This window comes from Alsobacter sp. P4_H11 (genome assembly GCF_056400925.1).
This window is the reverse complement of sequence record NZ_JBFUKI010000010.1, coordinates 1-56,468: the sequence shown is the minus strand read 5'-3', so window position 1 is coordinate 56,468 and position 56,468 is coordinate 1. Positions and strand designations below refer to the sequence as shown.

53 protein-coding genes (1 of these 53 running past the window's edge) are annotated in these 56,468 nt (G+C 66.0%); 23 read left to right on the top strand and 30 right to left on the bottom strand.

The features are described from left to right. The 3 genes from AC1DSZ_RS17840 to AC1DSZ_RS17830 all read left to right on the top strand — a co-directional run. Positions 1-642 carry the 3' end of a polysaccharide biosynthesis tyrosine autokinase gene (locus AC1DSZ_RS17840; RefSeq protein WP_476839698.1) on the top strand. 978 nt of this gene lie to the left of the window's left edge, so the window shows 642 of its 1,620 coding nt (coding positions 979-1,620); its start codon lies beyond the left edge, outside the window; it ends in the stop codon at positions 640-642. A 61-nt stretch (positions 643-703) separates the two neighbouring features. Continuing rightward, on the top strand, positions 704-2,164 hold the full coding sequence (locus AC1DSZ_RS17835) for a polysaccharide biosynthesis/export family protein (protein WP_476839697.1): 1,461 nt from the start codon (positions 704-706) through the stop codon (positions 2,162-2,164). Between the two features lie 12 nt (positions 2,165-2,176). Continuing rightward, a complete protein-coding gene (locus tag AC1DSZ_RS17830; protein ID WP_476839696.1) occupies positions 2,177-3,631 on the top strand; it encodes a hypothetical protein in 1,455 nt (484 codons plus the stop codon). Positions 3,632-4,044: 413 nt separating this feature from the next. Here AC1DSZ_RS17830 and AC1DSZ_RS17825 read toward each other — a convergent pair whose 3' ends face one another. Together AC1DSZ_RS17825 and AC1DSZ_RS17820 are read right to left on the bottom strand one after the other, a co-directional pair. Then, positions 4,045-4,977, bottom strand: coding sequence for a glycosyltransferase family 2 protein (locus AC1DSZ_RS17825; RefSeq protein WP_476839695.1), 933 nt, complete (start codon positions 4,975-4,977; stop codon positions 4,045-4,047). 90 nt (positions 4,978-5,067) lie between these two features. Then, complete coding sequence (locus tag AC1DSZ_RS17820) at positions 5,068-6,024, bottom strand: glycosyltransferase family 2 protein (RefSeq protein WP_476839694.1); 957 nt, start codon at positions 6,022-6,024, stop codon at positions 5,068-5,070. Between the two features lie 463 nt (positions 6,025-6,487). On the opposite strand from AC1DSZ_RS17820, the gene AC1DSZ_RS17815 reads away from it, so the two are divergent. Next, positions 6,488-8,311: a DUF4214 domain-containing protein gene (locus AC1DSZ_RS17815; protein ID WP_476839693.1), complete on the top strand. Its 1,824-nt coding sequence runs from the start codon at positions 6,488-6,490 to the stop codon at positions 8,309-8,311. Between the two features lie 85 nt (positions 8,312-8,396). On the opposite strand, the gene AC1DSZ_RS17810 is transcribed toward AC1DSZ_RS17815, so the two are convergent. Further along, positions 8,397-9,017, bottom strand: coding sequence for a LuxR C-terminal-related transcriptional regulator (locus AC1DSZ_RS17810; protein WP_476839692.1), 621 nt, complete (start codon positions 9,015-9,017; stop codon positions 8,397-8,399). A 540-nt stretch (positions 9,018-9,557) separates the two neighbouring features. Between AC1DSZ_RS17810 and AC1DSZ_RS17805 the strand changes: the two genes are divergently transcribed. After that, complete coding sequence (locus tag AC1DSZ_RS17805) at positions 9,558-10,067, top strand: hypothetical protein (RefSeq protein ID WP_476839691.1); 510 nt, start codon at positions 9,558-9,560, stop codon at positions 10,065-10,067. Position 10,068: 1 nt separating this feature from the next. On the opposite strand, the gene AC1DSZ_RS17800 is transcribed toward AC1DSZ_RS17805, so the two are convergent. Further along, entirely contained in the window at positions 10,069-11,298 is a 1,230-nt protein-coding gene (locus AC1DSZ_RS17800) for a glycosyltransferase (RefSeq protein ID WP_476839690.1), read from the bottom strand. Between the two features lie 561 nt (positions 11,299-11,859). On the opposite strand from AC1DSZ_RS17800, the gene fliG reads away from it, so the two are divergent. From fliG to AC1DSZ_RS17780, 4 genes are all read left to right on the top strand, one after another. Then, positions 11,860-12,882, top strand: coding sequence for a flagellar motor switch protein FliG (gene fliG, locus AC1DSZ_RS17795; protein WP_476839689.1), 1,023 nt, complete (start codon positions 11,860-11,862; stop codon positions 12,880-12,882). Positions 12,883-12,994: 112 nt separating this feature from the next. Next, on the top strand, positions 12,995-13,540 hold the full coding sequence (locus tag AC1DSZ_RS17790; protein WP_476839688.1) for a response regulator: 546 nt from the start codon (positions 12,995-12,997) through the stop codon (positions 13,538-13,540). Further along, the gene (locus tag AC1DSZ_RS17785; RefSeq protein ID WP_476839687.1) at positions 13,533-14,150 is read left to right on the top strand and encodes a hypothetical protein; all 618 of its coding nucleotides are present in this window, start codon (positions 13,533-13,535) and stop codon (positions 14,148-14,150) included. Before AC1DSZ_RS17790 ends, AC1DSZ_RS17785 begins: the two co-directional genes overlap by 8 nt. Continuing rightward, complete coding sequence (locus tag AC1DSZ_RS17780) at positions 14,140-14,523, top strand: response regulator (RefSeq protein ID WP_476839686.1); 384 nt, start codon at positions 14,140-14,142, stop codon at positions 14,521-14,523. Before AC1DSZ_RS17785 ends, AC1DSZ_RS17780 begins: the two co-directional genes overlap by 11 nt. Before the next feature lie 103 nt (positions 14,524-14,626). Here AC1DSZ_RS17780 and AC1DSZ_RS17775 read toward each other — a convergent pair whose 3' ends face one another. The 7 genes from AC1DSZ_RS17775 to AC1DSZ_RS17745 all read right to left on the bottom strand — a co-directional run bounded on the left by AC1DSZ_RS17775 (position 14,627) and on the right by AC1DSZ_RS17745 (position 20,454). Then, positions 14,627-15,013: a response regulator gene (locus AC1DSZ_RS17775; protein ID WP_188516748.1), complete on the bottom strand. Its 387-nt coding sequence runs from the start codon at positions 15,011-15,013 to the stop codon at positions 14,627-14,629. Positions 15,014-15,016: 3 nt separating this feature from the next. After that, entirely contained in the window at positions 15,017-16,129 is a 1,113-nt protein-coding gene (gene cheB, locus AC1DSZ_RS17770; protein WP_476839685.1) for a chemotaxis-specific protein-glutamate methyltransferase CheB, read from the bottom strand. Then, positions 16,129-16,740, bottom strand: coding sequence for a chemoreceptor glutamine deamidase CheD (locus AC1DSZ_RS17765; RefSeq protein ID WP_476839684.1), 612 nt, complete (start codon positions 16,738-16,740; stop codon positions 16,129-16,131). Before AC1DSZ_RS17765 ends, cheB begins: the two co-directional genes overlap by 1 nt. Then, the gene (locus AC1DSZ_RS17760) at positions 16,740-17,582 is read right to left on the bottom strand and encodes a CheR family methyltransferase (RefSeq protein WP_476839683.1); all 843 of its coding nucleotides are present in this window, start codon (positions 17,580-17,582) and stop codon (positions 16,740-16,742) included. Before AC1DSZ_RS17760 ends, AC1DSZ_RS17765 begins: the two co-directional genes overlap by 1 nt. Positions 17,583-17,647: 65 nt before the next feature. Further along, positions 17,648-19,804, bottom strand: coding sequence for a chemotaxis protein CheA (locus AC1DSZ_RS17755; RefSeq protein WP_476839682.1), 2,157 nt, complete (start codon positions 19,802-19,804; stop codon positions 17,648-17,650). Positions 19,805-19,812: 8 nt separating this feature from the next. Next, positions 19,813-20,172 (bottom strand): response regulator, encoded by a 360-nt coding sequence (locus AC1DSZ_RS17750; RefSeq protein WP_188516753.1) that lies wholly within the window; start codon positions 20,170-20,172, stop codon positions 19,813-19,815. A gap of 3 nt (positions 20,173-20,175) precedes the next feature. Beyond that, positions 20,176-20,454: an STAS domain-containing protein gene (locus AC1DSZ_RS17745; protein ID WP_476839681.1), complete on the bottom strand. Its 279-nt coding sequence runs from the start codon at positions 20,452-20,454 to the stop codon at positions 20,176-20,178. Positions 20,455-20,762: 308 nt separating this feature from the next. On the opposite strand from AC1DSZ_RS17745, the gene AC1DSZ_RS17740 reads away from it, so the two are divergent. Continuing rightward, the gene (locus AC1DSZ_RS17740; RefSeq protein ID WP_476839680.1) at positions 20,763-21,260 is read left to right on the top strand and encodes a chemotaxis protein CheW; all 498 of its coding nucleotides are present in this window, start codon (positions 20,763-20,765) and stop codon (positions 21,258-21,260) included. 95 nt (positions 21,261-21,355) lie between these two features. Beyond that, positions 21,356-24,019 (top strand): methyl-accepting chemotaxis protein, encoded by a 2,664-nt coding sequence (locus AC1DSZ_RS17735; RefSeq protein ID WP_476839679.1) that lies wholly within the window; start codon positions 21,356-21,358, stop codon positions 24,017-24,019. Between the two features lie 69 nt (positions 24,020-24,088). On the opposite strand, the gene AC1DSZ_RS17730 is transcribed toward AC1DSZ_RS17735, so the two are convergent. From AC1DSZ_RS17730 to AC1DSZ_RS17705, 6 genes are all read right to left on the bottom strand, one after another. Beyond that, positions 24,089-25,060 (bottom strand): branched-chain amino acid ABC transporter permease, encoded by a 972-nt coding sequence (locus tag AC1DSZ_RS17730; protein WP_476839678.1) that lies wholly within the window; start codon positions 25,058-25,060, stop codon positions 24,089-24,091. Between the two features lies 1 nt (position 25,061). Beyond that, on the bottom strand, positions 25,062-25,949 hold the full coding sequence (locus AC1DSZ_RS17725) for a branched-chain amino acid ABC transporter permease (protein ID WP_476839677.1): 888 nt from the start codon (positions 25,947-25,949) through the stop codon (positions 25,062-25,064). Between the two features lie 4 nt (positions 25,950-25,953). Further along, on the bottom strand, positions 25,954-26,676 hold the full coding sequence (locus tag AC1DSZ_RS17720; protein ID WP_476839676.1) for an ABC transporter ATP-binding protein: 723 nt from the start codon (positions 26,674-26,676) through the stop codon (positions 25,954-25,956). Continuing rightward, entirely contained in the window at positions 26,676-27,434 is a 759-nt protein-coding gene (locus AC1DSZ_RS17715; protein WP_476839675.1) for an ABC transporter ATP-binding protein, read from the bottom strand. The genes AC1DSZ_RS17720 and AC1DSZ_RS17715 overlap by 1 nt, the downstream gene beginning before the upstream one ends. Positions 27,435-27,513: 79 nt before the next feature. Beyond that, a complete protein-coding gene (locus AC1DSZ_RS17710; protein WP_476839842.1) occupies positions 27,514-28,704 on the bottom strand; it encodes an ABC transporter substrate-binding protein in 1,191 nt (396 codons plus the stop codon). Positions 28,705-28,967: 263 nt separating this feature from the next. Continuing rightward, positions 28,968-29,435, bottom strand: coding sequence for an NUDIX hydrolase (locus AC1DSZ_RS17705; protein WP_476839674.1), 468 nt, complete (start codon positions 29,433-29,435; stop codon positions 28,968-28,970). 131 nt (positions 29,436-29,566) lie between these two features. Between AC1DSZ_RS17705 and AC1DSZ_RS17700 the strand changes: the two genes are divergently transcribed. Then, entirely contained in the window at positions 29,567-30,499 is a 933-nt protein-coding gene (locus AC1DSZ_RS17700) for a lipid kinase (RefSeq protein WP_476839673.1), read from the top strand. A gap of 42 nt (positions 30,500-30,541) precedes the next feature. On the opposite strand, the gene AC1DSZ_RS17695 is transcribed toward AC1DSZ_RS17700, so the two are convergent. The 3 genes from AC1DSZ_RS17695 to AC1DSZ_RS17685 all read right to left on the bottom strand — a co-directional run bounded on the left by AC1DSZ_RS17695 (position 30,542) and on the right by AC1DSZ_RS17685 (position 35,443). Then, a complete protein-coding gene (locus AC1DSZ_RS17695) occupies positions 30,542-32,089 on the bottom strand; it encodes a SpoVR family protein (protein ID WP_476839672.1) in 1,548 nt (515 codons plus the stop codon). After that, positions 32,089-33,423: a YeaH/YhbH family protein gene (locus AC1DSZ_RS17690; RefSeq protein WP_476839671.1), complete on the bottom strand. Its 1,335-nt coding sequence runs from the start codon at positions 33,421-33,423 to the stop codon at positions 32,089-32,091. The genes AC1DSZ_RS17695 and AC1DSZ_RS17690 overlap by 1 nt, the downstream gene beginning before the upstream one ends. A gap of 73 nt (positions 33,424-33,496) precedes the next feature. Next, a complete protein-coding gene (locus AC1DSZ_RS17685) occupies positions 33,497-35,443 on the bottom strand; it encodes a PrkA family serine protein kinase (protein ID WP_476839670.1) in 1,947 nt (648 codons plus the stop codon). 470 nt (positions 35,444-35,913) lie between these two features. On the opposite strand from AC1DSZ_RS17685, the gene sugE reads away from it, so the two are divergent. The 3 genes from sugE to AC1DSZ_RS17670 all read left to right on the top strand — a co-directional run bounded on the left by sugE (position 35,914) and on the right by AC1DSZ_RS17670 (position 37,181). Beyond that, complete coding sequence (gene sugE / locus AC1DSZ_RS17680) at positions 35,914-36,228, top strand: quaternary ammonium compound efflux SMR transporter SugE (protein WP_476839669.1); 315 nt, start codon at positions 35,914-35,916, stop codon at positions 36,226-36,228. 171 nt (positions 36,229-36,399) lie between these two features. Beyond that, a complete protein-coding gene (locus AC1DSZ_RS17675; RefSeq protein ID WP_476839668.1) occupies positions 36,400-36,867 on the top strand; it encodes a hypothetical protein in 468 nt (155 codons plus the stop codon). Positions 36,868-36,974: 107 nt separating this feature from the next. Beyond that, positions 36,975-37,181, top strand: a complete 207-nt coding sequence (locus AC1DSZ_RS17670; protein WP_476839667.1) for a hypothetical protein — start codon at positions 36,975-36,977, stop codon at positions 37,179-37,181. Positions 37,182-37,259: 78 nt separating this feature from the next. Here AC1DSZ_RS17670 and AC1DSZ_RS17665 read toward each other — a convergent pair whose 3' ends face one another. Both AC1DSZ_RS17665 and AC1DSZ_RS17660 read right to left on the bottom strand, forming a co-directional pair. After that, on the bottom strand, positions 37,260-37,535 hold the full coding sequence (locus tag AC1DSZ_RS17665) for a helix-turn-helix domain-containing protein (RefSeq protein ID WP_476839666.1): 276 nt from the start codon (positions 37,533-37,535) through the stop codon (positions 37,260-37,262). A 13-nt stretch (positions 37,536-37,548) separates the two neighbouring features. Then, a complete protein-coding gene (locus tag AC1DSZ_RS17660) occupies positions 37,549-38,049 on the bottom strand; it encodes a pyridoxamine 5'-phosphate oxidase family protein (protein ID WP_188516768.1) in 501 nt (166 codons plus the stop codon). 153 nt (positions 38,050-38,202) lie between these two features. Here AC1DSZ_RS17660 and AC1DSZ_RS17655 point away from each other — a divergent pair, with 153 nt between their 5' ends. Beyond that, entirely contained in the window at positions 38,203-38,871 is a 669-nt protein-coding gene (locus AC1DSZ_RS17655) for a dienelactone hydrolase family protein (RefSeq protein ID WP_476839665.1), read from the top strand. Between the two features lie 19 nt (positions 38,872-38,890). On the opposite strand, the gene AC1DSZ_RS17650 is transcribed toward AC1DSZ_RS17655, so the two are convergent. The 3 genes from AC1DSZ_RS17650 to AC1DSZ_RS17640 form a co-directional block, all read right to left on the bottom strand. Beyond that, positions 38,891-40,138 carry an MFS transporter gene (locus AC1DSZ_RS17650; protein WP_476839664.1) on the bottom strand — a complete coding sequence of 416 codons (1,248 nt, stop codon included), beginning with the start codon at positions 40,136-40,138 and terminating at the stop codon, positions 38,891-38,893. Positions 40,139-40,159: 21 nt separating this feature from the next. After that, entirely contained in the window at positions 40,160-41,008 is an 849-nt protein-coding gene (gene cysQ / locus AC1DSZ_RS17645; RefSeq protein ID WP_476839663.1) for a 3'(2'),5'-bisphosphate nucleotidase CysQ, read from the bottom strand. Between the two features lie 141 nt (positions 41,009-41,149). Further along, positions 41,150-41,854, bottom strand: coding sequence for a helix-turn-helix domain-containing protein (locus tag AC1DSZ_RS17640; protein WP_476839662.1), 705 nt, complete (start codon positions 41,852-41,854; stop codon positions 41,150-41,152). Positions 41,855-42,196: 342 nt separating this feature from the next. On the opposite strand from AC1DSZ_RS17640, the gene mog reads away from it, so the two are divergent. From mog to AC1DSZ_RS17605, 7 genes are all read left to right on the top strand, one after another. Next, positions 42,197-42,745, top strand: coding sequence for a molybdopterin adenylyltransferase (gene mog / locus AC1DSZ_RS17635; protein WP_476839661.1), 549 nt, complete (start codon positions 42,197-42,199; stop codon positions 42,743-42,745). Positions 42,746-43,012: 267 nt separating this feature from the next. Next, entirely contained in the window at positions 43,013-44,611 is a 1,599-nt protein-coding gene (locus AC1DSZ_RS17630; RefSeq protein WP_476839660.1) for a DEAD/DEAH box helicase, read from the top strand. Positions 44,612-44,873: 262 nt separating this feature from the next. After that, positions 44,874-46,226 carry an ABC transporter substrate-binding protein gene (locus AC1DSZ_RS17625; protein WP_476839659.1) on the top strand — a complete coding sequence of 451 codons (1,353 nt, stop codon included), beginning with the start codon at positions 44,874-44,876 and terminating at the stop codon, positions 46,224-46,226. Positions 46,227-46,377: 151 nt separating this feature from the next. Next, positions 46,378-47,322 carry a carbohydrate ABC transporter permease gene (locus AC1DSZ_RS17620; protein ID WP_476839658.1) on the top strand — a complete coding sequence of 315 codons (945 nt, stop codon included), beginning with the start codon at positions 46,378-46,380 and terminating at the stop codon, positions 47,320-47,322. Between the two features lie 229 nt (positions 47,323-47,551). Further along, the gene (locus AC1DSZ_RS17615) at positions 47,552-48,376 is read left to right on the top strand and encodes a carbohydrate ABC transporter permease (protein ID WP_476839841.1); all 825 of its coding nucleotides are present in this window, start codon (positions 47,552-47,554) and stop codon (positions 48,374-48,376) included. A gap of 98 nt (positions 48,377-48,474) precedes the next feature. Next, positions 48,475-49,365: a dihydrodipicolinate synthase family protein gene (locus tag AC1DSZ_RS17610; RefSeq protein ID WP_476839657.1), complete on the top strand. Its 891-nt coding sequence runs from the start codon at positions 48,475-48,477 to the stop codon at positions 49,363-49,365. 123 nt (positions 49,366-49,488) lie between these two features. Next, complete coding sequence (locus tag AC1DSZ_RS17605) at positions 49,489-50,160, top strand: GntR family transcriptional regulator (RefSeq protein ID WP_476839656.1); 672 nt, start codon at positions 49,489-49,491, stop codon at positions 50,158-50,160. Positions 50,161-50,276: 116 nt separating this feature from the next. Here AC1DSZ_RS17605 and AC1DSZ_RS17600 read toward each other — a convergent pair whose 3' ends face one another. The 5 genes from AC1DSZ_RS17600 to AC1DSZ_RS17580 all read right to left on the bottom strand — a co-directional run bounded on the left by AC1DSZ_RS17600 (position 50,277) and on the right by AC1DSZ_RS17580 (position 55,959). After that, the gene (locus AC1DSZ_RS17600) at positions 50,277-51,284 is read right to left on the bottom strand and encodes an ABC transporter ATP-binding protein (RefSeq protein WP_476839655.1); all 1,008 of its coding nucleotides are present in this window, start codon (positions 51,282-51,284) and stop codon (positions 50,277-50,279) included. Further along, positions 51,281-52,264: an ABC transporter ATP-binding protein gene (locus tag AC1DSZ_RS17595; RefSeq protein WP_476839654.1), complete on the bottom strand. Its 984-nt coding sequence runs from the start codon at positions 52,262-52,264 to the stop codon at positions 51,281-51,283. The genes AC1DSZ_RS17600 and AC1DSZ_RS17595 overlap by 4 nt, the downstream gene beginning before the upstream one ends. After that, positions 52,261-53,196 carry an ABC transporter permease gene (locus AC1DSZ_RS17590; RefSeq protein WP_476839653.1) on the bottom strand — a complete coding sequence of 312 codons (936 nt, stop codon included), beginning with the start codon at positions 53,194-53,196 and terminating at the stop codon, positions 52,261-52,263. The genes AC1DSZ_RS17595 and AC1DSZ_RS17590 overlap by 4 nt, the downstream gene beginning before the upstream one ends. Position 53,197: 1 nt before the next feature. After that, positions 53,198-54,175: an ABC transporter permease gene (locus AC1DSZ_RS17585; protein WP_476839652.1), complete on the bottom strand. Its 978-nt coding sequence runs from the start codon at positions 54,173-54,175 to the stop codon at positions 53,198-53,200. A gap of 167 nt (positions 54,176-54,342) precedes the next feature. Beyond that, on the bottom strand, positions 54,343-55,959 hold the full coding sequence (locus tag AC1DSZ_RS17580) for an ABC transporter substrate-binding protein (protein WP_476839651.1): 1,617 nt from the start codon (positions 55,957-55,959) through the stop codon (positions 54,343-54,345). Positions 55,960-56,468: the final 509 nt, after the last annotated feature.

The following is a 56,468-nucleotide window of genomic DNA, read 5'->3' as shown; positions in this document are numbered from 1 at the left end:
GCGGTGCGTGACGAGCCGGCCGGCTTCTTCGCGGACCAACTTCGTTACGTGAAGACGGCGATCGACCTCGCCCGCAATCATCGGCCCATCAAGATCATCGGCGTGACCGGCCCGCATGAGGGCCTCGGGACAACCACAATCGCGGCCAATCTTGCCGAGCTGTTCGCCCAGGCCGGCCAGAACACGCTCCTGATTGACGCCAACCTGCGGCACTGCGAACTGACGCGCCTCGTGGCGTCGGAGCAGTCGGTGGGGATTGTCGACGTGTTGTGCGGGCGCGCCCCGCTGGCCGCCGCGCTCGTGGAACTGTCGCCCAAGCTTGCGGTGTTGCCGGCCAGCTTGCAGACCACGGTCCCGAACTCGAACGACATTGTCGGTTCGGCCAGCATGAAGACGCTCCTGGCCAAAGCCGGCGAGACCTATGGTTGCGTCCTGATCGACATTCCGGGATTCAAGGACATTCCAGACGCTCGCGCCATGATGCCGTCGCTTGACGCCCTCATCATCGTGGCGAGCAGCGGCGTCACGGAGGCGGCCGATCTGGGCGATCTGCTGAACACCACCGGTGTGATGCGCAAGACCCTCGGCGTCATCGTGAACCGTTCGGACCTGATCAGGCGGCCGCGCGCCGCTCGCGCTTGACCTACCGCTTTTGGACGGCGTCAGGCGCGAATCCGCCAGAGCCGAACGGCGCTACCATCAGGTGGTCCGCGTCATTGGCCCCTCGGATCCAACAACCGCCACCTCGGCGCAACAGAGCGATTGTAGGCGAGAAGCGATGCTGAACCCCCCGGGCGATCGCCCGCGACCTGTACGGAGCAATCTGATGTTGCGGAAGCTCACCGCCGGAATTCTCGGGTTGATCATCTCGGTCCTGGCCGGGACGACGTTTGCGAATGCGGGCGGCGAGTACCTCATTGGACCCGACGATCACGTCAAGCTGAAGGTGCACGAGTGGCGCGCCAGCAGGGGCGAGGCCTATGAGTGGACGGCGATGACGGGGGAGTACGTCGTCAGCGCGTCCGGCGCCTTGTCGCTTCCCCTGATCGGTGAGGTCGCCGCCGAGGCCCTCACGGTCGAGCAGTTGTCGAACCGGATTTCCGAGCGTCTGCAAAAGGAGATGGGTCTGGTAGAGCGGCCGACCACGTCGCTGCAGATCTCGCAGTTCCGGCCGTTCTATGTCGCCGGCGAAGTCACCACGCCGGGCGCTTTCCCTTACCGGCCCGGCCTCACGGTGTTGAAGGCCATCAGCATCGCGGGCGGCATCTTCCGTCGCGGAACGACCGATCCGGCCCAGTTCGAGCGCGCGTCCATCGCGTCCCGGGGCGATCTGACGGTGTTCGAGACCGAGCGGCTCCAGCTCATGGCGCGCCGCGCCCGCCTTCAAGCTGAAATCGAGGATCGCGACCGCGTGACGTTCCCGACTGAACTCACGAGCAGGGACAGCGCCGCCGTCGCAAGCCTGATCAAGCAGGAGCAGGCGCTCTTCGACTTCCGCCGCAAGGCCGTGCAGGCCAAGCTCGAAAACCTGACGCAGGCTCGCGCCGCGCTGGAGGAGGAGATCGCCACGCTCCGGGCCAAGGACGCCTCGAACGAGAAGCAGCTCGTTCTCGCCCGCCGCGAGCTCACCAACGTCACCAGCCTTGCCGACAAGGGGCTCACGGTCTCGGCCCGGCAACTCGCCATGGAACAGACCGTCGCCCAGCTCGAGACCGCGCGTCTCGACGTTGGCGTGTCGCGCATGCGCATCGAGCAGGAACGCAGCAAGCTGGGCCGCGACGTGCTCGACCTGACCAACCTTCGGCGGACCGACGCGCTCACCGAATTGCGCACGACCGAAGCCCGGATCGCCGAACTGACCGAACGCTCGATCACCGCGCAGCAATTGATTTTCGACTCTGAGGTCACGGGGCCGCGGCTTCAGGCAAACCGGTTGGTCGACGATCGCTTGGCTCCGCAGTTCAGCCTCGTGCGACAGGTGAATGGACAGAGCCGCGAATTTCCCGTGGACGACAACGCCACCGTTCTGCCGGGCGATGTCGTGCGGGTGAAACGCCCGATGCCCGAAATGGGCTCGCCCGTCGGGACGTCTCCGCGCGCCAACGGGGTGGGACCGCTTTCGCAGGCTGAGACCAACCCGCCATCCGCCACCGTCCGGCGCTGAGCACCAAAACCGATGACCATCGAGATATTCGGCGCTGTTGCGATCCTGCTCGGGATCTACTGCACGCTGAATGGGCCGGACTGGACCTTCCAGGTCTTCTTCGTCTGCACCTTGCTGCAGGCGACGGCCGCGATCGGTCTTCCGGCGCTGGGCGGCGCGAACATTCAGCCCGGCCATGTCCTGCTTGGCTTCGTGATCCTGGCGGTGATCAGCCGCCCGCAATACGCGAAAGGCATCGGCAGCATCATCGAGCCAGGCAGAGAAGGATTCTGGCTGCTGCTCACCTTGGTGTATGGCGTCGTCTCGGCCTATTTCATGCCGCGTCTGTTCGCTGGCCAAACGCTCGTTTTCACTGTCGACCGCAACAGCCCGATTCCGTTCGCGTCGCCGCTCGGGCCGGTCTCCGGCAACATCACGCAGACTGTCTACTTCATCGGCAGCGTGATGTGCTTTTTGACGACATACGCGTTTGCGTCGAGCAGCGGCGTCGCGCTTCGCGCTTTGATACGGGCCGGCGTCGCCTGCGCGATGCTCAATCTGTTTTTCGGCGTGGCAGACCTTGTGACTTACTGGACCGGCACGTCCTTCATCATGGATGTGCTGAGGACCGCGCAATACGCCATGCTGAATGAAACCACGATCGCGGGTTTCAAGCGGATCGTTGGGTCGTTCTCTGAAGCAGGCGCCTACGCGTTCGTCACGCTAGGCCTTCTAGGGTTCAATCTGCGTCTCTGGCTTGGCGGCGTGATGGTTCGGGCAACCGGGCCGATCTCAGTCCTGTCGATCCTCGCGCTGACGATGTCGACATCCACCACGGCCTATGCGGGCCTGCCGCTCTACCTGTCAGCGGCGTTCTTTTTATCGGCTTTGCGCTTTTTGAAAGGGCCGGTGCCGCCGCGCACCCTGGTATTCCTGTTGCTCACGCCGCTCCTGTTGTGCGTGATCGTGATCCCGCTCATCCTCAACGACACGATCTGGGCCACGATTCAGCAGGTCGCCCGGATCACGATCTTCGAAAAGATGAGCAGCGATTCCGGCGTCGAGCGCGGCAATTGGAATCGCCAGGCCATGACGAACTTCTTTGAAACGTTCGGCTTTGGAGCCGGCCTCGGCAGCATTCGCTCGTCGAGTTTCCTGGCGGCCGTACCCTCCAATCTCGGCGTTTTTGGAACGATCACCTATTCGATCTTCCTGTTCCAGGTGCTCTTGAAAAAGAAGCAGGGCGCGGAAGGCTCATTGGCTTACGAATATCGATCTGCGGCCGCGCATGGCTGCATCGCGTTCTTCTTCGGCGCGTGCCTGGTGGGCGGGTTCGTGGACCTGGGTCTCATGTTCTTCACGATGGCGGGGATCGCGGCGTCCACGACCGCGGTGCAACGGTCGACCGCGGGGTCGAACAACCCGGGCCATCTACCTGTACGCGCCTTGCGCGTGAGCCGCCCGGACGCTCTCGCGCACGAGAGCTGAAGCTCATGCTCGCTGGCTTCCGTGCCAACGTCAGCGTTTGGGTTTGTTCAAAACTTCCATTAGCTGCGTCGAGTACGCGTTGCGGATGGCGCTATGCTCCGTCACCAATCGCGTATGCTCGCTGTTTAACGCTCTATACCGAAATGCATAGCGAACAAACAGAAGCGTAATCACGGCGGCATAGAAGCCCAGGACCAACGCAAAGAGTCGTGGCTCCGTGACTTGCGCAATGAGGTCGCGAGCTTCGAGCATCGGTCGCCTCGCCGAGAGTATGAGGCTCAAGAATGCGCCGGACTATACCGGTTGGTCAAGGTGGATAAGCGGTAGCCAGGTGTTTCGCCGCAGGCGCATTCAACGACCGGTTCGTCGAACGTGACTGCCCATTTTTGCGATCGGGCCCGTTTACTTGCCGATCAGGTCGGCGGCAAGATCCGCGTCGGGTGCAGCCGGCCGCGCACCAGGTCATACAAGGCTGACAAGTTCCCCTTCACGCGACCTGGGCGATCCACATAGGCGTCGCCTCGCACCGACCTGAGCAGGTTGGCGGCGATGTTGCGGCTGATCAGCCAGGCTGCGAAGCGCGGCGCCATCGTGCCTTTTTTCACCATGTAGAGGGGGTTGGCGATCTGGGAATAACCCATGTTCCGCCCGGATGAACGGCCTTGCTTGACGCCGAGATGGACGCCAACAAGGGCATGCGACTTGACGATCTCTCCAAAGGGCGCGAGCTGGCGGCTGAAGTCGATGTCTTCCTGCCAGCCATAAAGCGGAAGGGCCTCGTCGAAACAGGCGCCGTTTTTCCGGACGGTGGCCAATCTGACCACCATGTTGCAGCCATAGACGCCGTAGTAATCGTGCATCTCGCCATCCGGGGCGGCGGCGACATTCTCCAGCAGCTTGCGCCCGTCTTCCACGGTGAGCCCTGGCCCGTTGATGCCATCACCGAGCAGGGCCCCGGTTGCGAGCACCACATTCGGGTGCTCATGCAGCAGCGCCTCGGCATGCGCGAGGAAATGAGGCTCGGGCAGAAAGTCGTCGTCAAAGAAGACGATTGCATCCATGTCCTCGGCGGCGCGCAGAATGGCGTTTCGCTGACGCGTCAGGCCGCGTGGAGCCGACACGATCTCGATCTCGAGCGGCAGGCTTCTGACCGCGACGTCATCGACATCGGCCGGCGAGGCGGGGCAGATAATAACGCGGTCCGGCAATCGCGTCTGCCGGGCGATGTCCCGAAGGGTCTCGGTCAGCACGGCGCGCCGCCCCGACGTCGCGATCCCGATCGCGAAACGCATCCGCGGCACGTCGCCGGCGTGCGGGGGGTTATCGTTCAACGCCGTCATACTCATCACGCGAATTCCAAGCGGGCAGGGCGCATGTTCGCGCCTCAGTGGAAAGAAAGTGGCGAACGGCCGGGTTTGGTGTTGTTCCCGCCTCGGCTAAACGCCATGGACCTGGGTCGTCTGCGTCTTGTCGGCTCCGCTCGCGACTGCGCGCCGGCTGGCCGTCCAGCCCTCGAGGCGGCCCTTCGCCACGTTGGCGTAGTAGCGCACCTGCCCGAAGCGGCCCCGGGCTGTGTACAGTCCCATGGCGATGCAAGGTCTTCCGATCCAGACGGCCATGTCGCCCAATCCAAATCCATGCCGGCCTAGAACATAGCCCATTCCGCGCGCATAGCTCCGCGCCTTGGTGAGAACGCGCTCGTCGATCTCGCCGGCCAGAATGTTGGGGTGGTGGCCCTGCAGGGTCGGTTCGTAGCGGGCCGTGAAACCGCGCGCCAGAGCCCGGAGCACCGCGTCTTGCCCCTCGGCGGATTGCCACGGCGTGCTTGCGCCTACGCCGATCGCCTCGTCGAAGCCACCGATGGCCTGGATGGCTTCCCGGCGGAAGAACAGCATCCATTCGATTGACGTGGTCCATACATTGGACCGGTCGATGTCCTGGGCGGCGCTCTCGAAGCGTCCGTTGATCGGGCGGCCCTCCTCATCGGCCGCCATGCCGCCGACGATCGCGTAGGAGCCCTGCTGAAACAGTCGCGAGGCATGCTCAAAAGCGGTTGCGGGGTACCAGCAGTCATCGTCCGCGAATACGACAAGGTCGCCCTTGCAGCGCGCCAGACCGGTGTTGCGCCCCCGGCTCAGTCCGCGGGCCTGCGGCGTGCGGACATGCTCGATGGGAAAACCACACGACTTGGATGCGAGCAGCGCAGCCAGTTCCTCATGCGCGTTCTGGTCGACGATGATGACTTCCAGCGGCTTCTGGGTCTGTTGATCGAGGCTGTCCAGCAGCCGGCCGATCTCCCATGTGCGGCCGAGCGTCGAAACGACGACGCTGACCGACAAGCCGGACGAGGCGATCCGCGGAGACGCTTCAGGTTGAACGGTGCCGGAACTCATGCTTGCTCCATCGCTCGATGCTTCCGGTGATGCGTGCCGATTTGCTCTTCCGAGATCGCCACCAGCCTGAATCCGAGCCGTTGAGATTGAACCATTGTTACGCGGTGTCGGTTAAACGCCTGTTCCGCTTTTAGAGGTAATCCGGTTGGTGTTCCGATTTGCAGCCGCGGCGAAACGCCGGCGGAGCGTTCGGGACGCTGCAGGCGCGCGACTGCGGCCTTCGGCGCTTCGCTCCAAAGAGGTAAGTCCCTCATGGCGACGGCCGAACCGTGTGCGAATGGTCGAGGCTCTCGTTCAGCTGCGCGCGGCTAAAATAGAACAAGAGAAAGCTGCCCCGTTCGCGAGCGAATGATCTGATTGGAGTGAATCAATGCGTTTGATCGAGCGATTACGAGCTTGCGGCCTTGTCGCATGCCTTTCGCTTCTCACAACTGTACCTGCAGGCGCGGCCGAACCCGGCAAGGTGGCCTGGGGCGTCAACGGCCATCCGCTCGTGTCTTATCCGGGCGTGCCGCTGCAGAGCCAGATCGACCTTATCGTCGACGCGGGGCTGAAATCTTATCGGGTCAACATCGAATCCTTGAACTCGGCCGACACGCTGGGACAGCTCATCGCGCTCGGCAAAACACAGGGCGTCACGATCCTTCCGGCCCTGACGCCCAAGGTCGACATGGACCTCATGACCGAGCAGGAGCTTCGCAAGGCGTCCCACGACTTCGCGAAGGCGCTCGTTTCGCGCTTCAAGGATGACATACCGGTGTGGGAGCTGGGCAATGAGATGGAGAACTACGCCATCATCAAGCCCTGCGAAGTCCGTGACAACGGCGAGCAGTATGGCTGTCAGTTCGGAGCTCCCGGCGGCGTCGACGCGCTGGACTACTATGGTCCGCGCTGGGCCAAGGTCGTCGCAGTCCTGAAGGGGCTGTCGGATGGCGCGCGGGAAGCCGATCCCAAGGCGCGCCGGGCCATGGGCACCGCCGGTTGGGGCCACATCGCTCCGTTCGAGCGCATGAAGAAGGACGGGGTCGAATGGGACATCTCCGTCTGGCACATGTATGGGCAGGATCCCGAGTGGGCTTTCAAGATCCTGGCGACCTATGGGCGGCCGATCTGGGTGACCGAGATCAACCATCCGAACGGCTCCATGAAGAGCGAGGCCGAGCAGGCCGAGGGCCTGCGCCGCTGGATGCGCCGCATCGACGAGCTTGCGCCGGCTTACCGCGTCGAGGCTGCACATCTTTACGAGTTGCTGGATGAGCCTTACTGGGCCCCGAGCTACGAAGCTTATATGGGGCTCGTGACGCTGCGCCCCAGCGGCGACGGCAAGTGGCGCACGGGCAAAGCCAAGCTGGCCTATTTCGCAGTTCGCGAGATGCTCACCGGGCGTCCCCCGAACCTGGCTGCGCCGACGGCCGCCACGGCCGATATCCAGCTCCCGCGCCGTGCATGCGAGTTGGAGCGCATGCGTTCCGGTCCCGTTCAGACGGTCCGCCAGCGCGTGACCTACGTCTACTGCCTTGCGCTTGGGCGGTTGCCGGATGGTGCAGGCCTCGAAAGCTGGACGGTGAAGCTGCGCGCCGAACCGACGGCGCTGCGTCCGATGTTGATGGACATGCTTCGCTCCGACGAATTCCAGACCCGCTATCACGAGGCGAGCGCGTCCGAAGAAACCTATGTCGGGATGATGTACCGCCTGCTCCTCGACCGCGACGCCGACGCGGCGGCGACGACCTATATCAGGGCGCTCGAATCGGGCGACCTGAGCCGAACCGCCTTTATCCGCGGGTTGCTGCTCAGCGAGGAGTTCAAGACCCGCCATGCAGGCCTCACCGAAGGCGCGTCCTGGGGGCCGGCGCTGGACAACGACGTCGCGGCCCAGCTGTCGCGTTGGCGAGACTGTGACCTGGCCGAGATCAGCCGCCGCCCGAAGCAGCCGCAGACCAAGGTCGAGTATGCCTATTGCCTCGTGCTGGGTCGCCGTCCCGACGATTTCGGCCTCAAGAGCTACGCCGAGAAAGTCGCCGCCGGGATGAAGCCGATGGAGATGGTGAAGTCTCTGACCGACTCGGACGAGTTCAAGAACAAGGTCGACGCGCTGGATCTGGACCCGCCGGGCCTAGTCCGGTTTCTCGGATCGCTGGTCTACGGCGCCGAGCCGGACCAGGCGATGGCGCGCGATCTCACGGACAAGCTCAACAAAGGCAATGCCACCCGCCTCGAGGTCGCCCAGACTTTCCTGGCGGGGCCTGACTTCCAGAAGAGCAATGCCGCCTTGTTCGCCGACTGAGCGAGCATCATGACAAAAAGAAGCAGGCCGGAGGGGGCATCCCATCCGGCCTGCTTTCAATGAGAACTGAACGACGATCCTTCGTTCAGAGCTGGGCGTGCGAGTACAACGTGCTGATCTTGTACGCGACCTCGGTGCGGTTACGGGCCTTAAGCTTCTTCATGATGTTGCGAACGTGCACCTTTACGGTGCTCTCACACATGTTGAGCTCATAGGCGATGATCTTGTTCGCCTTGCCCTGCCGGAGCGCGTTCACGACGGCGGCCTGCCGGGTCGTAAAGGGCATGTCCTGCGCTTCGGGCCGAACCGGTGCCTGAGCGGTCGCGGGGCGTTGCTGCACGAGGCTCGAAGCCGGCACGAACACGCCGCCTGCCTTGACCAGGCCAAGGGCGCCGAACGCGACCTCGAGGCTGACGCTGGTCGGGATATAGCCGCGCGCGCCCATCTCGAGCGCTCCGAGGATGGATTCGAAGTCCTCCGCGTCCGACACCACCACGATCGGGGGCGGATTGTCCGACTTGGCGAGCGCCGCGATGTCGCGCTGCATCTCCTCGTCGGCGGTCTTGCGGGCGCTGCGGAACGCCATAACGAGCGGCGGCTCTTCCGTCTGCAAGCCGGCGTCCTGCCAGGCGCGAAGCGAGCTGTAGGCGTGAACCTCCAGCGTCGAATCCATGGCGCGCAGGCAGCGGGACAGGCAGTCCCGCATCAGAACGCGATCATCAATGATCACCAGGTGAGTAGCGATTCCACCGGTCGCCGAAGAGCCGGAGCCCCCGTTCGTACCGATTTTACCCAGCGCCTCGAAGCTCATGTGTTGCATCGGAAACTCCGCAATTAAAGGCCACCTGGTAGATTCCACTACCTGGCTAGCAATCCCCGTTCTAGGGTTTGAACTTTCGTTGGTCTTAGATCGGAGCTCGTGTTCTGGTCCGATTAGCGAGATTACTTTCGAAATTAACCAGGGTCGTCGGACTTGTTTGCCCAAGTCGGCGTGCCGACCCGATCTCAATCAGAAGTAGCTCGCACTGACAAATTTGACGGATAGGTTGTGTTAAAACGTTAATGCAAATTAAGAGGTTGGCGAATTTTCGCATTCGGGCCACATCAAACTGGGGCTTGGAGTATGCGCCCATCCGATTGGGCTAATCCCGGTTTGCATTAACCAACTGGTAACCCTGCCCCGGTGTACAAGGGAGAAACGTCTGCGCGCGAATGCGCCGATCAACGCGGTCCCGCTGATAAGGGGATGACCATGGTCGAGACGTCTCTGGAGACGCTCAAGTCGCTTTGGGAAGATCTGCACACGCGATTAAAGGCGCAAAGTGCGGATTATCGGACATTGTTGGCTCTCGAAGCCGCAATGCGCAGCATGGAGGCCGCTGACCCGCAGGCCGTTCACGCCGGAGGCGGATCTCCGCGCGGTTCTGCGCTCGACTTGGCTGTTCGGGTGACCCAGGCCGAGGCAGCCCAGCGCGTTCTCGAGGCGCGGGGAGAGCCCATGCCCATCGATGAGCTGATTCGGCTCGTCCCGGCTTTTGGCGGACGGCCCGGCACCCGCGCGTCGCTGTCGTCGAGCCTCTCTCAGGCGCCCCAATTTGTGAGCATACGTCACGCCAACCGCTGGTGCTGGTGGCTCACTGAAAGGACGATCGGCGAGCCCGCCGAGGAACCGGCTCGCCCGGGTCGCGCCCCGTCCCGGTCTAATCGCTGGCGTCAGATAGCCCGCGCGCCACGCAAGCGCGCACAGAAGGTCTAGTTCATCTGGATTGTCCGGCTCCGCCATGCAGGAGGGCCATTTGGCGGGGCAAGCACACGCTGTCGAGGTCAAAACGCTCAACCACGGTGCGCCGCGCCGAATCACGGTGCGCGGTGAAACGCTCCGGCGCGGCCGACGCTTCCACGATGGTTTCCACAAGCGCGTCCTGATCGAAGAACGGCACGAGCAGCCCGTTCTCGCCATGGCTGATGACCTCCTCGACCGGCGGGGTCGCAGAGCCCACGACGAGGCAGCCCGACGCCATCGCTTCCAGGGCCGACCACGACAGCACGAAGGGGTAGGTCAGGTACACGTGCGCCCGCGAGTGGCGCAGCAGGGCAAGGTAGATCTCGTAGGGCAACTTGCCGACGAAATGGACGCGCGACATCTCCAGGTGGCCGCGAACCTCATCGAAGAAAATGCCGCGCCAGGTCTTCCCCTCCGGCGGCTTGGCTCCGTAGGACACCCCATCCCCCCCGACGATCACGACTCTCGCCTTGGGCCTCGCGGCCAGGATGCGGGGCAGGGCGCGCATGAAGATGTGGTAGCCGCGGTAGGGCTCCAGGTTACGCGCCACATAGGTGATCACTTCTTCCCCGGGCTCGATCGTGATGTCGCCGAAGGACCAGGGTTGCGCAAGGGCAGGCCGAATCATCTTGGTGTCGATGCCGTCGTGCACGGCCTGGATCATGGGCCTGTACAGGGCGGGATAACGGCTTCGCTGCCATTCCGTGGGCGAAACCGCCGCGTCCGAATCGTTGAGTGCGAGCAGGGTGGCGGCGTTCCACGCCGACAGCCGCACGTGATCGAACGGGCTCGGGCGGGAAAACTCCGGATCGAAGCCCACATCCGCCCCGGCGCCGTAGAAAAACTCGCAATACGAGATGATGCGGGCGCGCGGAAAAATCGTTCGCAGCGGCGTGTTCTCGCCCCAGCCCGGATGCACCAGAATGACCGCCGGGTCAGCGCCGGCCTTTTCCCGCAGCTGCAGGGCGGCCCTGGCGACCGCCTCGGCGCGGCGCATCTCGCCCTCGAATCGGCGCGCAAACGGATGGACGTCCTTGGCCGGCGCAGCCGCGCTCAGTTCATATCGCGCCAGCGAAACGCCGGGCAGGCCCGGCGATCCCTTCGCCCCGATGGCGAACAGGCGCGCGCCTCCGTCCTGCTGCAGCCGCCGCACGATGTGGCGGTACTGCCCGGGGAAATTGTTGTGCACGAAGAGGACGTCCATGCCCCGCCTTCACGTTCGAACCGGGGAGCCAGACTGAGCGCCACCCCGCGAATCGTATGTTGAACGATCGCAGCCGTGAATGAGGAGTATATCTTTTGAGCAGCCTGCAAATTTGGTCGACTTGCGTGTGGGACTCAGCGCCTCTTGTATGGGCATAGGGGGGCCTAATGCCAACGAACCAGAACCTGCTTAAGCTGACTGTCCTAGATCGTCGCTACCGCCACGATGGCTGCGAGGCGATCCAGATCGCGATGAACGGCCTGGTGGTCGTGGAACCGGCTCCGTTCACGGCCGCACTCGACTCAGATGACGCAAACGAGGCCATGAACGCCATTGTGGCTAGGGTGCGGGAAAGCTTGCCTGAGTTGTTCGGGGCTGAGCCGGGCCTGGACCGCGGCGTCCTCCAGTGCGCGCAGGGCTTTGACTGCGGGTCTTGACGCCGCTCATCGGTCCGAAGCTCTGCGAATTGACGCACGCTTGCGCTCGCGTCATTCCCAATCATGAGCTGCGCCATGCTGATTCGCGCGATGCTCGGTCAAGGTCGGTCTGGAGGCGCCGTGCATGGCTCAGGCTGAGATAAAATCGCTGAGCGACCTGCGTGGTCTGGACCGCGCCGCCATCCTGCTTCTGGTGCTTGGCGAGGAGCACGGCCAGGCGCTCTGGGAATCGCTCGACGACGACGAGCTGCGCAAGGTGTCGCTGGCCATGTCGACGCTCGGCACCGTTCCGGCGTCGCTCGTCGAGCAGGTCCTGGCCGAGCTCGCGGGACAAACCAACCGCCTCACCGTGGTCGGCGATTACGAACGCACCCACGACCTCCTCTCCAAGCTGCTGCCCAAGGATCGGGTCGGGCCGATCATGGAGGAGATTCGCGGGCCCGCGGGTCGGACCATCTGGCAACGCCTGTCCAACGTGCAGGACCACCTGCTCGCCAACTACCTCAAGACCGAGCACCCGCAGACGGTCGCGCTGATCCTCTCGCGGATCAAGGCCGAGCATTCGGCCAAGGTGCTCTCGATGTTGCCGGAGGACTTCGCCACAGACGTGATGCTGCGCATCCTGCAGCTCGACACCGTCTCCAAGGACACGCTCGACCAGGTGGAAGACAGCCTGCGGACGAATTTCATCGCAAACCTGTCGCAAACGACCCGTCGCGACGCGCACGATCTTCTCGCCGAAATCTTCAACTCGTTCGACCGGTCCAACGAATCGAAGTTCATGGAGGCGTTGGAACGGAGCGCCTACAAGTCGGCCGAGAAGATTCGGGCCCTGATGTTCACCTTCGAGGACATCACGAAGCTTGACCCGAACTCGGCGCAAACGCTGGTGCGGTCGATCGACAAGGCCGATCTCGCCAAGGCCCTCAAAGGCGCGAGCGATGCGACCAAGACCTTCTTCACCTCCAAGATGACGGCGCGCGCGGCGACGATGTTCACGGACGAGATGTCGAGCCTTGGCCCGATCCGCCTGAAGGAAGTCGACGAAGCGCAGCAGAAGATCATCATGACGGCGAAGAACCTGGCCGATAAGGGCGAGATCATCATCGCCAAGTCGGGCAACGAGGAAGACGTGGTTCTGGAGTAGCGCGTGCTCCCCGCCAGAACCGTGCATCGGTCGGTTTCGCAACTGATAATTGCAGGAAAAATTAACGCAGCTTGAAGTAGAGTCCGGGCGGTTGAAACCGCGATCGGGCTCCATGTTCCGCGTCGAATACTCCCGCCTCAGATTCCTGGTTGTCGATGACAACACCTATATGCGGCGCATCCTGAAGACGCTTCTCCATGGATTCGGCGCACGGGAAGTCTTTGAGGCGGAGGATGGCGCGTCGGCGCTCGACGCCTTCGCGTCGCACTACCCCGACATCGTGTTCACCGATTGGGAGATGCCGCTGATCAACGGCATCGACATGACGAAGCTGATGCGCTGCTCGGACAACAGCGTGAACCCCTTCGTGCCGATCATCATGGTGTCGGTGCATTCCGAGCGGCACCGGGTGATCGAGGCCCGCGACGCCGGCGTCACCGAGTTCCTGGTCAAGCCGCTCTCCGCTACGGCGCTCCATCAGCGCATTCTTGGCGTCGTCGCCCACCCAAGGCCTTTCATCAAGACCGCATCCTTTTTTGGGCCGGATCGGCGCCGGACCAAGGTTGGCGAGTATTCCGGACCCGAGCGTCGCAAGGGTGAGGAAGAGAGCCAGGTCATCGCGCCCAAGCCCGTTCTCGTGAGCTACTCCAATGGTTGAGATCTCTCCCGCCGCCGCGGCGCCCCACCTGGACAAGCAGGAAGAGCACGCCGACCACACCGTTCTTCACCCCAAGCCCCGCTTGCGCGAGAAGGCGCTCGTCAAGGTCGCGCCCGCCAGCATGACCGACGATGCCGACATGATCGCCCGGGCCGAGCGGGCCGTGGAGGCGCTGGAGCCCAGCTTCGCCGAGTGGATGTCATCCGCCGCGACCGGGCTCATGGCTGCGCTGGTGGTCTTCGAGCAGAGCGACATGGGCCCGGCAGCCCTGAACGAGATGCGCCTTGCGGCGCAGAACGTGCGTGGCCAGGCCAAGCAGTTCCGCTACGGCGTGGTGGCGCAAATCGCGACCGGGCTCTGCGATCACCTTCAAGGCGAGGCGCTGGACGTGCCGGCCATTGTGGTGCGGCGCTATGTTGAAGCCGCCGCATCGGTGATCCGGGCGGGGATCAGCGTCCAGGCGAACGAAACCGCGCTGGAGCTTGCCCGGCAGTTGCTGGTGCTCTCGAGCGAGTGCCGCGCCCGCAAGAAGCTATCCGACGAACACATGGCGCAGGACGACGCTTCCGCGGCTCCTGCCCGGTCCCTGGAGGCCCATCGTGAGCTTTGACCGCACCAAGCCTGTTCTCGTGGTGGACGACACCTACGCGATCGTCCGCATCGTTCGCACGCTCCTGAACGCGCAGGGCGTGCTGGACGTGGAAGGGGCGGGGAGCGGGCCCGAGGCGATCCGCAAGCTGAACCAGAAGGAATATGGCCTGGTCATCTGCGACTATCACATGACGCCGATGAGCGGGGCCGACCTGAAGCTGATCATGGATGGCCGCCCCGAGTGGGCCGGGATCCCGTTTCTGCTGATGACCGCGAACGACAAGGCGGCTGCCGTAAAACTCAAGGACAAGCCGAATCCTCCGCCGGTGATCGCCAAGCCGTTCACGGCCGAGACGCTGATGAACGCCATGGATCTCGCCGCCGCGGCCTGAACGGCCCGGCGCTTCGGACATGCGAAAACGCCGCCGCGGATTGCCCGCGGCGGCGTTGCTCGTTTCGAGATCTGGTCGTGCGATGTGGCGGCGCCTGAGCGCCTCACGCCACCTTGAGAACGGCTTTCACACGGGCCTGCAGCGCGTTGGCGTCCACGGGCTTCAGGATGAAGGCGTCAACGTTCAGGGCCTTGGCTTGCCGGACGGTGTCGGACGAGGTCTCGCTCGTCGCCATGATCACGGGCGTGCCCCGGAGTACCGGGTGCGACCGCACGGCCTTCAGCAGCCCCAGCCCCGAGATGCCCTCCATGTGGAGATCCGTGATGATCAGGTCGTAGCGGGTCGTGCTGAGCTTCTTGATCGCTTCTTCGCCGCTCTCGGCCCCGTCGACGGTTTCCATCCCCATCTGGATCAGCGCGAAGCGGACGAGGCCGCGCATGCTCTTCTGGTCGTCGACGACGAGTACTTTTTTGGATTTCAGGTCAGCCATGGTTCAGGCTCCCGCATGTCGCGACGTCCGGACGCGGGGCGCGCCGGACAAGATGTGGTCTGCAATGCGATCGAGCGGCAATATCTGGTCCACTGCGCCCATCGCAACGGCCGATTTGGGCATACCGTAGACGACGCAGGTCGCCTCGTCCTGCGCAATGGTGTGCGCGCCGGCGTTGCGCATCGCCAGAAGGCCATCGGCGCCATCGCGGCCCATTCCGGTGAGCAGGATGCCTGACGCAAGGCCGCCAGCCTCCTGGGCCGCCGAGTGGAACATCACGTCGATCGAGGGCTTGTGGCCCGAGACCGGATTTTCGTCCGTCAGCTTGGCGAAGTAACCGCCGGCCTTGCGGACGATGTGCAGGTGACGCCCGCCGGGCGCAACCCAGATGGTGCGGGGCGTGAGCCTGCCGCCATCCGTCGCCTCGAACGCCGGCAGACCGGTCGTCTGCGCCAGGCGGGTCGCGAGGCGAGGCGTGAAGCTGGCCGGCATGTGCTGCACCACCACGATGGGGCAATTGACGCCGCGCAGGCCCTCCACGACCTTGCACACGGCCGGCACGCCGCCCGTGGAAGCCCCGATGCAGATGAGGTTGTCGCCGCCAAACCCCGCAGCGCTCGCGGCCGACGCCGCCGCATTGGGCCGAGGCGAAAGCACCGGATTGACCGGAGGCGCGGCGGCGGGCGCGCGGCCGCGCAGCGAGCTCTGGGCCGCGCGGATCAGGCCCGCGCCGGTGTCGCGCAGGAACCGGTCGATCTCGGTGGGACGCCCATCCGGCTTCTGGATGCAGTCGATGGCGCCGTTTTCCAGCGCCGTAAGCGTCAGGTCCGCGGCCGAATCCGTGTGGCCCGAGACCACCAGCACCGGAATGGGCCGCTTGGCCATCAGCTGCTTCAGGAACTCGATGCCGTTGATGCCCGGCAGCTCGATGTCGAGCGACACGACGTCGACCTCGAAGCCGGGCTGGCGCAGCACATCCCAGGCTTCCTCGGCGCTTTCGGCCGATCCGGCGAGCACCAGGCCCTCCGTTTCGTCCACGATGGCGCTGATGAGGCGACGGATGGTGCGCGAGTCGTCCACCACGAACACGCGATAGGGGCGGGACGGCCGGATCATCAGAAGAACTCCACGTCGCCCGCAGGCTGCTGACGCACGAAGCTGCGGCGGTAATTCTCTTCCTGCTGCGTCACCGTCACGGCGCTGGTCTTGTCGAGTTCCTGCACCCAGGCGCGGCCCGTCGCCGGCTGGTAGCGGATGCGCCGCGGGGCGGTGCCGCCCACGGACCGGGCCACGATCGGAATGCCCTCGGTCTTGAGGAATTTCTCCACGAAGGCGATGTTCTGCTCGCCGATCTTCAGCATGCTGCTGCCGCCCAGCACGCGCGCGCCGCCGAATATCTTGACCTCTATGCGACCGCGCTGGCCGCCGCGGCGATAGATGCTGTTGAGCAGTTGCTCCATCGCATAATCGCCGAACCGCATTCCTTCATCGCCGCCATGCACGTCGTGGCTGTCGCTGGAAGGCAGGAGGAAGTGGTTCACGCCACCGACGCCCGTGATGGTGTCGCGCGCGCAGGCCGCCACGCAAGAGCCGAGCAGCGTGACGATGATCTGGTTCTTGTCGTCCGTGACGTAGTGGTCTCCGGGCGCAACCGAGACGATCGTGGCGCCGGTGGAATCCTGAAACGAGCGCCGGGCGGCGGGGGGCGCCTTCGCGGGGAGAGCCATCACCGCCTCCGATAAATGGTTCGTCCGATCAGCTCGAAAGCCGGATGCGGAGGGGAGAGGGATTCCGAATGGCCGAGATAGAGCCAACCGCCCGGCCGCAGGAGGTCGGCGGCGCGGTCGACGATGCTCTTCTTGGTCGGCGCGTCGAAGTAGATCATGACGTTGCGGCAGAAGATCACGTCGAAAGGGCCCTTCATGGGCCACTCGATCACGAGGTTCAGCTGCTTGAACGTCAGATAGCGCTTCAGCACGGCTCCGATGCGGACGCTGTCCTGGCCGGCCGGCTCGCACATCAGCAGCGGCTTCAGGTCGGCGGGCGCACGCTCGACCACCTCGCGGGCGTACTCGCCGCGCTCGGCGCGGTCCAGCACGTCGGTGTCGATGTCGGTCGCGAGGATCCGCATGTCCAGCGCCTTTGGCGGCTGGGAAGCATGCACCATGGCGGCGATCGAGTAGGGCTCTTCACCCGTCGAAGACGCTGACGACCAGATACGCACGCGTGAGTTGTGTTTCAGCGCGCGCGAATAGGTCTCGGGCAGCGCGTCGCTCCGCAGGTGGTCGAGGTGGTGCCGCTCGCGGAAAAACGCCGTGTGGTTCGTGGTCAGGACGTTGAGGAGGCTCGGCAGCTCCTTGTGCCCGTCGCCGCTGCGCAGCAGGTCGCAATACTCGGCGACCGAGCGCAACTGCAGGGCGCGCAGCCGGCGCATCAGCCGTCCGCGGATCATCGCCGATTTATGGGCTCGTATGACGATTCCGGCCTGATCCCTGGCGATGCCGGCGATCAACTCGAAATCCTTGTCCGACAGGGCGTAGTCGGAACCGTCTGCGGCAAGACCGTGCACGTCGGCGCCTCTTGCGAAAGGGTCAGGAAACGCGGTGTCGCCGCGGCAAACGGGGAGGGGTGGCCTTAGACGGCCACGCCCAGAGTTTCCGACATGGTCGGCAGCTTGCGTCCGGACTGCGACAGCGCCGGCAGCGCGTCCACGTCCAGAATGAGCGCCACCAAGCCATCGCCCAGGATGGTCGCGGCGGAGACGCCCTCGACCCTGCGGAACGACGATTCGAGGTTCTTCACCACGACCTGCTGCTGGCCCACGATCTCGTCCACCGCGATGGCGAGCCGCGGCACGGTCTCGGTCTCGACGATCACGACGATCGGCTCGTCGCCGATCGCCCGGATGCCGAGCAACTGGCGCAGCTTCAGCAACGGAGCGATTTCACCCCGGAGCTGGAGGATGTCGCGGCCGCCCGGAAGGGGCTCCACGCTGCCCGGATCGAGCTGCATCGTCTCGACGATCGACGACAGCGGGAACACGAAGCGCTCGGTTCCGGCCCGCACGATCATGCCGTCCAGCACCGCCAGCGTCAGCGGCAGGCCGAGCGTGAACTTGCAGCCGCGTCCCGGCGTGGATTCCACGGTGATGCGGCCGCCCAGCGCTTCGACGTTCCGCCGAACCACGTCCATGCCGACGCCGCGTCCGGACACGTCCGTGACCTGCTGCGCCGTGGAAAGACCCGGATGGAAGATGAGGTTGTCGGCTTCCTCGGGCGTCGGCTCGGAGTCCGCCGGCAGCAGTCCGCGGGCCTTGGCCTTCGCGATCAGCTTTTCACGGTTGATGCCGCGCCCGTCGTCGGTGACGCAGATCAGGATGCGCGATCCGCGATGTTCGGCAGAAACCCGGATCGTCCCGTCCGGCGCCTTGCCGGCCGCGATGCGTTCCTCCGGCGGCTCGAGACCGTGGTCCATCGAGTTGCGAAGCATGTGGATCAAGGGATCCGCGAGCTCCTCGACGATGGTCTTGTCGACCTCGGTGTCTTCGCCGGCCAGCACGAGATGGGCCTTCTTGCCCAGCGTGCGCTCCAGCTCGCGAACGAGGCGCGGCAGCCGCTGGAACACGACCTTCACGGGCTGCGCCCGGACGGCCATGACGTTGTCCTGCAACTCGCGCGTCTGCCGCGCGAGGCTGAAAAGGGCGTCCACGAAGGACGCGGCCTCGCGCTTGGCGAGAACGCCGGCGCGCTCGGAGAGCATGGACTGCGTGATGACGATCTCGCCGACCAGGTTCATGAGGCGGTCGATGCGGTCGAGGTCGACACGGATCGTCCCGCCCGAAGCCCGGCGCTGAACCACCGGCGGAGGGACCGCGCCCGTGGGGGCGGGGGCGTTCGCCGGCGAAGGCGCGCCCTGTGGCGCGGCCTCGACGCTCGAAGCATCGGCAGAGCGGGTCTCGCCGGAAGCCTTGGGCGCCTCGTGAAGGTCGAGCCCGGCCGCCGCGTCATCCTCCGCTTCGGTGTCGGTGAAGGAATATTCCTCGTCCGCCAGGAAGGATTCGAGCGCCTCGATGACGTGCTCGCGGCTCTGCTCGGTTTCGATCTCGACGATCCACCGCATCCAGCAGTCGTTCGGATCGAGCGATGAAATGACCGGCACCTTGGAGGCGTCGCAGGTCACCTCGACCTCGCCGAGATGCTTCAGCGCCTCAAAGATCATCCGGGGATCGATCGCGCGCCGGAAGAACTCCTTTTCGGGCGTGATGAACACCTTGATCTTGGCGGGGGCGCTTTCGCCCGCCGGGGCAGGCGCGGCCGGGGCGGCCGCGGCCTTCGCGGCAGGGCCGGCTTTCGCCGGAGCGGGCTCGTCGTCGTCGAGGAAGATTTCGTCGCCGGCCTTGGGAGCGGCGGTTTTGCCGCCCGCCATGGCCTGCAGGGCCTTCACGATGGCGGGCGAGACCGGCACCGAGCGGCCGTCGCGCGCTGCGCCGATAAGCTCGTTGAGGACGTCGCCGGCCTGCAGGAGCATGTCGACCGGGGCGTCTTCAACCGCCACCTTGCCGGACCGCAGAGCGTCGAGGCACGCCTCGAACATGTGCGCGAACTCGACGAGTTCCGTGAGCGCGAATGCTCCAGCGCCGCCCTTGATCGAATGAACGGCGCGGAATGCGCCGTGGATGTCGTCCGGCGTCGCGCGCCCATCGCCGATCGCGGCGAGGTGGCCTTCGAGCAACCCGATGAACTCATCGCATTCGTCGAAGTAGATATTGCGGATTTCGGCAAGAGCATCCATGGCGCGCTCTACTTCTTGAAACGAGTCAGCATGTCGAGCAGGCGCTGGGGGTCGAACGGCTTCACCATCCAGGCCGTTGCGCCGGCCTTGCGGCCTTCGGCCTTGATCTCGGCCCCGCTCTCGGTGGTGAGGATGATGATCGGGACCCCCGTCCCATCGGCGCGCGAGCGAACTGCCCGCGTGAATTCGATGCCGTCGAGAACCGGCATGTTCAGATCGGTGATGACGATATCGGGGCGGTGGTCGGCGAAGCGGGCGAGCCCTTCCTCGCCGTTTTCCGCTTCCACCACGTCATAGGAAGCCGCCCGGAGAGTCCTGCACAGGAGCTCACGGAGCGTTCGCGTATCGTCGATTGCAAGAATGCGCACCGTCTACTCCATCGGAATCGTCATGAGCTCGGCAAACAGGCCGTAGCCCTGGAAGCCGTCGATCATGGCGGGACTAGGTGAAACGAGGGTAAATCCCTGTCCGCTCTCACGCGCTGTCCGCCCCGCGGATACGATGACCTGAGCCAGAGTGGGTGAAAGATCTTCGGCGGCGGACCCGTCGAGGCGAACCTCTTTGCCGTCCGCGAACGCGTCTTTCATCTTGTTGCAGAGGTCGACGACCTCGTCTCGGGTGCTGCGTGTGCTGAGTGCGAGATCGACCAATTCGCCCTCCTGAAATGATCTTGACGCAAACTAGGGTTTGAAACTTAACAAAGCTTTAGCTCAACATCCCTGAGCTGTAATACTATCAAGGACGCAACCATTAATTGCAAAGTCATGAACAGTCCAGCGCCTTCGCTACCGCCGTGGGGATGCGGTCATGGGAAGCGTCGCAGCCACGCTTCCTCAATCGCTTGGGTTGATAATAATCATCTTTTTACGTCTTCTTCATTGTTTGGTGGCTGACTGAAAAATTGCAACACCGAACATTGCAGCTTTGGGGATAGGTCCCGGGCTGAGAGGATCACTCCATGAGCATGATGGCGGCTGCCGCACCGGCTTTCGAAGGCACGGACTCGCAGGCAATCAGGATTGTCACCTTCCTGGTGGAGGGACGCCAGTTCGGCGTGGACGTTGGTCTCGTTCGCGAAATCAAAGGGTGGCAGGCCACGACGCCGCTCCCCAACACGGCATCCTACGTGCTGGGCGTCTTGAACCTCCGCGGCACCGTCATCACGGTGTTCGACTTCCGCCAGCGTCTCGGGCTCGGGCCGAGCCCGATCTCACGCTCGAGCGTGATCCTGGTGCTGGACCTTGGCCGACAGCCGGTGGGCCTCCTGGTGGATGCCGTTTCGGACATTGTCGACATTCCGCGCTCGGACCTGCGCCCGCCGCCGGAAGTACTCGGCGTGGAGGAAGCGCTGCACGGGATTGCGGTGCGCGGCGACAAGGTCATCGCGCTGCCTGATCTCGGAATGCTCGTCGGAGGCGGTGTGCAAACCGCCGAGTTGGTTCCGACACAGCATTGAATTTGACGGTTGCGGCAAAGCGGCCGCGAACAAAGACGAACGGACGTCGGGGGATGATCGTGACGAATATGCGCTGGGCAACCTGGGTCAGAGACATGACGATCGGGAAGAAGATCGTGTTGATCATGGTCATTCTGGCCGTCCCGTTCGCCGCTATGACCTACCTGTTTGGCAGTCAGGTCCAGAAAGACATAAAGTTCGCCGAAACCGAGCGAGCAGGTCTCAAGGCCATCGAGCCGCTCTGGGCGTCGCTCCTCGTCGAGGCCGGCAAGGGCGCGAGCAGCGCGAGCGGCGTCGAGGCCCGGGTGAATGCGCGCGGCGCGATCCAGAAGGCCGCCGACGCTTTTAACCTGTCGCTGGATCCTGATCTGGACAGTTACTACGTCACGGACTTCGCCGTGAATCGCCTTCCGCTCCTGGCGGACGCCGCCTCCGAGCTCCTCGGCACCGCCGACCAGCTGAAGGCCGGGCAGGCGGGCGTCAGCGAGGCAGGCGAGTTCAAATACGCGTTGCGGATGCTCACCGTGCAGAGCGGCGCGATCCAGGACAACCTCCTCACGGCCGTGAAGGGCAATGCCGACGGCTCCGTGCAAAAAGTCGTGGCCCCGCTGATCGAGCGCTTGGGAACGCGCATCACCGCGACCGCCGTCGTCGGCCAGCAGATCCTCTCCACGCTGGAAGCCGGAAAGCCGGTCCCGGCGGCCGCGCGTGACAGCCTCGTCGACGAAGTTCGCCAAACCATGCGGGCCATCGAGGCGACATGGACGGTCTCCGCCCAATCCGCCGATCACCTCATCGCCAAGCGGATCGCCAACGCCATCGCGGATGCGTCCTGGAAGCTCAGCCTTGCGGGCCTTTGCGTGCTGCTCGCGGTTGCGGCCGCGATCATCGTGGTTCGCTCGATCCAGCGGCCGATCGGCGACATCGTGGGAGTGATCCGCGCGTTTCAGGCTGGAAATTACAGCGTGCCCGTGGGGCACACCGCCGCCAAGAACGAAGTCGGTGAGATCGCCCGCGCGCTGAAGCACCTGCAGGGGCTCGGCGAAAGCCAGCAGCTCACGCTGGCGGCGATGAATGGCTCGCCCACCATGATGATGATCACGGACCCGGCCGAGCACATCGTCTACATCAGCCAGAGCCTGCAGCAGCTGCTCTACAGCATGGAGCCCGTGTTCCGGCAGGCGCAGCCCGACTTCTCGGTCGACCGTCTCGTCGGGCAACACATCGACGCGTATCGCCGCAACGCCAATCTGAAGCGCGAGGTGATCTCCGACGACGGCCACCGCCGGAAGGTGCGCTACGACATCGGCGGCCACGTGATCCTGGTCGACATGTCCTACATCCAGGCCCCGAACGGCGAGCGTGTCGGCCACACGCTGGAGTGGCGCGACATGACCGCCGAACTCGCGGCAGAAACCGAGGTTGCCGCCGTGGTCGCGGCCGCCGCGCAGGGCGACTTCTCCAAGCGCATGTCCATAGAAAACAAGTCTGGCTTCGTCCGCGAGATCGCGGGTGGCCTGAACGGCGTGTCCGAGACCGTGGAGACTGCGGTCCGCGAGTTCGCCAGCGTCATGGCGGCGGTGGCGGACGGCGACCTCACCCGGTCGGTTGCGGGACGCTACGAAGGCGACTTCGGCAATCTCCAGCGCAGCATCAACGACACGGTCGAGCGGCTGGCCGAAACCGTCGGCACCATCCAGACCACCTCGATCGACGTCACGAGCGCGGCGAGCGAGATCAACAGCGGCGCCAACGACCTCTCGCGCCGCACGGAAGACCAGGCGGCCTCGCTGGAGCAGACGGCGGCCACGGCCGAGCAACTGGCGGCGTCCGTCAAGGCGGCGGCCCAATCGTCCCGCCAGGCCGTCGAGATGGCCGAGAACGCGATGCAGGTGGCCCAGACGGGCGGCGCGATCGTCACGCAGGCGGTCGAGGCCATGACGCGCATCGAGCAGGCCTCGCAGAAGATCACCGACATCACGTCGGTGATCGACGACATTGCGTTCCAGACCAACCTGCTGGCGCTGAACGCGGCGGTCGAAGCTGCGCGGGCGGGCGAAGCCGGCAAGGGCTTTGCCGTCGTGGCGTCTGAGGTGCGCACGCTGGCCCAGCGTTCCAGCGAAGCCGCCAAGGACATCACCGGGCTGATCGGCTCTTCGACGCAGGAAATCTCCGAAGGCGTGAAGCTCGTGCGCTCGGCGGGCGATGTGCTCGGCCAGATCGTCGGCGCGTCGCAGAAGGTCGCCGGCACCGTCAGCGAGATTTCGGCCGCCACCGCCGAGCAGGCGAGCGGCATCGACGAAATGAGCCAGGCGGTGGCTCACCTGGACGAGATGACGCAGCAGAACGCCGCGCTGGCCGAGGAGAGCGCCGCCTCCGCGGTGAGCCTCAACGGCCAGATCGAGAAGCTGAACGAGCTCGTGGCGTCGTTCCGGACCCGCCAGGATATGCGTGGAGCGCAGCGCGTGAGCGCCAGCGGAAGCGCGTCCTATGCGGCGTCGGCGGCGTCGAGCCGCCCGGCTGCGCGCCCTGCGCCCGCCGCCCCGCGCAAAGCTGCGGCAAGCTGGGCTCCCAAGCCCGCCGCCGCGAGCCCCAAAGTTGGCGAGCCCGAGCGTCTGCGCCGCCTTGCCGCCGAAGCTTTCGGCGGAGGCGCGGCCCCGGCCGCCAAGCCTGCGCCCGGAAAGGCGACCTCCCTGGCCAGACCCGCTCCTGCCAAGGCGATTGCGGACAAGTCGGCCGGCGGCTGGGAAGAGTTCTGATCCACCGACGCCTGAATGAAAAAAGCCCCGCGGCTCGCGTCGCGGGGCTTTTTCGTGGGGCTCTGGCCGTTAGCCGCGCTTGCGCATCGCGTGCTCGACCTCGCCGACGACGCCGCGGCGGAACAGCAGCACGCAGGCGACGAAGATGCCGCCGATCAGCACCGTGACCGGGAAGTCGAGCGCCGCGAGATAGTTCTCCAGCGTGACGACGATGAGGGCCCCGATCACCGGCCCCAGCATGGTGCCGATGCCGCCCAGCAGGGTGATCAGCACGACTTCGCCGGACATCTGCCACGTGATGTCGGTGAGCGACGCCAGCTGGAACACCAGCGATTTGGCCCCGCCTGCGACCCCGGCGAGCGCCGCCGAGATCACGAAGGCGATCAGTTTGTAGCGCTGCACGTCGTAGCCCAGCGAGATCGCGCGCGGCTCGTGCTCACGGATGGCCTTGAGGATCTGGCCGAACGGCGAGTTGACGATGCGCCACAGCGCGAACATCCCGAACAGGAAGATCACCAGCACGAAGCCATACATCGCGAGTGGCTGGTTCAGGTCCACGAGGCCGAACAGCGTGCCGCGCGGCACGCCCTGAATGCCGTCTTCTCCGCCCGTGAAGGGGGACTGCAGGGCGATGAAGTACACCATCTGCGACAGCGCCAGGGTGATCATCGAGAAGTAGATGCCCTTGCGCTTGATCGCCAGATAGCCGATCAGCACGCCCAGCGCTCCGCCCCCGATGCCGCCCAGCACCACGCAGAGCAGCGGATCGAGGTGCCAGACCTTGGCGGCATGCGCCGAGAGGTAGGCGCCCGTCCCGAAGAACGCCGCGTGGCCGAAGGACAGCAGCCCCACATAGCCGATCAGCAGGTTGAAGGCCGCCGCGAACAGCGCGAAGCACATCAGCTTCATCAGGAACACGGGGTAGACCCCGAACGGCGCGATCACGAGCGCGATCACGAGGCCGGCTGCGGCCACGCGGCCCCAGGTCTCGCCATTGGTGGAGACGCCGGCCGGGCCGGTGGATGCGGTCGTCGCAGTCATCTCATTCTCCCCGACCGAACAGGCCCGCAGGGCGCACAAGCAGCACGATCGCCATCACGACGAAGATCACGATCGCGGAGGCCTGCGGATAATAGACCTTCGTGAGCCCTTCGAGCACGCCCAGCATATAGCCGGTGACGATCGCCCCCATGATGGACCCCATGCCGCCGACCACCACCACGGCGAACACCACGATAATGAGGTTCGACCCCATCAGCGGGCTCACCTGGTAGATCGGGGCCGCCAGCACGCCCGCAAAGCCCGCAAGCGCAACGCCGCCCGCATAGGTTGCAGTCACCAGCAACGGAACGTTGATGCCAAACGCCTGCACGAGCGCCGGGTTCTCGGTGGCGGCGCGCAGATAGGCGCCGAGCCGGGTTCGCTCAATCACGAACCACGTCGCGAAGCACACCACCACGGAGGCCACCACCACCCAGCCTCGGTAGATCGGCAGGAACATGAAGCCGAGATTGACGCCGCCCTGCAACTGCGGCGGAGGCGCATAAGGCTGGCCGGAGGAGCCGTACCAGTGGCGGAACATGCCCTCGATCACGAGCGACAGGCCGAAGGTGAGCAACAGGCCATAAAGCGGATCGAGCCCGGCGAGCCGCCGCAGCGTCGTTCGCTCGATGAACACGCCCAGGATCGCCACCGCGAGCGGCGCCAGCGCCAGCGCCGCCCAGTAGTTGATGCCGAACTTCGTCAGCGCCAGCCACGCCGCGAAGGCGCCGAGCATATAGAGCGCGCCATGCGCGAAGTTGATGACGTGCAGCATGCCGAAGATGACCGCGAGGCCAAGCGACAGCAGGGCGTAAAAGGACCCGTTGATGAGCCCGATCAGCAACTGCCCGTAGAGCGCGGCGGTCGGGACGCCGAAGATGGTCGTCATCGCCTCACACTCCCAGATATTCGTGCAGCGAGCCCATGCGGGCGCTGAGTTCCGTCGTCGCGAATGTGTCCACCACCTTGCCGTCCTCCATCACGAAGAAGCGGTCGGCCAGCTTGGCGGCGAAGCGGAAGTTCTGCTCCACGAGCACGATGGTGTAGCCCTGCGTCTTCAGCGTGCGGATCAGCTCGCCGATGCGCTGCACGATCACGGGCGCGAGGCCCTCGGTCGGCTCGTCGAGCAGCAGCACGCGCGCGCCGGTGCGCAGGACGCGCGCGATGGCGAGCATCTGCTGCTCGCCGCCCGACAGCTTGGTGCCGGGGCTGTTGCGACGCTCCTCCAGGTTCGGGAAGATCCGGTAGATGTCGGCGATCGACATGCCGCCCTCGGCGATCTTGGGCGGCAGCGACAGGTTCTCGTCCACCGAGAGGCTCGCGAAGATGCCGCGCTCCTCCGGCACGTAGCCAAGCCCGGCCCGCGCCACCTTGTGCTGCGGCAGGGCCAGCAGGTCCTGCCCCCGCAGCGTGATCACGCCCTTGCGCTTGCGCACGATGCCGATGATGGAGCGCAGCGTGGTGGTCTTGCCCGCCCCGTTGCGGCCCAGGATCGTGATGGTCTCGCCTTCGCGCACGTCGAGCGACACGCCATGCAGCACGTGGCTTTCGCCGTACCAGGCCTCGAGGTCGCGCACTTCGAGCAGCGGCGCCGAAGCGGTGTTCTGCGCCTGCATCAGGCCTCCTCCATGCCCATATAGGCTTCGCGGACGCGCGGGTCTTCCGAGACGGTCGCGTAGTCGCCTTCGGCGATGATCTCGCCGCGCTGCAGCACCGTGATGGTGTCGCAGAGGTTCGAGACCACCGAAAGATTGTGCTCCACCATCAGGATGGTGCGTCCTACCGCGGCCTTGCGGATCAACTCCACGACGCGGTCGATGTCCTCGTGGCCCATGCCGGCCATGGGCTCGTCGAGCAGCAGCATGGTCGGGTCGAGCGCCAGCGTGGTGGCGATTTCGAGCGCCCGCTTGCGGCCGTAGCTCAGGTCCACGGCGGGCGTGTCCGTGTAGATGTCGAGCTTGAAATCGGCGATCAGCTCGCGCGCCCGGGCGTCGAGCTGGCGCAGAACCTTGTCCGAGCGCCAGAACTGCGTCGCCAGGCCGGCGCGTCGCTGCAGCGCCACGCGGATGTTCTCCAGCACGGTCAAGTGCGGAAAGGTGGCCGAGATCTGGAACGAGCGCACCAGCCCGCGCCGCGCCACCGCGGCAGGTTGCTCCCGCGTGACGTCGACGCCGTCGAAGCGGATCGTGCCGCTCGACGGGGTCAGGAACTTGGTCAGCAGGTTGAAGACGGTGGTCTTGCCCGCGCCGTTCGGGCCGATCAGCGCGTGGATGGATCCGCGCTTCACCGAAAGGTTCACGTCCTTCACGGCGAGAAAGCCGAGGAACTCCTTCGTCAGCCCCTGGGCCTGGAGGATGGTGTCTGGCGCTGTCATTCAGGCAGGCCCCGCAATCTGGGAGAACTCATGGAACACCCTCTCCCGCGAGCGGGAGAGGGCAGGGGCGCGGGGCCGCTTACTTGGTGGCCGGGCAACCGCTCTCGGCAGCCGTGAAGAACGCCTTTTCGCCCGGGATGGTCGAGAGCAGCTTGTAGTAGTCCCACGGTTTCTTGCTTTCCTCGGGCTTCTTGACCTCGAAGAGATACATGTCGTGGATCATGCGGCCATTGGCCAACACCTTGCCGTTGCGGCCGAAGGCGTCATCCACGGGCAGCTCCTTGAGCTTCGCCGCGACCTTGTCGGGATCCTTGCTGTCAGCCGCCTTCACGGCCTTGAGGTAGGACAGCACGGCCGAGTAGGTGCCGGCCTGGATCATGTTGGGCATCCGCTGCGTGCGCTTGAAGAAGCGGTCGCTGAACTCGCGCGAACGGTCGTCGAGGTCCCAGTAGAAGCCCTCGGTCAACACCAGGCCGCTCGACGACTTGAGACCGAGGCCATGGACCTCGGCGAGTGTCATCAGGAGACCGGCGAGCTTCTGGCCGCCCGCCATGAGGCCGAACTCGGCCGCCTGCTTCACCGAGTTCGTAGTGTCGAGGCCCGCATTGGCGAGGCCGACCACCTTTGCTTGCGAGGCCTGGGCCTGCAGCAGGAAGGACGAGAAGTCGGTGTTGTTGAGCGGGTGCTTCACCGCGCCCAGAACCTTGCCGCCCTCCTGCTTCACGAGCTTGGAGGTGTCTTCCTCGAGCTGGTAGCCGAAGGCGTAGTCGGCAGTGAGGAAGAACCAGCTGTCGCCGCCGGCCCGGGTGAGGGCGCCGCCGGTTCCGACCGCCAGCGCGCGGGTGTCGAACGCCCAATGGAAGCCGTAAGGCTGGCAAGCGTCGCCGGTGAGCCGCGAGGTGGCCGCGCCGACCACGATGTCGATCTTCTTCTTCGCCTTGGAGAGCTCATGCACGGCCAGCGCCACCGACGAGGTGGTCAGCTCGGTGATCATGTCGACATTGTCGACGTCATACCACTGGCGGGCGATGTTGGAGCCGATGTCCGGCTTGTTCTGGTGGTCGGCCGACACGAGCTCGACCTTCTGGCCGAGCACCGAGCCGCCGAAATCTTCGATGGCCATGCGGGCGGCCTCGACGGACCACTTGCCGCCGTAGTCGGCGTAAACGCCGGATTGGTCGTTCAGAATGCCGATCTTCACGCCGTCAGCCGCTTGCGCGGACACTGCGCTGGCCAGCGCGAGCGCGCCGAAAGCAGCCGAGAGAGCCAGGGTCTTGACGGCGGCGGCCGCCGACGATGCGGTGCGTTTCAATTGACGTCCTCCTGAAAGCGCCGGGGGGTGGCGCTGTCGTCGCGGCGGAGCCGCGATCTTTTTGTTGGTCTGCTACCCGCCACAAGCGTAGCGGCTGAGCGGAGGATAGTGCGGGGATTGGCGCTGGCAACAGGCGTTCGGTGAAAACGCCGTGCGTTTTTAGGCGTTTCTGCCTGCCGCGTCGGCAAACTAGACCAAAGTCGTAGACCGCCTGGGCCGGGCTACGACGGCGCCATGGTCTCTGGAGCGTGAGTTAAGGCGTTCTCGTCCTGTGCGTCGACGAATGCGAGCATCAGGTTGCTCAGCCCTGCCTCGTCCACCAGAAGCGCCGCCTCGTGCGGCGTCATCCAGGCGAGCCGTCGCACCGCCACCTCGCGAAACATCTTGAGCTGTTTGGTCACCCGCAGCGGATAAACCTGCACGCGCACCAGCACGAAGTGCTCCTTCATGCGTTTCCAGTACACATAGGAGCCAAGCGGCTTCTTGCCTGCCTTGCCCTTCAGGCCAGCTTCTTCCAGGGCTTCCTGGGCGGCGGCCTCATGCGGTTTCTTGCCCTTCATAGGCCAGCCTTTGGGAATCACCCAGCGTCCGGTGTCGCGGGACGTCGCGAGCAGCACCTCGAGCCGACCTTCGTGCTCCCGAAAGGGCAGCGCGGCGAACTGGGTCAGGGCTGCGTCGTCAATCCGCACGGTGTTCCGTCTCCTCCCGCGTCGCGGCAGATCCAGCCTGCACGAAATCGAGTAGGCCAGCCATGCAACGCCTCCGCTCTCGCCGCGTTTCAGCCTGCATATTGGCCGATTCCCCGGAAACGATGCGCCCCATGGAAAATAAGATCGAGGAGTCGCACGTGATGGCCGGCAAGCCGGCCCGAGCGGAGCCCGGCGCCGCAAGGCGTGCGCTGGTGCTCATCAACCCCAACAGCCGACGCGGCGCGGAAGCGGTCGACGAGGTCTCGCGCAGGCTCGAGGCGGGTGGCCTCGCGCTGCAGGTCGAGACGTTCACCAGCCCCGAAGAGGTCTCGTCGGACATCGTTCGCCGCGCTCCGGAGGTCGATTGCGTCGTGGTCTGCGGCGGGGACGGCAGCGTCAATGCGGCGGGGCCCGGGCTTCTCGAAACCCGCTTGCCGTTCGGGATCGTGCCGCTGGGGACCGGCAACGACCTGGCCCGCACCCTCGGCATCCCGGAAGACCTCGGCGCCGCGATCGACATCATCACGACCGGCAAGGAGCGCACGATCGACATCGGGCTCGTCAACGGCAAGCCGTTCTTCAACGTGGCGAGCCTTGGCATCTCGACCGATCTCGCCCACACGCTCACGTCGGACATCAAGCGTCGCTTCGGCCGTTTGGGATACGCGCTGGCCGCCATGAAGGTGCTCACGCATGCGCGCCCTTTCACGGCGACGATCATGCACAATGGCGCGCCGATCCGGGTGAAGACCTACCAGATCGCGGTCGGCAACGGCCGCTACTACGGCGGCGGGATGGCGGTGGCCGAGCACGCGACCATCGACGACCATCATCTCGATCTCTACAGCCTCGAACTCAGCAGCGTGTGGAAATTCGCCCTGATGCTGCGCGCCTTCCGGGCCGGCTCGCACGGCGCCTGGGAGGAGGTCCGCACCGTCCGCTGCACCGAGTTCGAGATCCATACGCGCAAGCCTCGGCCCGTGAACTGCGACGGCGAGATTTGTGCGCACACGCCTGCGAAATTCCAGGTCGTCCCCAAAGCCCTGCGGGTTTTCGCGCCCTAGGCGCGAAAACTGCGAACAGCGGCTTCGCACGAGAGGCCGCCGTCACCGGCCCATCGGCTGCGCGCTCGCCCGGTGTTCCTTCAGCACCATGCCGGTCGGGGCGTCGATCTCCTTCATCAGCACGTCATAGCCCCACAGGTCTGCGAGGTGCTGCAGCACGCGGCTGGCGTCCTCGCTCTCCAGCAGCATCTTGTTCACGACGTTGTGGTGCAGGATGAGGCGCCGGTCGCCCGCGAGGTCCACGTCCACGACCTGGATGTCCGGGTCGATCCACGCCACGTCGTACTGGCGCGCCAGGGCGCGGCGCATGCGCCGGTAGCCGCGCTCGTCGTGAATGGCGTCCACCCGCAGGTCCGGACGGTCCGGGTCGTCGACGACGTGGAACATGCGCCATTCGCGCATCAGCTTGGGGCTGAGGAACTGCAGCAGGAAGCTCTCGTCCCGGTAGTTCGCCCACACGTCGCGCAGAACGCCCATGGCGTCGCCCTTGCCGGCGATCTCCGGGAACCACTGACGGTCCTCCTCGGTCGGCTCCGTGCAGATGCGCTCGATGTCGGTCATCATCGCGAAGCCGATCGCGTAGGGGTTCAGGCCGCCATAGCGCGGATCGTCGTATTTCGGCTGGAACGTCACGTTGGTGTGCGACTTCAGGAACTCGAAATAGCTGCCGTCGTCGAGCATGCCCTGCTCGTGCAGGCGGTTCATGATCTTGTAGTGCACGAAGGTGGCGCAGCCCTCGTTCATCACCTTGGTCTGGCGCTGCGGGTAGAAATACTGCGCCACGTTGCGGACGATGCGCAGGATCTCGCGCTGCCAGGGCGCCAGCTTGGGCGCCGTCTTTTCCAGGAAGTAGAGCACGTTCTCCTGCGGCAGCTGCAGCAGCGCACGGCGGCGCTCCTCGTCGAGGTTGCCGGTGCGGATCTTCTCGGTCTTGGGCACTGTGCGCCAGAGATCGTTGAACATCTGCTCGTCATGCGCGCGCCTCTCGTTGGCGCGCCTCTCTTCCGAGCGCAGGTCGGGCTTGGAGCGCCGCGGATAGCGGTGCACAGCCTGGCTGTTTAGCGCATGGGCGGCGTCCAGCAACCGCTCCACCGCGAGGTGGCCATAGCGCTCCTCGCAATCGGAGATGTAGGTCTTGGCGAAGTCGAGGTAATCGAGGATGCCGTCCGCGTCGGTCCACTGCTTGAACAGATAGTTGTTCTTGAAGAAGTGGTTGTGCCCGAACGCCGCATGCGCAATCACCAGCGTCTGCATCGTGGCGGAGTTCTCCTCCATGATGTAGCTGATGCACGGGTTGGAGTTGATCACGATCTCATACGCGAGGTCGCCATAGCCGCGGCGGTACACCGCCTCGTGATGCGCGAAGTGCTTGCCAAAGCTCCAGTGCTTGTAGAACAGCGGCATGCCGGAGGACGAATAGGCGTCCAGCATCTGCTCGGCCGTGATGGTCTCGATCTGGTTGGGGTAGACGTCGAGCCCGAGCTCGCCCACGCCGATGCGCTCGCACGCGTCGTAGATCCGCCGAATCGTGTCGAAATCCCAGTCGTTGCTGTGGAACAGAAGCGGCTTGGGGATGAGATGCATGGTCATCAGGACGCCCCCACACGCTCCGCCTCGGCCCCCTGGCCGCGGCGGCGAAACAGCTCACGAAACACCGGGAAGATGTCCCGGCGGTGGCGGACCTGGCGCATCGCGAAGCGGGGCCCGGCCTCTTTGAGGCCGGAGTCCTGCATGGCCTCGTAGGCGCGCCACAGGTCGCTCGCCCGCGAGGTGAGGCCGAGCGACAGCGGCTCGTCCTCGGGCTTCACCTCCAGATAGGCGAAGTACTGCATCATCGGCAGGATCTGGTTCTGCAGCAGCGACACCGTGCGCTCGTTGTCGTTGGGCGCATTGTCGCCGTCGGAGGCCTGGGCGGCGTAGATGTTCCAGTCCTCGGGGCGATAGCGCTCCTGCAGCACCTTCAGCATTTCGACCAGCGCGGTGGAAACCACCGTGCCGCCGGTCTCGGTGGAGTGGAAGAACGTGTCCTCGTCCACCTCCTCGGCCGTATGCGTGTGGCGGATGAACACCAGTTCGACGTGCCGGTAGCGGCGCTTCAGGAAGATGTAGAGGAGCGCATAGAAGCGCTTCGCCAGGTCCTTCATGTGCTCCGTCATGGAGCCCGAGACGTCCATCAGGCAGATCATCACCGCCTGGGCGACCGGCTTGGGGTAGGGCGCGAACTGGCGGTAGCGCAGGTCGATCGGATCCACGAAGGGGATGAGCTTGCGCCGGCGCTCCAATCCCTCCAGCTTCACGCGCAGTGCGGCGACGCGCTCCGGCTCCACTCCTCGGCCTTCGAGGAGGGCGATCTCCTCCTCGAGCTCCTTCATCTCCGTCGATTTCGGCCGGTTCAGCGCGATGCGCCGCGAGAGGCTGTTGCGCATGGTGCGCGTCAGCGAGAGGTTTGCGGGCGATCCCGAGGTGGAGTAGCCGGCCCGCCGCCAGGCCGGGTTCTCCAGGTCCTCGACCCGCGTCTTGGCGAGGTCGGGCAGTTCGAGGTCTTCCAGGAACAGGTCCAGGAACTCGTCCTGCGACAGCACGAAGCGGAAATCGTCCTCGCCGCCGCCTTCTTCCGCGCCCTCGGAGCCGCCTCCGCCGGAGCCGCCCTGCGGCCGCGGGATCGTGTCGCCTTCGGTGAACTGCTTGTTGCCCGGCAGCACGTGCTCGCGCATGCCGCCCGCGCCCGAGCGGCGCAGGGAAGGCTCGCGCACCCCGTCGGACGGGATCGAGACTTCGCCTCCCTCGCCCATGTCCTTGATGGAGCGGTCGCGGGACTGGTCCCGCACCGCCCTGCGCACCAGGGACTGGGCCCGGCGCAGGAAGCGCTGGCGATTGCCGAGGCTCTTGCCTCCCGGGTTCAGGCGTCTGTCGACGATGTGCATCTTCGCTCCGCTCCGGCCGGGCGCCTCGAGCGGTCGATCTGACGCGATCAGACCGACCGCTGCGTGTTGGAAGCTACCCTGCCTGCTTGACCCGCATGTACCACTCGACCAGTCGTCGCACCTGGCGCTCGGTGTATCCGCGCTCGGTCATGCGGGCGACGAAGTCGGCGTGCTTCTTCTCGCTGTCGGAGTCCTTCTTGGACCCGAAGCTGATCACCGGCAGAAGCTCCTCGACCTGGCTGAACATCCGCTTCTCGATGACGTCGCGGATCTTCTCGTAGCTGGTCCAGGAGGGGTTCTTGCCGCCATGGCTCGCCCGCGAACGCAGCGCGAACTTGACGACTTCGTTGCGGAAGTCCTTGGGATTGGCGATGCCCGCCGGTTTCTCGATCTTGGTCAGCTCCTGATTGAGCAGCTCCCGGTTGAGCAACTGCCCGGTGTCGGAATCCTTGAAGTCCTGGTCCTCGATCCAGGCGTCGGCATAGTCGACATAGCGATCGAAGAGGTTCTGTCCGTAGTCGTGGTAGGACTCCAGGTAGGCCTTCTGGATCTCGTGGCCGATGAACTCCGCATAGCGCGGCGCGAGTTCGGCCTTAAGGAATTCGAGGTAGCGCTTCTCCACCGCCTCCGGCAGCTGCTCGCGCCGCACCGTCTGTTCCAGCACGTACATCAGGTGCACGGGATCGGCCGCGATCTCGGTGGTGTCGTGGTTGAAGGCCGCCGCCAGCACCTTGAAGGCGAAGCGCGTGGAAATGCCCTCCATGCCCTCGTCGACGCCGGCCGCATCCTTGTATTCCTGCAGCGAGCGGGCGCGCGGATCGACCTCGCGCAGGCTCTCGCCGTCATACACGCGCATCTTCGAGAACACGTTGGAGTTGGCGTGCTCGCGCAGCCGCGACAGCACCGCGAAGCGGGCCAGCATCTCCAGCGTGGCCGGGGCGCAGGGCGCGCCGGCGAGCTCCGATCCGCGGATCAGCTTCTCGTAGATCTTCTGCTCTTCGGTCGCCCGCAGGCAGTACGGCACCTTGATGACGTAGATGCGATCGATGAAGGCTTCGTTGTTCTTGTTGGTCTTGAAGCTCTGCCACTCCGCCTCGTTGGAGTGGGCCATCACGATGCCCTGGAACGGGATCGCGCCGATGTTCTCGGTGCCGACGTAGTTGCCCTCCTGCGTGGCCGTCAGCAGGGGATGCAGCATCTTGATCGGCGCCTTGAACATCTCGACGAATTCGAGCATGCCCTGGTTGGCCCGGTTGAGCCCGCCCGAGTAGCTGTAGGCGTCGGGATCGTTCTGCGACAGGTGCTCCAGCTTGCGGATGTCGACCTTGCCAACCAGGGACGAGATGTCCTGGTTGTTCTCGTCGCCCGGCTCCGTCTTGGAGATGCCGATCTGGCGCAGCCGCGAGGGGTTCACCTTCACGACCTTGAACTTCGAGATGTCGCCGCCGAACTCGTCCAGCCGCTTCAGGCACCACGGGCTCATGAGCCCGGTCAGGCGCCGGCGCGGGATGCCGTAGCGCTCCTCCAGCGTCTTGCCCATCTGTTCGGGATCGAACAAGCCGAGCGGGCTTTCGAAGATCGGGCTGAGGTCGCCGCCGGCCTTCAGCACGTAGATGGGATGGTTCTCCATCAGCGCCTTCAGGCGCTCCGCCAGCGAGGACTTGCCGCCGCCGACCGGTCCGAGCAGGTAGAGGATCTGCTTGCGCTCCTCCAACCCCTGCGCGGCGTGCCGGAAATAGGCGACGATGCGCTCGATCGTCTCCTCCATGCCGAAGAATTCGGCAAAGGCCGGGTAGGCCCGGATCGTCCGGTTCATGAAGATCCGGCCGAGCCGCGCATCCCGCGAGGTGTCGAGCATCTCGGGTTCGCCGATCGCGGCGAGGATCCGCTCCGCCGCGCTGGCGTACATCATCGGATCGTCGCGGCATCCTTCCAGATAGTCCTGCAAGGACATCTCGGTTTCGCGACGGGATTCATACGATCTCGCGTATGTCGTGAAGAGGTCAATGTTCGATGACATTTGCACCCGCGGGTTCAAGGCGCCTCAACGCAGCGATAACCTTTGGAGCGGACAAGGGTTGCGTCGGCGACACCGGCACTGCTCGCCCATCCAGGCTCCCACAAGAAGCTGGGAACTGATTGCGGCTGCCACGTGGCGCGCGGGCGGCGGCGGCGTACCGCGACCGACTTTCCGAAGGGTAGTATGCGTGTCCGCATCGAATCACCCCCGACTGGACCGATGCTACCATGGTCCAGCGCGAGCGTTGCATGATCCGGGCCAGTGTTCACCGCAACCGAAGGTGCGTGCCGTCGGCGCCACAGCCTCCGGTTGGGGGAGCCGGAAGGCGCGCCCGAGCGGTCGATAGTGGACCCGCCCGCGACCACGCGCCGCGTCAGGCGCGACTCCAAACAGCGCGCCGGCTTGCCTGGCGCCCGCTTCTGCTCGCATAAGCCACAAGCCCGATCCGCGGCGGCCCTATGGAGGCGCGAGTGTCCTGGTTGTATCTGCTCCTAGCCGGCCTGTTTGAAGTGGGCTGGGCCATCGGGCTGAAATACACCCACGGCTTCACCCGCCTCTGGCCGTCCCTCGCCACCCTGGCGAGCATGGGCGTCAGCCTCGGCCTGCTCGGCGTCGCGCTGAAGGACCTGCCCATCGGCACCGCCTATGCGGTCTGGACGGGCATCGGCGCCGTCGGCACGGCGATCCTTGGCGTGGTTCTGTTCGCCGAACCCGCCACGGCGGCGCGGTTCGTCTGCATCGGCCTGATCGTGGCCGGGATCCTCGGGCTCAAATTCGCCGCCTGACGAGCGGCATCCCGGCCCCGACAAAGAACGTCCCATTCTGGAACGTCATCGCAATCTTGCCGCAACTCGGGCGGAAGCTTCGAGCGTCGGTGGGACGGGGGTTCCTAACGAGGATCGGCCAAAGCCGGTCGCGTTCCGGCTAGTCGATCTTCTGCCCTGTGGGAGAAGGTCATGGAATACCGCGAATTCGACAAGCTGCGCGATGTCGCCGATGTGCGGGTCGCCGCCCGGCCGGTCTTGACCCGCCGCGAGCGGCTCGAGCGTTGGGCGACGCTGCTGGAGCAGGATCCGGCGCGCAGGTTGCGCTCGCTGGGCGAAATCGAGACCAAGACCGCCGCCGAGCGCGTGCAGATGCGCTCGCCCGACTCGCCTCTGACCGTCGCCTTCGAGGACAAGGTCCTGCGGGCCGATGGGCTGGCCAGCGACCGGTTGGGCGACGCGATCGACTACTTCGAAATGACCGACGACGACGCCCATCGTCTTCTCTGTTCGTGCATGAACGGCTGGACGATGTCGGCCGGCAAGGTGGCGCGCGGCGTGCGCAACCTCGCCAACCCGGACACGCGGCTTCAGAGCGCCGCCTGGGTGGTGGCGGGCGCGTTCCTGGTCACGCCGGTTCTGATGCTGTTCTTCGGCTGATGTTTGGCTCCGGATCGTCCGGCGGGACGGTCCGGACCATGAGCCATCACAACCCGGATCCACTCGCGCGCTCGGGCGTTGAGGGGCCTCCAGCGACAGGAGATCCCATGGCCGCCCAGACCCAAACCGACAAGCCGCAGTCGCTCGGCAAGTTCACGGTCACGCCAAGCGACGGCGTGTTCCACATGCGCATCGAAACCGAGGAGGGCGCAGTGCTCGACCTCACGGCGACGCGCGACCAGATCGACATCCTCGCCGACGCGCTCGACGACGTGCTCGCCGAAACCGAGGAGGATGACGCCGTCGAGGATTGATCGTCACCGTGACGCACGGGCCTGAACACCAAAAGGGGCCGCCCTTCCAGGCGGCCCCTTCTTTGTGCGTCGTTGCGGTTACCCGTCGTTCTCGGCGTTCAGGTCCTCGGGCCTCAGGCCCTCGTCCGCGGCGCCGCGCAAGCGAACGCCGGGCCCGTCGTCAAACTCGACCCCGGCCGCGCCAAGCGCCGAGATCAGCCGCATCGTCACGGCCTCGTCCGGGCTGATCGGCGATCCGCCGCGGGCTTCGATGTCCGCGAGCGCATCCAGGCTGATGCCGGCGCGCTCGGCCGCGTCCTCACGGGAAAGGCCCGCCAGCACGCGTGCCGCCCAGACCTGATTTCCCGTGAACATGGCGCGGACCCTCTCAGAAACGGACCGTGGCGTTTTCGCCGCCATTCGGTCTTTCTCCCGTCGTCACCGCTTTCAGGTAGCCATAGGCGTACAGCATGGTGCTGGAAGGGCTGTCCCAATATTCGGCGCCCTCGACCTTCACCTTGATGAGGCCGATCTTGGGATCCTCGGCGCCCTTCGGGAACCAGGTCCGCATGGCCTCGCTCCAGAGTTCCTTGGTTTTCGCCGTATCCTGGATCACCTCGGCCACGCCCGAGATCGAGACGTAGTTCTGCTTGCTCTCGTCCGAGTAGGTAACCAGAACCTGCGGGTCACGGCGGATCTCGATCACCTTCGGCGAGTCGATGTCCGTGAAGAACCAGAGGTTACCGTCGAATTCGACCGTCTTCGTGCCCATCGGTCGAGAATGCAGGTGGCCGTCCTCGCCGCGGGTCGCCATCATCGCGATATGGGCGTCCTTGATCAGGGACAGAACCTTGTCCCGAGCCGCCTGATCGTCTCTCTTCTCCACCATTGGGAGCTCCCGTTTCGGTTGATGCGTGTGGCGTGACAACCCATGCGCCCCGGTACGGTTCCGCCTCGCCGTCCTGCTCCCGGGCCATGGATTCCATCCGCCATGCGGGCTAAGCAGGGGAGGGGGCGCAAGGATCTCGGCAAAGGAACTGCCATGGGCGACTGGATCAAACTGGCTGCGTCGGACGGCGTCACGATCGACGCCTATCGGGCCCAGCCGACGGGAACGCCCAAGGCGGGGCTCGTGGTCCTGCAGGAAATCTTCGGCGTCAACGACCACATCCGCCGGGTGGCGGACGGCTTTGCGGCCGAAGGGTATCTGGCGATCGCGCCGGCGCTGTTTGATCGCGTGCGGCCAAAGATCGAACTCGGCTATGGGCCGGACGATATGAAGCAGGGCGTCGACATCCGGGCGCAGACGACGCTGGACGGCGCGCTCGCCGATACGGCGGCCGCCATCGAGGCGGTGTCCGGGGCCGGCAAGGTCGGCGTCGTCGGTTACTGCTGGGGCGGATCGCTCGCCTATATGGCGGCCGCGCGCCTGCCGGGCGTCGCCGCCGCGGTCGGGTATTACGGAGGCATGATCGCCTCGAACCTCGGCGAGATCCCCAAGGCGCCGACGATTCTGCACTTCGGCGAGAAGGACAAGCACATCCCGCTCACGGACGTGCAGAAGATCCAGGAGACCTTCCCGCAAATGTCGGTCTTCGTGTATCCGGCCGACCACGGCTTCAACTGCGACGCGCGCGGCAGCTACGACAAGCCCTCGGCCGATCTGGCGCGGGCGCGCACGCTCGAATTCTTCGCCGACAAGCTGAGGTGAGAGGCTCGGCGGTTGCGGCTCAAGACGCCGCGGCGTCCTGCCGGGCCGACCGAACCAGGCTCGCGAAAGCGACCAGCAGGACGAGCGCCACCGCCGAGAACGCAGCCGGGTAGCCGCCGAACGTCGAGGTGATCAAGCCAAAACTCGCCGGCCCGACCACGTAGCCCACGAAGGTCACGATGGTCGCGCCCGCGGTGGTCTCGCTCACCCGCCCCTTGGGCGCGTGGCGGGCGACCTCGGCCAGGTGGACGCCGTTCCAGCTCGACACCGTCACGCCTGCGACGCCGGCTACGACCATGACGAGCCAGAGTGGCCACGCGGCGGAAAGCGCGGCAAACGCCGCCATCGTGGCCGCGGCCGCGAGGGCGTTGATCAGGAGCGTGCGGACGCCCGACCCCCAGCGGTCTGACACCCAGCCCAGCGCGACCCGGCCAAACACGCCGGTCGCCTGCATCACCGCGAAAACGAGGCCGGCCGTGACGAGGTCGTAGCCGAGCCCGACCAGCCACGTCACCGTGAAGGCGAACAACGAGCCCTGGCCGACCGCAAAGCAGCAACCGGCCAGCGAGAGCCCGCGCAAGGGCGGCGACGAGATCACGGCCCGCAGCGGGCCCAGCATCGTGTGAAGCGAGAACAGGACGCCGGGCCCGACCGGCTGCCCCGGGTCGCGGTCCCGGTCGACGCTGGCGCGGATCGGCTGGACGACGAGCACGGTCGCGATCGGGACGAGCCCGACCAGGATCAGCGCCATGCGCCAGTCCATCCGCTCCACGAGGAACGGCAGCGCAAGCCCGGCCAGCACGCCGCCCAGCGGCACGCCTGCCTGCTTCAAGGAAAAGATCAGCGTGCGATGCGCCGGCGGCGCGTGTTTCAGCAGGATGTCGCTGCCAGCGGGCGCGGATGGCCCATAGCCCAGCCCCAGCAGCATGTTGGCGAGGAATGGCGCAAGCGCCCAGGGCGGGGTGAGAAGCGCCACGCCAGCGCCGCCGAGCAGCAGCCCTATCTGCAGCGTGCGTATCGGCCCGAAACGACGGATCAGCGGGTGGCCGATCATCAGGAAGATGATGGAGCCGAACGTCCCCGCGCCCGCGATGGCGCCGATCGATTCCGGTGCGAGGCCGGTGGCGGCCGTCATCACGGGGGCGACCGTCGGGACCAGCCTGCTCAGAAAGGCGCTGGTGGTCTGGATGCCGAGCGTCGCCAGCAGCGGCCAAAGCCACAGGGTGGCGGAAGGGGCGCGCGCCTGCACGCCCTCCGAACCGTTCATGCGCGGCGGCCCAATACACTCTCAGGCATGCGCGGCGGCGTCCGGCGGCAGGCGCCGGCCCCAGGCCACGAAGGCGCCGTTGCGAAATCCCTCTTCGGCCTTGCCGTAACACAGCGGCCCGCCATCCGGGGCGAGCACGTCGCCGCCCGCGGCCGCCAGCACGGCGTGTCCGGCCGCCGTGTCCCACTCCATGGTGGGGCTAAAGCGCGGATAAACGTCGCCGTCGCCTTGCGCGAGCATGCAGAACTTCAGCGCCGAGCCGGCCGTCAGCGTCGACGCGCAGGGGCGCGTCGCCAAAAACGCCTTGGTGTCGGGATCGAGATGCGAACGGCTGACCAGCGCGACCTCGCCCTGGCCGGGCGCCGAGCGGGCCCGGATCTCGCGGCGCTGCCCTTCGGCCGGCATCGATGCGCCGGGCGCGACGGCCATCACCTGCGCGCGTCCGCCGCCGCCGATCCACAGCACGCCCTTGGCGGGCTGGTAGACGGCGCCGGCCACAGGGCGACCCGCCGCGATCAGGCCGATATTGACCGTGAACTCGCCATTGCGGTCGATGAATTCGCGCGTGCCGTCCAGGGGATCGACCAGCAGGAAGTCCTGCCCGCAGCGCGGGACGTTGCCGGACGAAGCCTGCTCCTCCGAGAGGATCGGCGTATCGGGCATGAGCCGCGAAAGCGCAGGCAGGATCACGGCTTCCGCAGCGAGGTCAGCCGCCGTCACCGGACTGCCGTCCGATTTGGTCGCGTGGGAGCAACGGCAGTAATGCTCCATGATCGCCGGGCCAGCCGAAACCGCGATCGCGCCCAAGGCTTCGGCCAGGGCGAACAAGTCCAGCGGAGCAGCGCGCGGGGGCGCCGAAGGGTGGGTCATCACGAACCTCTCCCGGGGATCGATAGCGCAAAGCGCTCGATCCAGGGAGAGCCCAATGTAAGCGTGCCGGACACGCGCCGCCAGTGGGGCGGGACGCGACGCCGAAACGTCGCTAACGCATGGCGCACGCCGGGGCGTGGATCAGAAGATCAGCTCGGGATCGTCGATCAGCGGATCCGGGTTGGCGAGCGTCACGAGGGCGTCGCGATCCTTGATCCGAATCGTCCGCCCCTGAACCTCGACGCCGTGGCGAGTGAGGGTGGCGAAGTTCCGCGACAGGTTCTCGGGAGTCATGCCGAGGCGCGCCGCCAGGGTGCGCTTGTCGAACGGGATATCGAACTCGCCGACGTCGCCATGGCCCTTCTGCTCGCGCAGGATCCAGTTCGCCAGGCGCTCGACGCTGGTGCGCAGCTTCTGGCTCTTGAGCTCCTTCACCATGCCCCGGTAGGCGCCCGCGATCTCGTCCGCGACCGCATTGGCGAAGCCGATGTCGGTGCGAATGGTCGAGACCACGATTTCCGCCGGGATCATCAGGATTCGCGAGCTTTCGAGCGTTCTCGCAGCGGTCAGGAGCGGCTGCTGGCGCACAAGCGCTGCAAGAACGAAGGCCGTGACGGGACGGATGACGCCCACCGTCGTTTCGCGATCGTCATGCCGCGCGAAGAGCTCGACCGAACCTTCCAGAACGATGTGGAGAAAGTCCGGCGACAGTCCCCGCTCGAAGAGCGTTACATGAGGAGGGAATCGCTGGAGAAAAGCAGGCTGAATGAGAGCTTCGAACTTCTCATCCTGCATGTTTTTGAACAGCGGCAGTGTTCTAATGTTGTCAGCGTCTACGCTTCGCACCCGGCGCCCCTTGTGATTTTTCGGGGAAGCAAACGATATTCGGCGGCATTGTCAACGAGGAAGTTCTCTGACTTGCATAACGATCAGGTCTGCGTTGCTGAATCTATACGCCGCCACCATTTATCGTTCGTTTGCGTATAGACAGTTGACTCTATACGCCAAGGGAAAGCTCCGTTGTGTGACCGTGCCCTGCTTCAGTCCGTTTCCTCGACTTGCTATCAGGTTCAACGCCGGATGACGGTTTTTGGTCCGTTATGGCGCACAGAAACTCAACTCAACGCGAATTAGGCAAGTTGGTTCCCGTGCTGACTGAAAATAATGCAACCGAAGGAAGGCGCCGCGATGAGCAGCCGAGATCAAGTTCGCACGGCGCCGGTCGGCGTCCTCACCGTTTCGGACCGCGCCAGCCGCGGCGAATATGAGGACAAGGGCGGCCCCGGCATCGTGGCGGCTTTGTCGGACATCCTCCAGTCGCCGTGGCGACCGGTTGCCCGCGTCGTGCCGGATGAGCAGGACCAGATCGAGGCCGCGCTGATCGACCTCGCCGATCGGGAGGGCTGCAGCCTCATCCTCACAACCGGCGGCACCGGCCCGGCGCTGCGCGACGTCACCCCGGAGGCGACCGAGGCCGTATGCGACCGCATCCTGCCCGGCTTCGGCGAACTCATGCGCACCGCGAGCCTGCGCGAGGTGCCGACCGCGATCCTCTCCCGCCAGATGGCCGGAACGCGCGGCCGGACGCTGATCATCAACCTGCCTGGCAAGCCCTCGGCCATCCGCACCTGCCTCGACGCCGTGTTCCCGGCCGTGCCCTACTGCGTGGACCTGATCGGGGGCGATTATTTCGAAACGAATCCGCAGCACTGCAAGGCGTTTCGCCCCAAGGCTTGAGAGGGCGGCGCAAACCGGCCATTGACTTTTTGCGCCGCAGCATTCATATGCATCGTCGTACGTCGGCTATCGGCGAAACAGGCTGCGTGTGCGGATCGATCGATCCGACCTGCCGACCGTCTGGGTTACGGCTTCCATAGCGAAGCGGGGCCCTGGGCTTTCCAAAGACTTCCCTGAACACGCGGGGCGTCCTCCGACCGGAACGGTTCAAGCCGTCCCGGGCGTTCGAGTCCGACTCCTCTTGAACCTCCGTTCCAGGATTTTTCCTTGACCCTCTTTTCTGAAATGGGCCTTAGCCGCCCGATCCTCGACGCGCTTGCGGCCGAGGGCTACACTGCTCCGACCCCGATCCAGGCCCAGGCGATCCCCTCCGTTCTCGCCGGCCACGACCTCCTCGGCATCGCCCAGACGGGCACCGGCAAGACGGCCGCCTTCGCGCTGCCGCTGCTGCAGCGGATGACGGACGATCCCCGTCAGGTCGCCCGCAAGGGCTGCCGCGTCCTGGTGCTGAGCCCCACCCGCGAGCTCGCCAGCCAGATCGCCGAGAGCTTCCGCACCTACGGCAAGAACCTGAAGCTCACCGCCAACGTGGTGTTCGGCGGCGTTCCGGTGAACCGCCAGATCCGCGAGATGGCCAACGGCGTCGACGTGCTCGTCGCCACGCCCGGCCGCCTGCTGGATCTGTGCAATCAGCGCGCCGTGGACCTGTCGAAGATCGAGACCTTCATCCTCGATGAAGCCGACCAGATGCTCGACATGGGCTTCATCCATGACATCCGCAAGCTGATCGCCATGATCCCCGCGCCGGCGCAGCGCCAGACCCTGTTCTTCTCGGCCACCATGCCGAAGGAGATCGCGGACCTGGCCGACCGGCTGCTCAAGAACCCCGTGAAGGTCTCGGTGACGCCCGTCGCCACCACGGCCGAGCGCGTCGACCAGTCGGTGCTCTTCGTCGACACCGCGCACAAGCAGGCGCTGCTGCACCTGCTGCTCACCAACAACGCCTCGATCGATCGTGCGCTCGTATTTAGCCGCACCAAGCACGGCGCCGACAAGGTGGTCCGCAAGCTGGTGGCCGCCGGCCACAACGCTGCGGCGATCCACGGCAACAAGAGCCAGAATCACCGTGAGCGCGCTTTGGCCGACTTCCGCGCCGGCAAGACGCGCCTGCTGGTCGCCACCGACATCGCGGCCCGCGGCATCGACGTCGACGCCGTCTCGCATGTCATCAACTACGACCTGCCGAACGTGCCCGAGAGCTACGTCCACCGCATCGGCCGCACGGCCCGCGCTGGCGCAGCCGGCATCGCGATCTCGTTCTGCGACCGTGAGGAGCGCGCCTTCCTGCGCGACATCGAGCGGGTGACCCGCCAGAAGGTGCCGCAGGCGGAACTCCCGGCCGGCCTTGCGGCCGCCGCCGAGGAAGAGGCCAAGCGCGCCGCCTCCATGCCGCGCGAGGAGCGTCATCGCGACGAGCGCGCTGGTGGCCAGCGCAACGGCCGCAGCCAGCAGAACCGCAACGGCCGCTCCGGCGGTCCGGCGCGTCCGGCTGGCCAGAGCCAGCGTCCCGCCCAGGGCGCCCGCCCGGCTCAGGGCCAGCGCCCTGCACAGGGTCGCCCCCAGGCTGAGCGCACCGGCGAGGCTCGCCCGCAGCAGCCCCGCGCCGAGCAGCGCCCGCGCCCCGCAGGGGAGCACCACAGCGCCGGCCAGCGTCAGGCTGAGCCGCGCCGCAATGGCGCCCCCGCAGGTCCCGACGGCGCTCGCGCGCTGGAGCTCTGGGGCAACGGCGCCGCCAACCGCACGCCGCGCCCGCAGGGCGGCAAGCCCAACGGCCAGCCGCGCCGCGAAGGTCGCCCGAGCCGCTAAGGCAAAGTACCCGGAATGATACCTCTCCCGCGCAGCGGGGGAGGGCAGGAAGGGGGTGGCCATGCGCTGCCCCCTTTTTTTTGCGTTGATTAGGCCATTGACGTGCGACCGCACCGGTGCCCACCAACTAACATGTCAGTTGACGCCGGCTCTAAACCGGTTAGGCTCTCCCCAAGGTTGAATTGGACCGTGGCGCCGCGTGCGACTAACGGCCAAAGGCGCGGGTCACCGTGTCGCTAAAACAGTCCTGGGGAGGACCTTGATGAGTAAGCTGCCGTTCGGCGACCTGTCGCGTCGCGATCTTCTGAAAACTACCGCCCTCGTCGCCGGCGCCGTCGCTGCGCCCGCCATCGTGTCGCGCGCGAACGCCCAGTCGAAGTTCGACTGGAAGCGTTTCAAGGGCGAGAAGATCGACGTCATGATGGTGAAGAACCCCCGGTCCGACCTCTTGCAGGCGGCCGAGAAGGAGTTCACCGCGCTCACCGGCATCGAGGTCTCGTCCGAGCAGATCCCCGAGCAGCAGCAGCGCCAGAAGGCGATGATCGAGTTCACGTCCGGTCGTCCGACCTTCGACGTCGTGCTTCTCGCCCTCCACGTCCAGAAGCGCCTGGCCTACAAGGGCAAGTGGGTGGACGACCTGCGGCCGCTCCTGAACAACCCCGAGATGACCAATCCGGAGTTCGACCTCGCCGACTTCGGCTCGGCCGGCATGAACTTCGCCACCCAGGCCGACGGCGCGATCACGACGATTCCGCACTTCGTCGATTTCTGGATGCTCTACTACAACAAGGAAATGTTCGCCCAGAAGGGCCTCGAATACCCGAAGTCGATGGACGACATCGTCACCGCGGCCGCCAAGCTGCATGACCCGTCCAAGGGCGTCGCCGGCTTCGTGTCGCGCGGCCTGAAGAACGCCAACATCCCGGTCTGGACCAGCTGGCTGCTCGGCCAGGGGCTCGAAACGATCGATCCCAAGACCGGCAAGCTCAACACGGACGGCCCCGAGGCCGTGTGGGCGGCGGACTTCTACCGCAAGCTCAACAAGGAATACGCTCCTCCGGGCACCATCGGCTTTAACTGGAACGAGTGCCAGACCACCTTCGCGCAGGGCCGCGCCGCCATGTGGCTCGACGGAATCGGCTTCGCCACCCCGCTCGAGGACCCGACCAAGTCCAAGATCGTCGGCAAGGTCGGCTACGGCGTCACCCCGCCCGGCCCGAAGGCGCATCACTCGGCCATCTTCTGCGACGGCATGGGCATCGCCCAGGCGTCCAAGAAGAAGGGCGCGGCCTGGTACTACATCCAATGGGCGACCAACAAGGAGAACCAGCTGGCCATGCTGAAGGCCGGCGCGGGCGCTCCGGGCCGCCAGTCGCCGTTCAAGAACCCCGAGGGCGTCCAGTCAAAGACCTTCGCGAAGGACTATTTCGACTGCATGGCCAACTCCGGCAAGATTGGTCGGCCCGGCCTGCCGCAGATCATCCCGGTCACCGAGTTCCGCGACATCTTCGGCGTGGCGCTCACCAACACGCTCTCGGGCGCCGATTCGCTGACCGAGCTGCGCAAGGCGACCGAGACCTTCAAGCCTGTGCTCGAGAAGTCCGAGCAGGGCTGAGAACCAGGGCCGCCCGGCTGACCGGCTGGGCGGCCCTGACCTGGACCGCGAGCCTCCGGCTCGCACCCTTCCGGCGGCGGTGAGAATGCGAGCCAGGAGGCTCGCGGTCCGCTGAGGCCGCCGCACTCCAGGACAGCACAAGAGAGCGTTCATGACCGAGACCACGGCCCCCGCCGCTCTCCCCCGCACCGTCGCGGCGCCGCGCGCCACGACGCCGCCTAGCGGCAAGCCCCACGACTTCTCCCGGAAGTACTGGGTCTTCGCGATGCCGGCGGCCGTGATCATCTCGGCCGTGATCGTATTCCCGTGGCTGTTCACGATGTTCATGTCCGTGCAGGACTGGAAAATCGGCGGCGGCATCGACTTTGTCGGCCTCGACAACTTCCGCACGCTGGCGGCGGACAGCCGCTTCCGTGAATCTCTGTGGATTACCTTCTACTTCACGGTGCTCGGCGTCGTGCTGCCGGTGGTGCTCGGCACCGCCGCCGCGCTGGTGTTCCACCGCGAGTTCCCGATGCGCGGCCTGCTGCGCACCATCTTCGTGATGCCCATGATGGCGACGCCCGTCGCGGTGTCGCTGGTGTGGAAGATGATGTTCCACCCGCAATTGGGCGTGCTGAACTACCTGCTCCAGCAGGTCGGCATTGGCCCCTCCGAGTGGGTGTTCAACCCCAACACGGTGATTCCCACGCTCGTGATGGTCGAGGTCTGGCACTGGACGCCGCTCGTGATGCTGATCGTGCTCGGCGGCCTCGCGGGCCTGCCCAAGGAGCCGTACGAGTCGGCCGTGATCGACGGCGCCAACGGCTGGCACATGTTCCGCTACATCACGCTGCCGCTGCTCTGGCCCTTCATCATGATCGCGCTGATCATCCGGACAATCGACGCCCTGAAGGCCTTCGACATCATTTTCGTGATCTCGGAAGGCGGCCCCGGCACGGCCTCCGAAACGCTGAACATCTTCCTCTACCTGCAGGCCTTCCAGTTCTACAAGATCGGCTACGCCTCCGCGGTGGTGGTCATCTTCTTCGTCATCATCGTGATGCTGAGCCTCCTGCTGCTCTACTCGCGCCAGAAAACGAAGTGGAACGCGTGATGGGGAAGACCATGATGTCTGCTCTCCATCTCTCCGCCGTCATCCCCGGCGCGCCGCAGGCGCGGGAAGGGGATCCAGGAGACTGGGCTCGGGCTGCGGCCAATACCGCACTGGCGGCCCCTGGATCCCCTTCCCGGCCTGCTTCGCAGGCCGCCGGGGATGACGGCCACCCAAGCGTCAAGATCACGACCGGAGCACGCCCATGAGCGCCATCGTCGGCTCGCGCCGCCTGACGCCGAAGAACATCCTCACCAAGGCGGGATTCTTCCTCTCGGTCTTCGTGCTCGTGTCGCCCGCCATCCTGGTGTTTCTCTGGATGCTGTCGCTGTCGTTCAAGAACGAGGTCGACAACACGGCCTGGCCGCCGGTGTTCATCCCGAACCCGCCGACGCTGGCGAACTACGTCGAGGTCTTCGCCCGCAACAACTTCCTGCTGTATCTCTGGAACTCGATCCTGGTCACGGGCGGGGCCGTGTTCGTGGGATTGCTCGTCGGCGTGCCGGCCGGCTACGGCATCGCGCGGTCGAAGTCGGCCAAGTTCGCGATCCTGATCCTGATCGCCCGCATGACGCCGGCGCTGAGCTACCTCATCCCGCTGTTCATGGCGTTCCAGTGGCTGGGCCTCGTCGGCACCATACCTGCCCTGCTGATCACCCATCTGGTGATCACGATCCCGATCATCGTCTGGATCATGATCGGCTATTTCGAGAACATCCCCACCGATCTCGAGGACGCCGCGCTGGTGGATGGCTGCACGCCTTGGCAGAGCTTCCGCTACATCGCGTTCCCGCTCGCCAAGCCTGGCCTCGTGGTGGGCGGCATCCTGGCCTTCATCTTCTCGTGGAACAATTTCATCTTCTCGGTGGTGCTGGGCGGCAAGACCACCCGCACGCTGCCGGCGGCCGTCTACAACGTCCTCACCTTCGAGCAGCTGTCCTGGGGCCCGCTCGCGGCCGCGGCCCTGCTGGTGACGTTGCCGGTGCTGCTGCTCACCGTCCTGGCCCAGCGCCAGATCGTCGCCGGCCTGTCTTCGGGAGGCCTGAAGGACGGCTAAGTCACTCGGGAGCCCCGCGCGGGCTCCCTCCGCGTTCCACCGACATGTCAGTGATCACACGCTAAGCGCCCGGCGCGAAACGAACCAGGAGAACTCTCGTGCAGCCAACCCAACAACGCTTCGGCCTCTCGGTCGCGCTCTCGACGCCGTTCGGCGCCGACGCCAGGGTCGACCTCGGCCGCATCGCCAGCCACGCCAACTGGGTGCTGCAAAACGGCGCCGGCAGCGTCACGCTCTGCGGCACCACGGGCGAGGGCGCATCCATCGGCCTCAGCCAGCGCGCCGCCATGCTGGGCGCGCTGCAGGGCGCCGGCATCACGGCCGACAAGATCCTGGTCGGCGTCGCGTCCGCGTCGCTGGACGAGGCGGCCGCCCAGGCCCGCATGGCGCTGGACGCCGGCTGCAAGGGCCTGCTCGTCGCGCCCGCCTTCTACTTCAAGGGCGTGTCGGACGACGGCGTGTTCGCCTGGTTCTCGAAGTTCTTCGAGCGCACCCCGGGCGTGCGCGACGTGTTTCTCTACCATATCCCGTCCGTCACGGCGGTCGGCCTCTCGGCCGACCTCATCGGCCGCCTGCGCAAGGCTTTCCCGGCCGTGATCGCGGGGGTCAAGGATTCGTCCGGCGACGCCGCCAACACTGCGGGCCTGCTGGAGCAGCATGGCGACCTCGCCATCCTGGTGGGCGACGAGCGCCAGCTTGCCGGCGCGGTCCGCAAGGGCGCGCAGGGCACGATTTGCGGCTGCGCCAACTTCATCCCGGACATCCTCGCCCCGGTCGCCAACGAGGGCCGCGAAGATCCGCGCGTCAAGCAGATCGTGGACCTCGTCTGCCAGTACCCGGTGATGTCCGCCGTGAAGGCGCTCATCGCGCATCGCACCAACGACCCGGCCTGGCTCAATGTCTGCCCCCCGCTGGAGCCGCTCTCGGCCCAGCAGGCGCGTGATCTCACCGCCGGCTTCGACCGTATCGTCGGCGCCAAGGCAGCCTGACGCTCCGTCATTGCGAGGAGCGCAGCGACGAAGCAATCCAGGCGCAGATCAAAGGCTGGATTGCTTCGCCTTCGGCTCGCAATGACAGGAGGAAGGCCTGAACGGCCTAACCAAGGGCCAACCATGAACGAACGGATCGAGATCGAGCGGGAGCCGCTGAAGCTGCGTGAGCGCGCCTATGACGCCTTCACGCAGCATCTGCTCGCCCGCAACATCCGGCCCGGGCAGTTCGTCTCGCAGCGGGAACTCGTGGAGCTCACAAGCCTGCCGCTCGGCGCCATTCGCGAGCTCGTGCCGCGGCTGGAGGCGGAAGGCTTGATTCGCACCGTGCCGCAGCGTGGCATGCAGATCGCCCATATCGACCTGACGCTGATCCGCGACGCCTTCCAGTTCCGCCTCTTCATGGAGAAGGAGGCCTTCGCGCTGTTTGCGACCAGCGCCAGCGATGCGACCCTGCGCGAGTTGCGCGCTGCTCACGAGGACATCCTCCGACGCGCCGCAGAAGAAATCACGCCCGCATTGATCGCCGAGGCCCAGGCGGTCGACTGGGGCCTCCATGACACCGTGATCGACGCGCTCGGCAACGACATCATCTCCAACGCCTACCGGGTCAACAGCATCAAGATCCGCCTCATCCGCGAGGAGCGCGTCCGCATCCTCGACCGCCTGCTCGTCTCGGTCATGCACGAGCACATGCGCATCCTCGACGCCTTCGACGCCCGCGACCCTGCCGGCGCGGTCGCGGCCGTCGAGCAGCACATCGCCAGCTCCCGCGCGAGGGCGCTGGGGGTCTAGCGGCATCTCTCCGCCGCTATTGCGAGGAGCGAAGCGACGAAGCAATCCAGGCGCCGGGCATCGCGCTCCATGCCCGGCGCCTGGATTGCTTCGCTACGCTCGCAAGGACGGCGTGGTTACAATACCGCCGCGACCTCGTTCAGCCGGCACGCCGACGCATGCGCCGGCCCGACCTCCAGCAGCGGCGGCCGGCCCTCCTGGCAAATCGACATCGCCTTGGGGCAGCGCGGGTGGAAGTGGCAGCCGGCGGGCGGATGAAGCGGGGAGGGGATCTCGCCCTTCAGCGCCGTGAAGCGGCGCTTGCGCGCGTCGAGGCGCGGCACTTCGGAGAGCAGGGCCTGCGTGTAGGGGTGGTTAGGCCGGGTGAACAACGCGTCCGCGGGCGCGAGCTCGACGATGCGGCCGAGATACATCACGGCGACGCGGTCGGCGATGTGCTCCACCACGCCGAGGTCGTGCGACACGAACAGGTAGGTGAGATCAAGATCCCGCCGCAAGTCCATGAAGAGATTCAGCACCTGCGCTTGAATCGACACATCAAGAGCGGCCACGGCCTCGTCGCAGACCAGCACCTTCGGCTTCACCGCGAGCGCCCGCGCGATGCCGATGCGCGCCCGCTGGCCGCCCGAGAACTGGTGCGGGTAGCGGCCCATCACGGCCGGGTCCAACCCCACGCGCGACAGCATCTCGGCCACGTAGTCGCGTTTGCCCCTCTCCGGGATGAGGCCGTGCACCACCGGCGCCTCGCCGACGATCTCGTCGATCCGCATGCGCGGGTTCAGCGACGCCATCGGGTCCTGGAAGATCATCTGGATGGCGAGGTCCGCCTCGCGCCGCATCGGCCCGTCGAGGCGCGCCACGTCCTGCCCCCGGTAGCGGATGGCGCCTTCGGTCGGGTCCATGATGCCGGCGACCATGCGCCCGAGCGTAGACTTGCCGCAGCCGCTTTCGCCGACGAGGCCCAGCACCTCGCCGGGGCGGATGTCGAGCGAAACCCCGTCCACGGCGCGCACCACCTGGTCGCGCAGCCCGGCGCCCAGCAGGTTGGCGAATTTGCCGGCGAGGTCGACCCGCTTGGTGAAGCGTTTCGACACGCCCTCGATGGAGACGATCGGCTCGCTCATGCGGCGACCACTTCGGCCGTGAGCGGATGGATGCAGCGGAACGCCCGCCCGCCCGTTTCGGCCAGCAAGGGCGGCGCCTCGATGCGGCAGGCCGCGTCGGCGCGAGGGCAGCGCGGCGCGAAGGCGCAGCCGGGCGGCAGGTTGGCGAGCGAGGGCGTCATGCCGGGGATTTGCGCCAGTGGCGAGCCGCGCCGGTTGCGGCTCGGCACGGAGCCGATCAGCCCGGCCGTGTAGGGATGGCGCGGCGAGTCCAGCACTGCATCCACGGCCCCGTCCTCGACGATGCGCCCCGCATACATCACCGCGATCCGGTCGGCGAGCCCGGCCACCACCGCGAGATCATGCGTGATCCACACCAGCGCCGTGCCGGTCTCGGCGCAGAGCTGCTGCACCTCGGCCAGGATCTGCGCCTGAATGGTGACGTCCAGCGCGGTCGTGGGCTCGTCCGCCACCAGCAGGGCAGGGCCGTGCAGCAGCGCGATCGCGATGGCGACGCGCTGGCGCATGCCGCCCGAGAACTGGTGCGGGTAGCTCTGCAGCCGCTCCTCCGGCGAGGGAATGCCCACCCGCGCCAGCGCCCGCGCGGCCCGGTCGCGCGCGGCTTTCTCGGAGACGGCCTCGTGCGCCCGGATGGCCTCGATCATCTGCGTGTCGACCCGCAGCACCGGGTTCAGCGTCGTCATCGGGTCCTGGAAGATCATCGCGATCCGCCGGCCCCGCAGCGTGCGCAGCTCCTTCTCGGGCAGCCCCACGAGCTCGCGGCCCTCGAACTGAATCGAGCCCGCCGTGATGCGCCCCGGCGCGTCGATCAACCCCATGATCGAGAGCCCGGTCACCGACTTCCCGGAGCCGGACTCGCCCACCAATCCCAGCACCTCGCCGCGGTTCACCGTGAGGCTGACGCCGTCCACGGCCCGCACGGCCCCCTCGCGCGTCCCGAACGACACCGCGAGATCGCGCACCTTGAGGACCGGGCTCATCGGCTCAGCCTCGGGTTCAGCACGTCCCGCAGCCGGTCGCCCACGAGGTTGATGGCCACGATGGCGATCACCAGCGCGACGCCCGGATAGGTCGAGATCCAGTATTTGCCGGAGAGCAGATAGTCGTAGCCGTTCTTGATCAGCAGCCCCAGCGAAGGCTCAGTCACCGGCACGCCGACGCCCAGAAACGACAGCGTCGCCTCCAGCGCGATGGCGTGCGCCACCTGCACGGTCGCGACCACGATCAGCGGCGGCAGGCAATTCGGCAGCAGGTGCCGGAACACGATCCGGCTGCGCGGCAGCGCGAGGCATCGCGCCGCCTCGATATATTCGCGCCCGCGCTCCACCAGCGCCGAGCCGCGTACCGTGCGGGCGTAATAGGCCCACTGCACGATCACGAGCGCGATGATGACCTTGTCGATCCCGCGCCCCCACACGGCCAGCAGCACCAGCGCGATCAGGATGGCCGGGAAGGAGAGCTGCAGGTCCACGACCCGCATCACGAAGGTCTCGACCTTGCCGCCCGCATAGGCGGCCGCAACGCCGATGGACGCCCCGATCGTGCAGGCGAACAGGGTGGAGACCACGCCCACGAACAGCGAGATCCGCAGGCCGTACAGAATGGCCGACAGCATGTCCCGGCCCTGCTCGTCCGTGCCGAGATAGTAGGTGAAGCCCGCCGCGGCCTTTTCGCCGGGCGCGAGCCGCCCATCCATGATGTCGAGCTGCGCGAGGTCGTAGGGGTTCTGCGGCGCGATCCAGGGCGCGGCGATCGCCACGACAAGCAGCAGCACGAGCAGCCCCGCGCCCACGAAGGCGAGCGGCGTGTCGAAATACTCCGACAAGCGCCGGCGCAGCAGGCTTTCGCCCCGCTCGGCGCGGATCGGCGCCGAGGGCGCCGAGGTGAGGTCCTGCGGGAGGGCCTGCGTCATGTCACGAGCCCTGTTCGGAGAGGCGCACGCGCGGGTCCAGCGCGGCGTAGACGAGGTCGACCACGAAGTTGATCACCACGAACACCACCACCACCATCATCAGGTAGGCGACGATAATGGGCCGGTCGAGCCGGCCGATGCTGTCGATCAGCAGCTTGCCCATGCCCGGATAGGCGAACACGGTCTCGGTCACCACCGCGAACGCGATCATGCCGCCGAACTCCAGCCCGAGCACGGTGGTGATCGGGATCATGATGTTCTTCAGCACGTGCACCAGGATGATCCGCGCCGGGGAGAGCCCCTTGGCGCGCGCGAAGCGCACATAGTCCTGCAGCATGGCCTCCCGCGTGCCGGCCCGCGCCAGCCGGATCACCAGCGCGGCCTTGTAGAGCGCCAGCGTGAAGGCGGGCAGCACGAGGTGCCGCAGCCCGTCCAGGGTGAGGAAACTCACCGGCACGCCCAGCACCGTCACGGTCTCGCCCCGCCCGCCGGACGGCAGCCACCGCAGCTGCACGGCGAACAGAAGGATCAGCATCAGGCCGATCCAGAAATTCGGCAGCGAGAAGCCCAGGATAGAGCCCGTCATGATCCCGCGGCCCCACAGCGAATGCGGCCGCAGCCCCGCCAGCATGCCGAGCGGGATGCCGATCAGCACCGACACGACCAGCGCCGCGAAGGCGAGCTCCAGCGTCGCCGGCATGCGCTGGATGATCAGCTTCAGCGCCGGCTCGTTGAACACGAAGGAGCGCCCCAGGTCGCCATGCAGCGCATTCCAGACGAACAGGCCGAACTGCTCGTGCAGCGGCTTGTCCAGCCCCAGCCGCCCGGCGATCTCGGCCATATCCTTGGCGTCCGCGTTCGGGTTGGCGAGCACGTCCACCGGGTTACCGACCATGTAGATCGACACGAACACGATGGCGCCCATCACGGCCACCACGAGCGCCGCCTGTCCGAGCCGCCGGATGAAGTAGACGAGCATTCATGAGCTCCGTTGAGCGCCGGGGTATCCCCTCATCCGGCGCTCCGCGCCACCTTCTCCCCGTAACGGGGCGAGGGGAAGTGCGGCGCCGCCGCCGCGCTGCGCCCCCTCTCCCCGGCACGGGGAGATGGCTGGGGTGAGGGCCTTCGCAACCGCCGCCAAGCTGCTCACTGCGCCGGCTTCACCTCATAGGCCAGCGTGTACTGGTCCACCCGCGGCGTGTACGTGACCGTCTTGCGGAACGCCCAGGGCGTCACCTCGAAATGCAGCGGGATAATGCCGTAGTCCTCCATGCCGACCTTGGAGGCTTCCTGCAAAAGCTTCTCGCGCTCCTTGTCGTCGATGGTGGTGAGCGCCTTCTTGGTCAGTTCGTCCACGGTCTTGTTGGAGTAGCGGCCGCGGTTGGTGTTGCCGAAGCCGGGCGCCGCGTCCTGCGTGGCGATCAGCGCCACGATGGAGTTGGACATCTCGCCCGTGTCCGCGCCCCAGCCCGCCAGATAGGCCGAGAACTCGTACTTGTTGCGGCGGCTGAAGAAGGTCGAGGCCGTCATCGAGTCGACGCCCGTCTTGATGCCCACGCGGGTGAACATCTGCGCCACCGCCTGCGCGACCTTCTCGTCGTTGATGTAGCGATCGTTGGGCGAGCCCAGCGTCAGCTCGAAGCCGTTCGGGTAGCCGGCCTCGGCCAAGAGCTTCTTGGCGCCCTCGGGATCGTATTTCTCGGGCTTGCGGTCCTCGCTCGTGCCGAACAGCGGCACGGGCAGCAGCTCGCCGGCCGACTTGGCGACCCCACCCATGATGCGGTCCACGATCGCGTCGCGGTTGATCGCCTTCGACATCGCCTGGCGCACGCGCTTGTCGAGGAACGGGTTCTTGCCATCCGTGCCCTTCACGCCCGGCGTCTTCCAGTCCGCCCCCGTGAACTGGTCGAGATGCACGTAGATGATGCGGTTGGACAGGCCCTGCACGATGGTGAGCCCGGCCTTTTTCACCAGGTCGAAATCCTGGATCGGCGGGTTCTCGATCATGTCGACGTCGCCCGACACCAGCGCGGCGACGCGCGGACCGGCCGAGGTGATCGGCCGGAACGTCACCGTCTTCCAGTGCGGCTTGGCGCCCCAGTAGCCGTCGTTTCGCTCCAGCGCCAGGCGGGTGCCACGCGTGTATTCGGCGAGCTTGAACGGCCCGGTGCCGATCGCCTTGGCGGGATCGTTGAAGTCCACCGACTTCGGCGGCGTCCCCAGCCCCTCGCAGCCGCCCTTCTTGAACTTCAGGTCCGCGCCGGCGCCGCTCGCCTGCGCCGAGATGATCCCGAACACGCCCATGTCGAGCGGCATCAGCGGGTAGGGGCCCTTGGTCTTCACCACCAGCGTCAGCGGGTCGGGCGTCTCCATCGCCTCGATGCCCTTGGTGGCGATCGTGAAGTTGGAGGGCGAATTCTCGACGGTCGGGATGCGGCACACCGAATACACCACGTCGCGCGCGGTGAAGTCCTGCCCGTTGGAGAACTTCACGCCGGGCCGCAGCTTGAACTCCCAGGTCGTGTCGTCCACCGCCTTCCAGGACGTCGCCAGCCCCGGATAAGGCTTCTGCGCCGCGTCCACGAACACCAGCGATTCGAAGATGTGCCGCCGCAGGGCGTTGTTCTGCCCCACATTGTGGAAATGCGGGTCCACGGAGGTCGCCTCGGAGGCGACGCCGATCTTCAACTCCTGCGCGACGGCCGGAACGGCCACGCATGCAAGCACGGTTCCCGCCAAAAGGGCGGTGCGTGAAACGACCATAAGACTGCTCCTCCCGCCGCCTTCTGCGCCCAACCGGGCGCGTGCGGCCTCCGCCGGGCAGTCTAAGGGGAGTTTGGTCGGGCGCAAGCCGAGGCGCATGGAGATGCCGGCGCGGCGCTGGATCGCGGGGCCATCCTCCCGTCATTGCGAGCGGCAGCGAAGCAATCCAGGCGGTTGGGATTAGCCCCGGCGGCGCGCGGAGCGCCCGGACCTTAGACTGGATTGCTTCGCCTCCGGCTCGCAATGACGGCGAGGCGGTGGACAGGCCGGAGTCACCCTCCCGTCATTGCGAGCGCAGCGAAGCAATCCAGGCGGTTGGGATTGGCCCCGGCGCCGCGCGGAGCGCCCGGACGTTAGACTGGATTGCTTCGCCTCCGGCTCGCAATGACGGCGAGGGGGCTGAAACAGCCGCCCCACCCTCCCGTCATCCCCGGCGGCGCGCAGCGCCGGGAAGGGGATCCAGGGCCGCCGCGCTCACTCCTGGATCCCCTTCCCGACCTGCTGCGCAG

Coding starts and splice junctions, on each gene's coding strand:
- AC1DSZ_RS17830 (WP_476839696.1), top strand. CDS start 2,177: ATGACCATCGAGATATTCGGCGCTGTTGCGATCCTGCTCGGGATCTAC.
- AC1DSZ_RS17825 (WP_476839695.1), bottom strand. CDS start 4,977: ATGAGTATGACGGCGTTGAACGATAACCCCCCGCACGCCGGCGACGTG.
- AC1DSZ_RS17820 (WP_476839694.1), bottom strand. CDS start 6,024: ATGAGTTCCGGCACCGTTCAACCTGAAGCGTCTCCGCGGATCGCCTCG.
- AC1DSZ_RS17810 (WP_476839692.1), bottom strand. CDS start 9,017: ATGCGGGACTGCCTGTCCCGCTGCCTGCGCGCCATGGATTCGACGCTG.
- AC1DSZ_RS17805 (WP_476839691.1), top strand. CDS start 9,558: ATGACCATGGTCGAGACGTCTCTGGAGACGCTCAAGTCGCTTTGGGAA.
- AC1DSZ_RS17800 (WP_476839690.1), bottom strand. CDS start 11,298: ATGGACGTCCTCTTCGTGCACAACAATTTCCCCGGGCAGTACCGCCAC.
- fliG (WP_476839689.1), top strand. CDS start 11,860: ATGGCTCAGGCTGAGATAAAATCGCTGAGCGACCTGCGTGGTCTGGAC.
- AC1DSZ_RS17790 (WP_476839688.1), top strand. CDS start 12,995: ATGTTCCGCGTCGAATACTCCCGCCTCAGATTCCTGGTTGTCGATGAC.
- AC1DSZ_RS17785 (WP_476839687.1), top strand. CDS start 13,533: ATGGTTGAGATCTCTCCCGCCGCCGCGGCGCCCCACCTGGACAAGCAG.
- AC1DSZ_RS17775 (WP_188516748.1), bottom strand. CDS start 15,013: ATGGCTGACCTGAAATCCAAAAAAGTACTCGTCGTCGACGACCAGAAG.
- cheB (WP_476839685.1), bottom strand. CDS start 16,129: ATGATCCGGCCGTCCCGCCCCTATCGCGTGTTCGTGGTGGACGACTCG.
- AC1DSZ_RS17765 (WP_476839684.1), bottom strand. CDS start 16,740: ATGGCTCTCCCCGCGAAGGCGCCCCCCGCCGCCCGGCGCTCGTTTCAG.
- AC1DSZ_RS17755 (WP_476839682.1), bottom strand. CDS start 19,804: ATGGATGCTCTTGCCGAAATCCGCAATATCTACTTCGACGAATGCGAT.
- AC1DSZ_RS17740 (WP_476839680.1), top strand. CDS start 20,763: ATGAGCATGATGGCGGCTGCCGCACCGGCTTTCGAAGGCACGGACTCG.
- AC1DSZ_RS17735 (WP_476839679.1), top strand. CDS start 21,356: ATGACGATCGGGAAGAAGATCGTGTTGATCATGGTCATTCTGGCCGTC.
- AC1DSZ_RS17730 (WP_476839678.1), bottom strand. CDS start 25,060: ATGACTGCGACGACCGCATCCACCGGCCCGGCCGGCGTCTCCACCAAT.
- AC1DSZ_RS17725 (WP_476839677.1), bottom strand. CDS start 25,949: ATGACGACCATCTTCGGCGTCCCGACCGCCGCGCTCTACGGGCAGTTG.
- AC1DSZ_RS17720 (WP_476839676.1), bottom strand. CDS start 26,676: ATGCAGGCGCAGAACACCGCTTCGGCGCCGCTGCTCGAAGTGCGCGAC.
- AC1DSZ_RS17715 (WP_476839675.1), bottom strand. CDS start 27,434: ATGACAGCGCCAGACACCATCCTCCAGGCCCAGGGGCTGACGAAGGAG.
- AC1DSZ_RS17700 (WP_476839673.1), top strand. CDS start 29,567: ATGGAAAATAAGATCGAGGAGTCGCACGTGATGGCCGGCAAGCCGGCC.
- AC1DSZ_RS17695 (WP_476839672.1), bottom strand. CDS start 32,089: ATGACCATGCATCTCATCCCCAAGCCGCTTCTGTTCCACAGCAACGAC.
- AC1DSZ_RS17690 (WP_476839671.1), bottom strand. CDS start 33,423: ATGCACATCGTCGACAGACGCCTGAACCCGGGAGGCAAGAGCCTCGGC.
- AC1DSZ_RS17685 (WP_476839670.1), bottom strand. CDS start 35,443: ATGTCATCGAACATTGACCTCTTCACGACATACGCGAGATCGTATGAA.
- AC1DSZ_RS17675 (WP_476839668.1), top strand. CDS start 36,400: ATGGAATACCGCGAATTCGACAAGCTGCGCGATGTCGCCGATGTGCGG.
- AC1DSZ_RS17670 (WP_476839667.1), top strand. CDS start 36,975: ATGGCCGCCCAGACCCAAACCGACAAGCCGCAGTCGCTCGGCAAGTTC.
- AC1DSZ_RS17665 (WP_476839666.1), bottom strand. CDS start 37,535: ATGTTCACGGGAAATCAGGTCTGGGCGGCACGCGTGCTGGCGGGCCTT.
- AC1DSZ_RS17660 (WP_188516768.1), bottom strand. CDS start 38,049: ATGGTGGAGAAGAGAGACGATCAGGCGGCTCGGGACAAGGTTCTGTCC.
- AC1DSZ_RS17655 (WP_476839665.1), top strand. CDS start 38,203: ATGGGCGACTGGATCAAACTGGCTGCGTCGGACGGCGTCACGATCGAC.
- AC1DSZ_RS17650 (WP_476839664.1), bottom strand. CDS start 40,138: ATGAACGGTTCGGAGGGCGTGCAGGCGCGCGCCCCTTCCGCCACCCTG.
- cysQ (WP_476839663.1), bottom strand. CDS start 41,008: ATGACCCACCCTTCGGCGCCCCCGCGCGCTGCTCCGCTGGACTTGTTC.
- mog (WP_476839661.1), top strand. CDS start 42,197: ATGAGCAGCCGAGATCAAGTTCGCACGGCGCCGGTCGGCGTCCTCACC.
- AC1DSZ_RS17625 (WP_476839659.1), top strand. CDS start 44,874: ATGAGTAAGCTGCCGTTCGGCGACCTGTCGCGTCGCGATCTTCTGAAA.
- AC1DSZ_RS17620 (WP_476839658.1), top strand. CDS start 46,378: ATGACCGAGACCACGGCCCCCGCCGCTCTCCCCCGCACCGTCGCGGCG.
- AC1DSZ_RS17605 (WP_476839656.1), top strand. CDS start 49,489: ATGAACGAACGGATCGAGATCGAGCGGGAGCCGCTGAAGCTGCGTGAG.
- AC1DSZ_RS17600 (WP_476839655.1), bottom strand. CDS start 51,284: ATGAGCGAGCCGATCGTCTCCATCGAGGGCGTGTCGAAACGCTTCACC.
- AC1DSZ_RS17595 (WP_476839654.1), bottom strand. CDS start 52,264: ATGAGCCCGGTCCTCAAGGTGCGCGATCTCGCGGTGTCGTTCGGGACG.
- AC1DSZ_RS17590 (WP_476839653.1), bottom strand. CDS start 53,196: ATGACGCAGGCCCTCCCGCAGGACCTCACCTCGGCGCCCTCGGCGCCG.
- AC1DSZ_RS17585 (WP_476839652.1), bottom strand. CDS start 54,175: ATGCTCGTCTACTTCATCCGGCGGCTCGGACAGGCGGCGCTCGTGGTG.
- AC1DSZ_RS17580 (WP_476839651.1), bottom strand. CDS start 55,959: ATGGTCGTTTCACGCACCGCCCTTTTGGCGGGAACCGTGCTTGCATGC.